We start from the raw sequence: 56,954 nt of genomic DNA, 5'->3' as shown, positions 1-56,954 counted from the left end.
ATGTCATTCCGGCGAGCGCAGGCGTGCGCACAACGACACCAGGGTGAACAACAGCAGGGCAGCGCCAGCGTTGTGCGCCACCGCCACGTGCAGCGGCAGGTTCAACTTGACGTTGAGCACGCCCAGGGTGAACTGCGCCAGGATCAACACCAGCACCGTCACCGCCCAGCCACGCATGCCCGGCGTGCGCAGCAGGCGCCACGACAGCAACAGCATGTACAGCGCCACGATCACCGCCATGATGCGGTGGGTCATCTGGATGGCGATGCGCGAGGCGCCATCGAGCACGCCGCCTTCGTAATCCACGCCGATGCCGCGCCAGAGCACGAAGCCTTCGCTGAAATTGGTCGGCGGCCACCAGCGGCCCACGCACTTGGGGAAATCCAGGCCGCAGGCGACCGCGGCGTAGTTGGCGCTGACCCAACCGCCCAGCGCAATCTGGATGCCCAGCAACACCAGCCCGACGATGACCCAATTGCGCAGCACGCGTGCACCGGCCAGCGTGATCGGCCGATCGGTCGCACGCCACGCGATCCATACCAGCAGCGAGAACGTGGTCAGGCCACCGACAAGATGGCCCATGACCACGATCGGCTTGAGCAGCCAGGTCACCGTCCACATGCCCAGCAGCGCCTGGAAGATGATCACCGCCAGGGTCAGCGCGGTTGCGCGCGCCAGGTCGATGTTCGACCAACGGAATGCGGCCACCAGCAATATGGCTTCGCCGATGATCGCCAGCACCGATGCCGCCACGTGCTCGCCATGCATGTACAGCGGAATGGCCGCGGCCACCAGCGCCGATGCGCCGAGAATCGTGGCCAGGCCAAACCTGCGGCGACGCGCGGCCAGCAACGACAGGATCAGCACCAGCGTGCCCAGGGTCGCGGCGAGATGGCGGTGGATCTGTTCGCGCCAGGCCTTGTGGGTTTCAAACGGACGGATCGCACTGGCGGCATGATCCACCACTTCATGCGTGGCCTTGGGCCAGGTGGCGCGGCCGTAACAGGTGGGCCAGTCCGGGCAGCTCAGGCCGGCATTGGACAGGCGCACGAATGCGCCGAAGACGATCACGCCCAGCGCGAGCGCCACCGCCAGCCAGGCGATACGGTGGAAGTGGCGATACAGCAGCGGGCGGGCGACAGCATTCATCTCGGGGCGTCCCTTACATCAACTTCAAGAGCTTCGACACGTCTTTGTACAAGCCGCCGGCGTCAAAGCCCGGTGCATAGCGCAGGACGACGAAGCCGTTCGGATCGATCACGTACACCGGCGCGCCCTTGGCGTCGGTGTGGCGCGGCAACACGGCCAGCAGTTCGGGCGTGGCCTGGATCTGCTTGCGTGATTCGGTGACGGGTGCATCGGCGGGCAGCGGACCAATCCAGAGGATTTCCACCTTGTCGGCGCGATGACCGAACAAACGCCACACTTTATCCAGATCGTGGGCGAGCTTGCTGCAGGCCTGGCCGCAATCGGCGGGCGCGACCACCGCGATGCGCCAGATGCGCTCGCCCGGATTCCAGGCGTAGTCGCCGCCATCGAGCAGCTGCGGCGTCACCGCGCGCGCATCGATGGCCGGTTGCAGCATTTCGCCGCTGTTCTTGTGATTGACGGGTTGCCAGCCGGCAAAGCGCAGCACGCCGGCGCCGAACACGGTGCCGAAGAACAGGGCGAACAGGCCAACGAGAATCCAGCGTCCGCGGGTGCGGGCGGCATCGGGGGGCGTCGAGGTCATCGTGGCATTTTCTCATGGCTGGCCGCGTCCCGCCCGCGTTTGCCACGACCGCGCAGGCTCACCACCAGCGCGGTGATGAGCACCGCCAGCGCCAGGCCGAACCATTGCACCGCATAGCCCAGGTGGCGTTGCGGCGGCAGGGTGTTGGGCAGGATGTCCAGATCACGAGCGTAGCCGCCGGGCAGGGCCGGATCCAGCTTAAGCAGGCGCGGCGAGAGCGTGGCCACGCCCAGCAGCGCGGGCAGTTCGGGCGCATCCAGTGCGGTGGTCAGGATGGCGCCGTCCGGCTGGCGGCTGGCCAGCGCGCGCGCCATGCCTTCGGAAGGGGGCGGTGCGAGCAGGCCGCGGACTTCTGACGGCCCGGCCATCTCCGGCAGCGGCGGCAGCCGGCGATCACCGGGCAGCGGCAGCCAGCCCAGATCCACCAGCAACGGCGCGGCGCCATCGTCGGGCTGGAACAGCCGCAGCACGCGCACGCCGGCGCGGCCCTGATGGTTCTGGTTGTCCAGCAGCACGGCCGGCGTTGGCAGATAGCGGCCGTGGCCCTGGGTCCAGCTGTAGTCCCGCGCGTGCTCGCCCTGCGCGCGTGCGATCAGCGGCACCGGCCGGCGCTCGGCCAGGATGCGCTGCGCGTCGGCCAGCATCGCTTCCTTCTGTTTGGCGCGACCCAGCTGCCAGCTGCCGAGCGAGCAGAACAGCGCGATCACCCCGCCCGCCAGCAGCCAACCCAGCCACAGCGGCATGCGCCGGCGGCTCACGCGCGCACCCGCCAGGCTGCGATAATGTCGGTCTTGTACATATGGCGTGCCTCAGAGGCTCTCATGAACGACTCGTTGAAGACCCTGGTAGTAATCGGGTTCCTGATCCTCATCCTGTGGAACCTGGGCGCAGGCTTGTATTACCTGCTGGTCGACAAGGGCCAGAGCAAGCGTACCGTCAATGCGCTGACTCGTCGCATCGGCCTGTCCATCGCGCTGATCCTGCTGGTGGTGCTGGCGATCAAGATGGGCTGGATCGTGCCGCACGGCGTCGGCGCGTGACCGTCGCCGTGCACTGACCGCACGGCGGATGCGGAGCGGCCGCCATACGGCTGTGGAGTGGAAAAAAAAGCGACGGCCAGGCCGTCGCTTTTTTGTTGCCGCGAACCAGCGCCGTGACGGCGGCCGGTTCGTGGCTTCCGCCTGGCGCGCTTACAGCACGTAGACGAACAGGAACAGACCCAGCCACACCACGTCGACGAAATGCCAGTACCAGGCGACGGCTTCGAAACCGAAATGCTCGTCCTTGGTGAAGTGGCCCCTGGCGCAACGCAGCCAGATGATCGCCAGCATGATCGTGCCCAGGGTGACGTGCGCACCGTGGAAGCCGGTCAGCATGAAGAAGGTGGAGCCGTAGATGCCCGAACCCAGCGTGAGGTTCAGTTCCTTGTAGGCGTGGATGTATTCCTCGGCCTGATAGAACAGGAACGTGCAGCCCAGCACCACGGTCAGGCCCAGGAACACCAGCAACTGCTTGCGGTGGCCGGCCTTCAGCGCATGGTGGGCGATGGTGATGGTCACGCCCGAGGTCAGCAGGATCAGGGTGTTGATCAGCGGCAGGCCCCAGGCCGGGATGGTCTGGAAATGACCGCCGACCTGGCCCGGACCCGAGCTCGGCCACGCGGCGCTGAAACCTTCCCACAGCAGCGAGTTGGTCATCACGCCATCGCCTTCGCCGCCCAGCCACGGCAGCGCGAACTGGCGGGCATAGAACAGCGCGCCGAAGAAGGCGCCGAAGAACATCACTTCGGAAAAAATGAACCAGACCATGCCCATGCGGAAGGACACGTCCACCTGCTTGTTGTAGTGGCCGCTGATCGACTCGCGGATGACGTCGCCAAACCACATGAACAAGGTGGCGCACAGCATCACGATGCCGGCGTAGAACATCCACTGGCCCCAGGCCCAGTCATTGAGCCAGCTGGCCACGCCGACCATGGTCACGAACAGGGACACGGATCCCACGATCGGCCACTTGCTGCTGTGTGGCACGAAATAAATGTTGGCGTCTGGCGAGGCGTGGGCCATGGCGAAGTCTTCCGTTGTGCTCAATCAGGGCGCCGCATGCGGCGCGGTGGAGGCCTGGCCGCCATCAAGGCGGGCGGTCAGGGCATCGTTCTTGTAGAAGGTATACGACAGGGTGATGGTCTTCACGTCGTCCGGCAGATTGGCATCGACGATGAAGCGCACCGGCATGTCGCGCACTTCACCGGCCTGCAGGGTCTGGGCGGTGAAGCAGAAGCATTCGGTCTTGGTGAAGTAGCCCGAGGCCCGCGCCGGCGCCACAGATGGCACGGCGCTGCCGACGATGGCGCGCTCGCTGTCGTTGCGGGCGAAGTACTTGGCTTCGTACAGCTCGCCGGGCACCACCTGCATGGTCATCTGTTCGGGATGGAACGCCCACGGCAGCTTGGAGTTCACTCCGCCGTCGAACTGCACGGTCACCGTGCGCTTGGCCTTGGCCGTGGCGATCTTCGCCTGGCCGGGGCCCTGCTCCAGGCGCACGCCGAACACTTTCTCGCAGGCGATGCGGTACAGCGGCACCAGCGAGAAGGTCAGCACGAACACCGCCAGCGCCACGCCGACCAGCTTGAACAAGCCTGCCGAGTTGGACTTGGGCGTGCTCATGCGCTGAGTACCGCGCGACCGATGAACAACACGAAGATCAGCAGCGCGATGCCACCCATCACCCACGCCGTGCGCACCACCGCCTTGCGGCGGCGGGCGACTTCTTCAGGCGTGAGCATCGGGGCGTTCATCGATCAACCTGCGGCGACGTTCAGTGGGTCACGTCGCCGTGCGCCAGATCGCCATCCTTGATGACCGGCGGGGTGCTGAAGGTGTGGTGCGGCGCCGGCGACGGCACGGTCCACTCCAGGCCACGGGCGTGTTCCCACGCGCGCGCCGGAGCCTTCTCGCCCGTGCGCAGCGAACGCCACAGGATGAAGGCCATCATGAAGGGCGTCAGGAACATGCCGAACGCGCCAATCGAGCTGACCAGGTTCCAGTCGGCGAACACCGGGTTGTAGTCCGGGATGCGGCGCGGCATGCCGGCCAGGCCCAGGAAGTGCTGCGGGAAGAACAGCAGGTTGACGAACACCACCGTCCACCAGAAGTGGAACTTGCCGGCGGTCTCGTTGTACATGCGGCCGGTCCACTTGGGCCACCAGTAGTAGGTGGCGGCAATGATGGAGAACAGCGCGCCGGTCACCAGCACGTAGTGGAAGTGCGCGACCACGAAGTAGGTGTCGTGGTACTGGAAGTCGGCCGGCACGATGGCCAGCATCAGGCCGGAGAAGCCACCGATGGTGAACAGGATGACGAAGCCCACCGCCCACAGCATCGGGGTTTCAAAGGTCAGCGAGCCCTTCCACATGGTGCTGACCCAGTTGAACACCTTCACGCCGGTCGGGATGGCGATCAGCATGGTCGCGAACATGAAGTAGATTTCGCCACCCAGCGGCATGCCCACGGTGAACATGTGGTGCGCCCAGACGATGAACGACAGGAACGCGATCGACGCGGTGGCGTACACCATGGCCTGGTAGCCGAACAGCGGCTTGCGGCTGAAGGTCGGGATGATTTCCGACACCACGCCGAACGCCGGCAGGATCATGATGTAGACCTCGGGGTGACCGAAGAACCAGAAGATGTGCTGGTACATCACCGGGTCGCCGCCGCCGGCGGCGTTGAAGAAGCTGGTGCCGAAGAACTTGTCGGTCAGCAGCATGGTCACCGCACCGGCCAGCACCGGCATCACCGCGATCAGCAGGAATGCGGTGATCAGCCAGGTCCAGCAGAAGATCGGCATCTTCAACAGGTCAATGCCGGGCGCGCGCATGTTGAGCACGGTGGCGATGATGTTGATCGCGCCCATGATCGAGCTCACGCCCATCATGTGGATGGCGAAGATGGTGAACGCCACGTTGGCGCCGCCCTGCAGCGACAGCGGCGGGTACAGGGTCCAGCCACCGGCCGGCGCGCCGCCCGGCAGGAACAGCGTGCCCAGCAGCAGGGTGAAGGCGAACGGCATGATCCAGAAGGACCAGTTGTTCATGCGCGGCAGCGCCATGTCGGGCGCGCCCACCTGCAACGGAATCATCCAGTTGGCCAGGCCGACGAACGCCGGCATCACGCCGCCGAAGATCATCACCAGCGCATGCACCGAGGTCATCTGGTTGAAGAACTCGGGGCTGACGAACTGCAGGCCCGGCACCGCCAGCTCGGCGCGGATGATCACCGACATGCCTGCGCCGATGATGAACATGATGAAGCTGAAAACCAGATAGAGCGTGCCGATGTCCTTGTGGTTCGTGGAGAAGAACCACCGCTCGATGAAGCTCTGCTGGTGACCGTGGTGATCGTCGTGATGATCGACTGCGGTATGTGCCATGTTCGTATTCTCTTGCGTAAGCGGACGATTAAGCCTGCGCCTGGGGCGCAGACTCATCGGAAGGGGCGGCCTGCGGAGCGGCGCCTGCGGCGGCGGGCGCGGCATCAGCCGGCGCGGCCTCGGTGGCCGGAGCGGCCGGCGCTTCCACCGGAGCGGCCGGCGCTTCCACCGGGGCGGCCGGAGCCGGCGCCGGGGCGGGCTGCTTGCTGGCCAGCCACTTCTGGAAATCTTCCTTGCTCACCGCGCGCACGACGATCGGCATGAAGCCGTGGTCCTTGCCGCACAGCTCGGCACACTGGCCGCGGTACACGCCCGGGGTCTGGATGTCGGTCCAAGCCTCGTTGACGATGCCCGGGATGGCGTCCTGCTTCCAGCCCAGTGCCGGCACCCACCAGGCGTGGATGACGTCGTCGGCGGTGATCACGAAGCGGATCTTGGTGTTCACCGGCAGCACCAGCTCGTTGTCCACTTCCAGCAGGTAGTGCGGGTTGTCCTTGACCGTGGCGACCTGCTTGCTCTGGCGGAACGCGTCGGACTGCTTGGCCAGGCGGCTGGTGAACTCCACGTCCTCGCCCAGGTACTCGTACTTCCACATCCACTGGTAACCGGTGACCTTGACGGTCATCTCGGCATCACGGGTGTCGTACATGGCAATCAGCTTCTTGGTCGCCGGGAAGGCCATGATTACCAGGATCACCACCGGGATGACGGTCCAGATGATCTCGGCCGTGGTGTTGTGGCTGAACTGCGCGGCCACCGCACCCTTGGACTTCCGGAACTTGAACATGGCGTAGAACATCGCGCCAAACACCGCGATGCCGATCACCACGCAGACCCAGAACGCGATCATGTGCGCGTCATAGGCGTGCTGGGAGGAGCTGGTGACGCCCCGACCCATGTTCAGCTGCCACGGCTTCGGGTCCGCCGGCTGCGCCCACGCCAGCACTGGCATGGCCAGCAGCGTGCAGGCGGTGATCAAACGCTTAAAAAACCCATTCACTTGCGTCATTGCCTAGACCCCAAATGCGTCATCGGTTGCGGCCGCACGCGGCCGCCAGTAAATCCTGCAACTTGTCCGCCAACTGCCGGCGTTCGGCCGGTCCGAGGAAGCTGCCCACCTCGACCTGCCTGCCACTGGAAGCCAGCGAAATCCTTTCACCTCCCGCCTCGATGCGCAGGCGCACCCAGTAGGGATGGGCTCGGAACACCGGACCGGCACCCGGGTCGCGACTGACTTCCACGACCTCCGGACCGATGGTGATGTCCTCACCCCGCTCACCGCTGCGCCAAAGCCAACGCAGCGACGCGGCCACCATGGCGGTGTGCAGCAGGGCGAAGGCCGGTGCGAAGGCGTTGCCAGCCAGCCAGCCCAGCAGGGCCACCAGCCACATCGCCCCCGCCAGCGCGGCGAACAAGGCCACGAACTGACGGGCCGTCAATGCCCGTGGAGGCCGCAGCCTAAGCCGCGCGCCGTCCAGGTCCGGCAATGACGGAAGCACTTCGATCATGCTGCCAACCGCGCAACGAGGCCGCGGAAAACCCGCAAATGTTATCCGCCACCACACTTTGCGGCAAGTTTCATTGATCGGACGCAAGCCGCAAAAAGCGCGGGACGGACCGGCAAACGCCGTGGCGCCGCGCGTTCCACGGTACCCGGGCACGCCCCGGGCGTCCTAAACTAGCGGACTTTCTTTTTGGTTCCGCGGTCACATGTCCACACCCCAGTCCGCTTCCACGCCCGCCGCTGCGGTGGCCGGCCGCCTGATCTCGCCGGAGTTGCCGCCGGTCCCGGCCCCCCTGCGCGCCGCCATCACCGCCGCCTGGCTGCGCGATGAGAGCGAACACGTGCACGAATTGCTGGCGCAGGCCCGGCTGCCGGCCGAGGAACAGGCCCGCGCCCAGCTGCTGGCCGAGGACCTGGTCAAGCGGGTCCGCGCCCGCGCACAGAACCAGGGCGCGATCGAAGCCTTCATGCGCCAGTACGACCTGGGCAGCGAGGAAGGCGTGCTGCTGATGTGCGTGGCCGAGGCCCTGCTGCGCATCCCGGATCAGGAAACCGCCGACAAGCTGATCCGCGACAAGCTCGGCGACGCCGATTGGGAAAAGCATCTGGGCCAGAGCGACTCGGTGCTGGTCAATGCCTCCACCTGGGGCCTGATGCTGACCGGCAAGCTGGTCAATCTGAACGACCTGACCCGCCACGACGTACCCGGTGCGTTCAAGCGCCTGGTCGGTCGCGTGGGTGAGCCGGTCATCCGCCTGGCCGTGCGCCAGGCGATGCGCATCATGGGCCACCAGTTCGTGATGGGCCGGACCATCGACGAGGCGCTGACGCGCTCGCGCAAGGGCGACAACGCCAACTACCGCTATTCTTTCGACATGCTGGGCGAAGGCGCGCTGACGGCCAAGGACGCGGCGCGCTACCTGGAGGCGTACCGCCAGGCCATCCATGCGATTGGCCGCAGCGGTCCTTTCAGCGACGTGTTCGCCGCGCCCAGCATCTCGATCAAGCTCTCGGCCCTGCATCCGCGCTACGAGCACGCCAAGCGCGCGCGGGTGATGCGCGAGCTGGCGCCGGGCATCCTGGAGCTGGCGCAGCTGGCCAAGTCCTACGGCATCGGCTTCACCATCGACGCCGAGGAAGCCGACCGCCTGGAACTGTCGCTGGACCTGATCGAGGCGACTTTCTCCGACGCCTCGCTGGCCGGCTGGGAAGGCTATGGCCTGGCCGTGCAGGCATACCAGAAGCGCACGCCGTACGTGATCGACTTCCTCGCCGATCTGGCGCGGCGGGTCGGCCGGCGCATGCCGGTGCGCCTGGTCAAGGGCGCGTACTGGGACGCCGAGGTCAAGCGCGCGCAGATCGACGGACACCCGGGCTATCCGGTGTTCACCCGCAAGCCCAACACCGACGTGTCGTACCTGGCCAATGCACGCCGCATGTTCGAGCACGGCGACGCGCTGTATCCGATGTTCGCCACCCACAACGCGCAGACCATCGCCGCGATCCGTTCGATTGCGCAGGGCCGTCCGTACGAGCACCAGAAGCTGCACGGCATGGGCGATGACCTGTACGCCGAAGTGGTGCCGCTGGATCGCCTGGACCTGCCCTGCCGCGTCTACGCGCCGGTGGGTTCGCATGAAGATTTGCTGCCCTATCTGGTGCGCCGCCTGCTCGAGAACGGCGCCAACTCCAGCTTCGTCAACCGCATCACCGACGAGGACGTGGCCATCGCCGATCTAATCCGCGATCCGGTCGAAACCGTGTCCGCGTTCGAGACCATTCCGCATCCGCGCATCCCGCTGCCGGTGGATCTGTTCCGCCAGCCGGTGTCGCCTTCCATTTCGACTTCTGACAGGAACAATTCCATGGGCGCCAATCTCGCCAATGACAATGACCTGCGCGTGCTGGCCGAACAGGTCAACGCCGCCGTCAAGCCGTGGCGCGCGGCGCCGCTGGTGCCGGGCGCGGTCATCGCCAGCGCCGCGCAGGACGTGAGCAACCCGGCCGACCGTCGCCAGATCGTGGGTCAATGGCAACCGGCCGACAGCGCCGTGGTCGACAAGGCGCTGCAGAACGCGGTCAACGCGCAACCGGCCTGGGACCGCACGCCGGCCGCCAGCCGGGCGGCGATCCTGGAGCATGCGGCGACGCTGCTGGAGCAGCGCATGCCCGAGTACATCGCCCTGTGCGTGAAGGAGGCCGGCAAGACCCTGCCCGACGGCGTGGCCGAAGTGCGCGAGGCGGTCGACTTCCTGCGCTACTACGCCGCGCAGGCGCGCGCGCAGTTTGGCGCGGCGGAGAAGCTGCCCGGTCCCACCGGTGAATCCAACGAACTGCAATTGCACGGGCGCGGCGTATTCGTCTGCATCAGCCCGTGGAATTTCCCGTTGGCGATTTTCCTCGGCCAGGTCAGCGCCGCGCTGGCCGCGGGCAACAGCGTGATCGCCAAGCCTGCCGAGCAGACCAACCTGATTGGCCACGCCGCCGTGAAGCTGCTGCACGAAGCCGGCATTCCCGAAGGCGTGCTGCAGTTCCTGCCCGGCGACGGCGCCACCGTCGGCGCCGCCCTGACCCGCGACCCGCGCGTGGCCGGCGTGGCCTTTACCGGTTCCACCGACACCGCGCGTGCGATCAACCGTGCGCTGGCCGCCCGCGATGCTGCCATCGGCGTGCTGATTGCCGAAACCGGTGGCCAGAATGCCTTCATCGCCGACTCCTCGGCGCTGCCGGAGCAGCTGGTCAAGGATGCGATTGGCTCGGCCTTCACTTCGGCCGGACAGCGTTGTTCGGCCGCGCGCGTGCTGTTCGTGCAGGACGACATCGCCGACAAGGTCATGACCATGCTGGCCGGTGCGATGGACGAGCTGGTCATCGGCGACCCGGGCCTGCTGTCCACCGATGTGGGCCCGGTGATCGACGCCGATGCGCTGAAGATGCTGGAAGACCACGCCGCGCGCATGGCCAGCGAGGCACGCCTGATCAAGCAGGCGCCGATCGGCGAGGCCGCTGCACATGGCACCTTCTTCGCCCCGCGCGCGTGGGAGCTGAAGTCGCTGGATCAGCTGCAGAAGGAAATCTTCGGACCGGCCCTGCATGTGGTGCGCTGGAAGGCCGACCAGCTGGATCAGGTGATCGACGCGATCAACGCCACCGGCTACGGCCTGACCCTGGGCGTGCATTCGCGCATCGATGAGACCGTGGATCGCATCGCCGCGCGGGTGAAGGTGGGCAATGTCTACGTCAACCGCAACCAGATTGGCGCGGTGGTCGGGGTGCAGCCCTTCGGTGGTCAGGGCCTGTCCGGCACCGGTCCCAAGGCCGGCGGCCCGCACTATCTGCCGCGCTTTGCCACCGAGAAGACGGTGACCGTCAACACCACCGCGGCCGGTGGCAATGCTTCGTTGCTGACCCTGGGCGAGTAAGCCGCGCGCCGGGGCCGGTCCTGCCGCGCCGGCCCGGCGTAACGCCTTCCGGCCACGAGCCGCGCGTGGGAGAGACGCGCGGGCCTCAAGCTGGAAGGTCTGCGGCCGATATCCCGGATTCGGGAACCGCCAAGGGGGAAACCGCGGCCCATGAGCGCCTCGGTACTGCTGACGCTGCTGAGTGATTGCCTGCTGGCCGTCGTGCTGTTCGTACTGTTCTGGTACGTGGCGCGGCTGTCGCGGCAGGTACAGGGGATCCTGACCTGGGGCAGCGCGCATCTGGTCTACACGCTGGGGGCGACGATCTTCGACGCCGGCACCAGCATGGCCGAAGAAAGCGGACTGCCCGCCGCCGCCCGCGCCACCGCACACATCGGCTCGATCATCCTGTGCCTGGGCATGGCCGGGCTGGGCTGGGCGATCGTGTTGTTCGTGCGCCGGCGCCCGCTGCATCGCGCCGAGTTCGCGATCATTTTCCTGGCCGGGGCCATCCCGCTGGCGACCTGGCTGCTGGGCGGCAACTGGAACGCGCAGAGCGTGGCGTTGAACCTGGTGGAGCTGCTGGTGCTGGTGTGGATGTGCTGGCATCTGCGCGATCTGCATGAAGATCCCTACCGCTTGCCCGCACGGATGATGATGGTCGGCTGCGTGCTGCTGGCGATCCTTTACGGCAGCGTGATACCCGGCTGGTCGCTGAGCCAGTTCGGTTTCGACGAAATCTGGGTCAACGTGGACCTGTCGATCTGGTTCATGCTCAATTTCTGCATGCTGATGCTCAGCAGTTTCCGCGCCGCCGAATCGCTCAAGCTCAGTGCGATGTTCGATCCGCTCACCGGTGCGCTCAACCGGCGCGGCCTGAATGCCGAACTGGCCACCTTGCCGGAGCGCCGCGAAGCGGGCCTGAGCGTGATCGCCATCGATCTGGATCACTTCAAGGCCATCAACGATTTCCACGGCCACGACACCGGCGATCGCGTGCTGCAGCGCTTCAGCGATCTGGTGCGCGCCAACCTGCGTGATGACGCACTATTTGCGCGCATGGGCGGCGAAGAATTCGCCATCGTGATCACCGAGGGCGGGATGGAAGCGGCGCGGCGCCTGGCCGAGCGCGTGCGCGCGCTGGTGCAGAAGATGGAGTTCACCCCCAGCAGCGGCCGGCCGGTGCGGGTCACTGTCAGCCTGGGCGTGGCCACGCGCCGCGACCCGGAGCAGACCTTCGCCGATTTGATGCGCAGTGCCGACGAGGCGCTGTACGCGGCCAAGCATGCAGGCCGCAACCGGGTCGCGTTATTCGACTGACATTGGCCCGGCCGGCGACTTCCGTCACGGTCTGCGCGCCCTCACGACGCTAGGTTTAGCCGGATTCCGCCGCATTCTGCGTTTGAATGCTGACATGGAGCTCCTGGCCAAGGCATGCCGGCACGATGACGACCGATTTCTACCACCTGCTGCTGACTGACTGCGCGTTGGCGGGTGTCCTGCTGGGCCTGTTCTTCTACGTCTCGCGGGTTTCGCGCGGCGTGCGTGGCATCGCGACCTGGGGCGTGGCCCATTTCATCTATTCGCTGGGCGCGGCGATGCTCGACGGCACCGCGCAGACGCTGGCGCGCGAAGGCGAGTCGGTGTTCGCCTCGGCGGTGGCCAATGCCGGCGGAATGCTGGCCTGTGCCGGTCTGGCCGGGCTGGCGTGGTCGGTCATCCAGTTCGTGCAGCAGCGCACGCTGACCCTGGCCGAGCAGATGCTGCTGCCGCTCGCCTGCGGCCTGTCGATGCTGGGCTGGTGGTCCGATGCGGCCAATGACGCCCAGGGCGCGGCCATGAGCGCCGTGGAAGTGGTGGTGCTGCTGATCATGCTCTGGCAGCTGCGCAACCTGCGCGCGCGCCCGGATCATGTGCCGGCGCGGCTGATGATGCTGGCCTGCGTGGCGCTGCTGTGGCTGTACGGCCGCGACCTGCTGCAGGCGCTGACCGGTCGCTATGGCCCCAATCCCTCCTGGGTCAACGCGGATCTGTCGATCTGGTTCATGCTCAACTTCTGCATGTTGATGCTGGCCAGCTTCCGCGCGGCCGAAGCGCTGCGCCAGAGCGCGCTGGTCGACCCGCTCACCGGCGCGCTCAACCGCCGGGGGCTGGACAGCGAGCTGCAGGCGCAGGACGTGCCGGTGGCCAATGACAGCGGGCTGGCGGTGATTGCGCTGGATCTGGATCACTTCAAGGCGGTCAATGACGTGCACGGCCACGACACCGGCGATCAGGTGCTGCAGCGATTCTCCGACGTGGTGCGCAGCTGCATCCGTGGCGACGACCTGTTCGTCCGCTTGGGTGGCGAGGAGTTCATGCTGGTGCTGCGCAATACCACCCCGGAACTGGCGCAGCGGTTGGCCGAACGCATCCGTCAGCAGGTGATGGCGCTGGAGTTCCAGGGCGACCCGCAGTTCCGCGTCACCGTCAGCCTGGGCATCGCATTCACCCGGCGCCGGCATGCGATCTTCGGCGATCTGATTCGCCTGGCCGATGAGGCGCTATACGTGGCCAAGAACAAGGGCCGCAACCGGGTGGAGATCCAGCTGGACGAAGTCGGGATGGCGACGGCGGGGTAAGTCGTCGCCGTCAGCGGCGCAGCCGAAGCAAGAAAAAACCCCGCCGGAGCGGGGTTTTTTGTTGTTGCCTGTACCGCGTGCGATCAGAACTTGTAGTTGATCGAAGCGCCCAGCACGTCGCCGGTGACATCGTACGAACCCGACAGCGTGCTGCCGGTGGCCGAAACCTGGTCGATGGTCGGGTCGGTGGTGAACAGGTGGGTATAGCCGAAGCTGTACTCAGCCTTTTCCGACGGCGCCCAGCTCAGGCCGACCGACAGCCACTTGCGGCTGGTGTCCGGCACGCGCACGTCGCGGTGTTCGGCCGTGGTCGGGGTCTGGTCATATGCCACACCGCCGCGCAGGGTCAGCGTGTCGCTGAGCTTGTAGTCCGCGCCCAGCGAGGTGAACGAGGTATCGCGGTAGTTGAACGGCAGCACGTTGTTGGGCTGGTTCGACGAGAAGTCCACGGTCACTGAATCAAACGACGGCTTCCAGAACGTGCGCGAGTAATCGAACATGATGCTCAGGTTGTCGTTGACCTTGCGGGTGAAGCTCAACGTGGCCGAAGCCGGCAGTTCGATCTCGGCCTTGCCGCCGGTGTTGACGAACAGGCCGCGCGCCGCGAGCACCGCCAGACCACCGGTGGCCTGTGCGTTGGTGGCGGTGAAGGTGGCCTTGCCGTTGTCGATTTCGTGCTTGACCTTGGAGCGGTAGCTCAGGCCCATGTGGGTGTTTTCGTTGAAGCTCAGCAGCGTGCCGACGGTGTAGCCCCAGTCATTGCTGCTGCCTTCCAGCTGCGAGTAGACATCGGCATTACCCGGCGCGAAGCCGAGCGGGCCGCCACCCTGCGAAAACATCACGGTGCCCAGGTCGACCGCGTTGCTCAGGTCGACTTCCAGGCGCTCGACGAACACCTGCGCGCCGAACGACACATACGGGTTGACGTCGTAGGACAGCGACAGGCCCAGGTCGGCGGTCTTCAGGTCGGTCTTGACGCCGTGGTAGCGGCCGACCCAGTCGCGGTCGTATTCGGTCTTGAAGCCGAACGGCACGGTCAGCGAGGCGCCCAGGTGGGCCTTCTCGCCCAGCGGGGTATGGAAGTACATGGCCGGGACCGCGGCGATGGTGCCGGCGTCGCCGCCGTTGCCGCCGCTGATCGGGAAGCCGGTGCCCGGGCCGGTCGGACCGACCAGGCGGCCGCCGCCATCAAACTTGGCCGAGAAGCTGATCAGGCTGACGTCGCCCTGGAACTGGGTGCCTTCCAAGTGGCGCATGGCGGCCGGGTTGGTGGCGATGACCGAGGCGTCGCCCGGGGCGCTGCCCGAACCGGCGAACGCGCGGCCGAGACCCTTGGCGCTGTTTTCCTTCAGCTGGAACGCGGCGCCGTGCGCCTGGCCAAAGGCCAACACGCCGGCAATACCAAAGGCCAGCGCGGAAATACGGGCAAAACTGTTGACGGAATGCATGTTGGCTCTGTCTCCGGAGGACGTAGGAACAAAAATAGGGTCGCTGGATCGACCGGCGTTGTGTCCGCCGGTTCGTCCGCCGGAAGCCCCTCCCGACATACGACGCCGTATGCAGTATAGACACTATTGCTAATGGAAAGCTAACAATTAGGACCCGTAAGTACCTTGTTTTTCCTGAATAGGGCGCTCGCCGCCCTGTTCATTGGCCGGGTTAAAGTGAGTCCGAATGTTCGTCTCCCTGCCCTCCCGATCCAAACCCTCCCTGCGCTGGGCGACCCCGCTGCTGCTGCTGACGCTGTGGCTGGTATTCCTGTGGGTAGTGCTGAAACCAGAACCGGAGCGCTCGGCCCTGTTGCAGGGTTGGGGCGCGCTGTCGGGCGGCATGACCTCGCTGCCGGCCTGGCTGGCCGATTTGCAGGACGGCACCGTGCTGCGCCTGTTCACCGCCATGTTCCTGCACGCGGACTGGGCGCATCTGCTCGGCAACCTGGTGTTCCTGCTGATCTTCGGCTTCCCGTCCGAGCGGGCGATGGGGCCGTGGCGGTTCCTGTTGCTGTTCCTGCTGGGCGGCGCGGTGGCCAACCTGGCGGCGGTGCTCAGCATTGGCACGCCGGATCGGGTCGTGATCGGCGCCAGCGGCGCGGTGTCGGCGGTGATTGGCGCCTATCTGGCCTTGTTCCCCAGCGCCAAGCTGGGCGTGGTGCTGCCGTTGGGGCTGTTCCTGGAATTCGTCAAGGCGCCGGCCTCGTTGCTGATTGGCATCTGGGCGTTGCTGCAGGTGGTGTTTGCCTATACGGGTCCGGCGTTTGGCGCGGTGGCGTGGTCGGCGCATATCGCCGGCTTTCTGTTCGGGGTGATCTTTGCGCTGTTCGTGCGCGCGGCGATTGCGCGGCGCATGCGCAAACGCCAGGGCTACTGACGATGGCCGGCCTATAATCCGCGCATGGCCAAGAAGCTTTACAAGATCACCTTCCTCAACCACACCAAGGTCTACGAGTTGTACGCGCGACAGGTGGCGGCGAGCAGCCTGTGGGGCTTCACCGAAGTGGGCGAACTGGTGTTCGACGTCCACGACGGCGTGGTGATCGACCCCACCGAAGAACGCCTGCGCGATGAGTTCGGCGCCACCCAGGTGCTGCACCTGCCGATGCAGAGCATCGTGCGCATCGAAGAAGTGGAGCGCAAAGGCCAGTCGGCCATTCGCGATGCAGCCACCGGCGAGAAAGTGGTCACGCCGTTTCCGCTGCCGGCCAAGCCGCGCTGAGTCGAACTGAGTTGCCGTGCGTCACGACACGGCATCGCATGAGTCGGGCTGAGCGATGCCAACTTCTGCGGCTTGTCACTGGCGCATCAGCAGAGGATACGGATTGATCGCGGTGCCTTCCCACCAGCGCCGCTCCGGTCCCAGTTCAAAGATGGCGAAGTGCAGGTGCGGTGCCTCGGCGCTGGCATTGCCGGTACTGCCGACGTAACCGATGACCTGGCCGCGCTTGATGGCCTGCTTCTCCGCCAGCCCGTCGGCGTAGCGCTGCAGGTGCGCGTAGTAGTACGCGTACTTGCCGCTCGGCTCGAACTGGTAAATCGTGATGCCGCCACGCTCGCTGTAGAACAGCTTTTCGATCTGACCATCGGCCACGGCCAGCACCGGCGTTCCCGCTGTGGCCATGATGTCGATGGCGTCATGCAGGCGGCCCTGGCTGCGCGCGTCGGTGAAGGTGTCGGCCAAGTCGGAGGCAGACTTGCCCTGCACGGGTATCAGCAAACCGGCGTTGTCCAGCGGTGGTGGGGTGTCGTTGCCAGCACCTGCCTGTGTCGCCACTGGTGCAGGCGGAGACACGGGCTGCGTCGCGGGCCGCGTGATGACGTCGGCGGGCCGCTCGGTCACGGTTCGAGGCACTACGGTGCGTGCTGACGACGGCGTGCTTGCATCGATGGCACCCATTGCATCCGACTTGGAAGCGGCGTTGTCGATGCCGTCCTGAACGGAGACCCCGCTGCTGCGCAAGTTGCCCAGGTAGGGATAGAGCAGCGCGCCCAGACCCAGCTCCAGTATCAAGGCCAACAGGTATCTCATCGGTTACTCCTGCATCAGCACAGGCACCGAGCTGTCCACCGCGGCGGCGACGCGTTCGACATCCCAGTTGGTCAGGCGCACGCAGCCATGTGACTGCGCCTTGCCGACGCTGGCTGGCGTGGCTGTGCCGTGCAGGCCGTAATGCGGCTTGGACAAATCAATCCAGCGCGTACCGACGGGGTTGTTGGGACCCGCTGCCAGTTGGGTTTTGGCGTGCGATGGCTCCGCATCCCAGAACAGCTTGGGGTTGTAGTGGAAGGTCGGATCCACCACGGTCGCCCGGATTTTCCAGGCACCGATGGGCAGCGGATCGTGTTCGCTGCCGGACGATACCGGGAACTGCGCGATCGCTTTGTCCGCTGCGTCCAGCAAGGTCAGTGTCGAATCCGACTTGTCCACCACCAGCTTGGCGGCCTTGGCCGGCGCGGCGATGTCGGCGACGTTGGGTACCTGCAAGGTACTGCCGACCTGGCTGAAATCCACGCCGGGATTCAGTTGCCTGAGCAAGGCCGGGCTGGCGTGGAACCGCTCGCCCAGTGCTTCTTCGAGGGATTCGTAGCCCAGAGCCTGCAGTTTGCCCTGTTCCATCACATCGTCAGGCAACGACGCATAGCGCTGGTTTACGTCGGCCGCCGTCAGCGTGTAAGTCGCGACGGCCGGCGCGCCGTCGGCATTGAGTGCGGCCCAGGTGGGCGTGTCCAGCTCACCGGTGACTTCCAGGCCCCGGGTTTGCTGGAAGCCGCGTAGCGCGCGGCGCTGGTTGGAGCCGGCGCGGCCGTCGATCTCGCCGGGCGAGAAGTTCGCGCGGTCCAGCAACACCTGCGCGCGCAGCAGTCCGGCTACTTCGGTCGTGGATGTGGGCAGGTTGGCGACTTCGGCCAGGGCGGTGTCATCGGCCTGCGCAGGCAGGCTCGCGAGGACCGGAGTCAGCAAGAGCAACAAGGGGAAAGTGCGATAGGGCGACATGGTCATCCTGGATCATGGGCATGGCTTATGAGTGCCTACCGCTCGTCTTTGCGCCGTGAAGGGTGCGCGCCGACAGGCGCTGCCCCTACACTGCTGCCTCTACGGTACGGGGAGGTGCCGATGTCCACGCCACAACTGTCCGTGTATTTCTTCCTGCAGGCCGCGGTGATCATCCTCGTGTGCCGCTGGGTGGGAAGGCTGGCGCAGAAACTCGGACAACCGCAGGTGGTGGGCGAGATGATCGCCGGCGTCACCTTGGGCCCGTCCCTGCTCGGCCTGCTGTGGCCGCAGGGGCAGGCCATGCTGTTTCCCCGCGAGAGCCTGGACATGTTGTACGTCGGCGGTCAGGTCGGGGTCGGTCTGTACATGTTCCTGGTCGGCACGGAATTCCGCGCCGACCAGTTCCGCGCGCGTTATCGCAGCGCGATGGCGGTGTCGTGGGCCGGCATTGCGGCGCCGTTCCTGCTGGCCTTCGCCCTGGCCCCCTGGTTGCAGGATGTGCCTGGCCTGTTTTCCGAGAAGACGCGATTCTTCGAAGTCGCCCTGTTCCTGGGCGCGGCGATAGCCATCACCGCATTCCCGATGCTGGCGCGGATCATCCAGGAACGTGGCCTGGCGGGCACGTCGCTGGGCACGCTGGCGCTGACCGCCGGCGCGATGGACGATGCCGCGGCCTGGTGCATCCTGGCCGTGGTGCTGGCCAGTTTTGGCGGCAGTTGGGGCCAGGCCTGGCTGGCCATCGGCGGTGGCCTGGCCTATCTGCTGGTGATGTTCCTGTTCGTGCGTCGCTGGCTGGCGCGATTGGGCGATCAGCTGCCGGAGGATGGCAGCCTGCCTGCCAGCACGCTATCCACGATCCTGGCGTTGTTCTTCCTGTGCGCCTGGGCGATGGATGCAATCGGCATCCACGCGGTGTTTGGCGGTTTCATCCTCGGCGCCTGCCTGCCGCGTGGCGCGCTCAGTGAGCGTCTGCGCGAGCGCCTGCAGCCGCTGGTGGTGGTGTTCCTGCTGCCGCTGTTCTTCACCTATTCCGGTCTGAAGACACAGCTGTCGGTCTTTCTGGACCCGGCCATGTTGCTGCCCGCCATCGCGATCCTGCTGGCGTCCTTCGGCGGCAAGGCGGTGGCGTGTTGGGCGGCGGCGCGGCTGGCCGGCGAACCGCCGCGCGACGCGATGGCCATCGGCGCGCTGATGAACGCGCGCGGGCTGATGGAGCTCATCCTCATCAACATCGGCTTGCAGGCCAAGGTCATTGAACCCGGCCTGTTCTCGATCCTGGTGATCATGGCGATCCTGACCACCTTGATGGCCACACCATTGTTCAACTTCATCATGCGCGGCCGGCCGCTGGTGGCGGCCGCGCCGGATGGACAGGCGCCGATGCCCTAGCGGCTGGAGACGGTCTTGGCGGTGCTCTTCTTCAATTCGGCCAGCGCCGCCGCGATCGGCTTTTCCCCATCGAGCACGTCGCCGGGCGTGTAACCGTCCTTGCCTTCGTCATCGCCACGCAGGTGGCCCGGTAACGTGGCTTCGCTGAAGTCCAGGATCTCCGGCTCGCTGTCCTTCGTCTCCGGTTTCAAATCCACGTCGGGCACGATGCCGCGCGCCTGGATCGATTTGCCGCTGGGCGTGTAGTAACGCGCGGTGGTGAGCTTGACCGAATCGCCATTGTCCAGCGGCAGCACGGTCTGCACCGAGCCCTTGCCGAAGGTGCGGCTGCCGACCACGCGGGCGCGGTTGTTGTCGCGCAGGGCGCCGGCCAGCACTTCCGATGCGCTGGCCGAGCCGGCATCCACCAGCACCACCACCGGCGCGCCGTCGAGCAGATCGCCGGGGGTGGCGTCGAAGCGCGAATCGCTCATGGCGATGCGGCCGCGGGTGGAGACGATGTTGCCCTTGTCCAGCAGATCGTCGGCCACCTGCACCGCCGCCAGCAACAGGCCACCCGGATTGCTGCGCAGATCGATCACCAGCCCGCGCAATTTTCCCTTGCCCTGCAGTTCGGCCACCTTCTTCTGGAAATCCGCGGCGGTATCGGTCTGGAACGCGCTGATGCGGATATACCCGTAGCCCGGTTCGAGCAGACGGCTGCGCACGCTGGCGATGCGGATCACATCGCGCACCACGGTCACATCGAACGGCTTGAGGGTGCCATCGCGCACCAGCGTCAACACCACCTTGGTGCCCGGCTTGCCGCGCAACGGCTCCATGCCGTCGGTCTTGCCGATCGGCTTGCCATCGATCGCCACGATCAGATCGCCGGCCTTGATGCCCGCCTTCGCCGCCGGCGTGTCGTCGATCGGCGAGACCACCAGCAAGGTGTTGTCCGGCTGCTGCAACAGGTCCACGCCGATGCCTTCGTAGGCGCCGGTGGACTGCTCGTCGAAAGCGGCCGCGTCTTCCTTGTCGAAGTAGGTGCTGTGCGGATCCAGGTCCAGCAGCAATCCGCGGATCGCCGACTGCATCAGCTTGCGGTCTTCCACCGGTTCGACGTACGCATCCTTGACTGCGTTGTAGACCGCCACATAGCGCCGGATTTCGTCCAGCGGCACGTTGGAAGGCGCCGTCTCGGCCGCATCGGGATCATCACTGGAACCCACCGCAGGTGGCTCGACCGGCGGTGCGGCCTGCTCCTGGGCATGCAGGGAGCCGCCGGCCAGGGCGAACAGGAGGGCGAGGGGCAGAACGCGACGCATGGGAACTCCGGGGGACAAGACTATCCATGGGACTACGCGACAGGCGCGGAGTTCGCCGGATTATGCGCGAACCCCGTCGGCGCGGGTGTGTAGTTCAGCGTCGCTGCAGCCAGCTCGAAGGATCGACGGGTTGGCCGTTGCGGCGCAGTTCGAAATACAGCGCCGGCGTGCCCTGGCCACCGGAGGTGCCGACCTTGGCCACCGCCTCGCCGCGCTTGACCTGCACGCCGGTATCGCGCAGCAGACTTTCGTTGTGGGCATACAGGCTCATGTAGCCGTTGCCGTGATCGATGATGAGGATCAGTCCGTAGCCGGTCATCCATTCGGAAAACACCACCGTGCCATCGGCCACGGCCGTGACCGTACTGCCGGCGGGCGCGCCGATCAGCACGCCCGCGCTGGTGCGGCCATCGGGCATGCGGCCGCCATAACGGGCCAGCAGGTTGCCGGATACCGGCCAGCCCAGCCCGCCGACCTTCAACGCCGGTGCATTGGCGACGTTGGTCTTGGGCGAGGCGGGCACGGGTGCGCGTCCACTCTGCGTGCGTCCGGCCGACGTGCGCGCCTTGGCCGCCCGTGCTTCCTCTTGTGCGGCGCGGCGCGCGGCGGCTTTGCGCTCGGCCTCGGCGCGTGCGGCGGCGGCACGCAGGTTGGCCAGCAGGCGCTCCAGCGAACGCGCATCCTGCCCGAGCGCCTTTTCCCGCTCGGCGCGATCCTGGTAGCGCTCATCCAGCTCGGCCACCAGGCGTGCGCTGGCCTGGCGATCCTTCTGCAACTGGCTGACCTGCGCGCGCTGCCGGCTGCGCTCGCCATCCAGTTGCACGCGGCGCTGGCCGATTTCCTGCTCCAGCTGATCCAGTGATTGCAGGTCGGCCGTCACCTGGCTGATTCGCTGTGCACGATCGCGCTGCAGATAACGGTGATAGGCCAGGGTGCGGCTGGCATCGGCGATGTGGTCCTGCGACAGCAGCACCTTCAGCGGCGCGTCTTCGCCATTGGCGTACGCCGCCCGCACCAGCGAAGCCAACACCTCGCGCTGCCCGCGCAGCTGCTGCTGCTTGGCCAGGCGCTGTTGTTGCAGCTCCGCCAGCGCCGCTTCCTCGCGACGCAGCGAGGCTTCGGTTTCGCTCAGTCCGCGACTGCTCTTGCCTACCTGCTCGTCGGCATCACGCAGCTTGCGCGATGCATCACCGCGCTCGCCTTCAAGCTTGCGCCGCTCCTTGGCAATGCTCTTGAGTTCGCCGCGCACCTTTTCCAGCTGCTTCTGCGCGTCGCGCTGCGATTGCGCGGAGGCCGCGGCGGTCGCCGCAACCAGCAGGCCCAGCATCAGCAGGCGTGCGCGGCGCAAGCTCATGCGTTGGCGAGCAGCGACTGTCCGGACATCTCGGCCGGCTGCGGCAGGCCGAGCAGATCCAGCAAGGTCGGCGCGACATCGCGCAGTGCACCGCCGCTGCGCAGCGTGGCCGTGCGCTCACCCAGATAGACCAGCGGCACCGGTCCCACGGTGTGGGCGGTATGCGGCTGTCCCGTTTCCGGGTCACGCATCATTTCCAGGTTGCCGTGATCGGCGGTGATGATCAGCGCGCCATGCGCGGCGCGCACTGCCGCCGTCACCGCGCCGATCGCCAGATCCACCGCTTGTGCGGCCTGGATGGCGGCCTGCAGGTCGCCGCTGTGGCCGACCATGTCGGGATTGGCGATGTTGCAGATGATCACGTCGAAGCGGGCCGAGCCGATGGCATCGACCAGCTTGGTGGTCAGTTCCGGGCAGCTCATTTCCGGCTGCAGGTCATAGGTGGCCACCTTCGGGCTGGGCACCAGGATGCGCTCCTCGCCGGCGAAGGGATCTTCGCGACCACCACTGAAGAAGAACGTCACGTGCGCGTACTTTTCGGTCTCGGCAATGCGCAGCTGGGTCAGGCCCTGCCCGGCCAGCAGTTCGCCCAGCGTGTGGCGCAGATCATCGGGGCCGAAGGCCACCGGCGCGGGCAGCTTGGCGTCGTACTCGGTCAGGCAGACAAAGCGCGCCAGCTGCGGGCGGCGCGCCTCGAAGCCATCGAACGCCGGCGACACGAACGCCGCGGTCAGCTGGCGCGCGCGGTCGGCACGGAAATTCATGAACACCACCGCATCGCCGTCGGCCATCGGTTGCGCGCCGGCAATCACCGTCGGCAGGACGAACTCGTCGTTTTCGCCACGCGCATACGCGGCCTGCAGCGCGGACAGCGCGTCGGCGGCATGGTGCTCGCTCTGCGCTTCCACGATCGCATCCCAGGCCTTGCGCAGGCGATCCCAGCGCTTGTCGCGATCCATCGCGTAGTAGCGGCCACTGACGGTGGCGATATGCGCATTGCCGAGCTTGTCGCACAGCGCCTGCAGCGCGCGCAGGCTGGGCTCGGCCGATTGCGGCGGGGTGTCGCGGCCGTCCAGGAACGCATGCACGGCGACCTTGCCGACACCGCGTTGCGCGGCCAGCTCCAGCATGGCGTGGATATGGGTTTCATGGCTGTGCACGCCGCCGGGCGAGAGCAGGCCGAACAGGTGCAGGGTCTTGCCGGTGTCCTTGACCGCATTGCAGGCGGCGTTGAGTTCGGCATTGTCGAAGAAGCTGCCATCTTCGATGGCGGCATCGATGCGGGTCAGATCCTGGTAGACGATGCGGCCCGCGCCCAGGTTCATGTGGCCCACTTCCGAATTGCCCATCTGCCCGTCGGGCAGGCCCACGTGACGACCTTCGGTGTGGATCAGGGTATGCGGCGCGGTGGCCAGCAGGTGCCGCCAGTGGGGAAGCTCGGCCTGTGCCAGCGCGTTGTCGGTAGGGTCTTCACGATGGCCCCAGCCATCCAGGATCAGCAGGACGACGGGCTTGGGACGCGACAGCGGGGCGGGGGATGTGGACACGGGCGGCTTCCAATGACTTCAGGCAGATGAAGATTGTAGCGGAGCATGTTGCGATGGCAGCGCTACCCTAGGCCCGCGCCGGTCGGATTTAAACCTTGCGGCCGTGGCATGCATCCAAAGCCATACCACCCAGGACTACACAGGAATCTCCTCGATGAAGCGTACCTCCACCGCCCTGCTGCTGACCCTGGCCCTGGCCACGCCGGCCATGGCCCAGGACAGCATTTCCAAGGTCAATGGCAGCGTCCAGGCCAACGCCGGCCAGACCTACGGGGATCTGGAAACCGTCAACGGCAGCATCAACATCGAAGACAACGCCACCACCCGCGAGGCCAGCACGGTCAACGGCGGCATCAGCGTCGGCAACGGCGCCAAGACCGCCGGACTGGAAACCGTCAACGGCGGCATCAAGGCCGGCGCCAAGGTGCAGGTCGATGGCGACGTGGAGACGGTCAACGGCGGCATCTTCTTTGATCGCGGCAGCCGCATCCGTGATGACATCTCCACGGTCAACGGCGGCATCGGCCTGGTCGGCACCGACGTGGGTGGCGGCATCGAAACCGTCTCCGGCGACATCACCGTCGGCGTGGACTCGCACGTCAAGGGCGGCATCAAGGTCGAAAAGCCCAAGGGCAATTTCAACTTCCACGCCAACAAGCGCCCGCCGCGCATCGTCATCGGCCCCAATGCCGTGGTCGAAGGCCCGCTGGTGTTCGAACGCGAAGTAGTGCTCTACGTGCACGCCAGCGCCAAGACCGGTGCGATCACCGGCGCCACCGCCAAGCGCTTCGACACCGCCACCGCGCCGCAGGACTGAGCGCTCCGGCCGGGTTCCTGCGGGAACCCGCGCCCGTGACTTGCGCCCGGCGCGCCCGCGCCGGGCGATCGCATACACTCGGGATTCCTTGAGTCGAGGAATCTTCGATGCCTTTGCCGACGTCCCGCACGCTGCCCCTGGCCCTGGTCGCCTTGGCAGCCGCCATTTCACTTTCCGCCTGCAAGCGTGAGGCCGAGCCCAGCGCCGACGCGCCGGCCACAGCGGCCGCGCCGGCGACCGCGCCCGCGTCCAGCCACGCCTTTGCACCGGCGATCAACGAGGCCGACTTCTCCGAACTGGTGAAGACGTTGTCCTCCGACGAATTCGAAGGCCGCGGCCCCGGTTCGCCCGGCGAAGAGAAAACCGTGGCCTACCTGGAAGCGCAGATGAAGCGCATCGGGCTGCAGCCCGGTAACAATGGCAGCTACTTCCAGGACGTGCCGATGGTGGAGACCACCGCCGATGAAGGCACGGTGCTCACCCTGCACAACAATGGCAAGGCGCGTGACCTGAAATTCGGCGTCGACTTCGTCGCCGGCACGCGCACCGGCATGACCGAGGTCAAGGTCGACGACAGCGACATGATCTTCGTCGGTTACGGCGTGGATGCGCCGGAGCAGAAGTGGAACGACTACGCCGGCCAGGACTGGAAAGGCAAGACGGTGGTGATGTTCGTCAACGACCCCGGTTTCCATGTCGGCGACGCCAAGCTGTTCGACGGCAAGCGCATGACCTATTACGGCCGCTGGACCTACAAGTTCGAGGAAGCCGCTCGCAAGGGCGCGGCCGCCGCGCTGATCATCCACGACACGCCTGGCGCGAGCTACGGCTGGGACGTGGTGAAGAATTCCTGGGCCGGCGCGCAGTACGACCTGCCCGCCAAGGACGATCCGGATGCGCGCATCCCGGTGCAGGGCTGGTTGAGCGCGGAAGCGGCCAAGCAGTTGTTCGCCGACGCGGGGCTGGATCTGGACGCCTCGTACAAGGCCGCCAACCAGCGCGGCTTCAAGCCGGTGTCGCTGAAGACCAAACTGTCGATCGACCTCAAGAGCACGATTGCCGAGAAGAATTCGCGCAATGTGGTCGGCGTGTTGCCGGGCACGGAGCGCAAGGATGAGGCCGTGGTCTACATGGGCCACTGGGATCACCTGGGCAAGCACGAAGGTGAAACCGGCGACAACATCTACAACGGCGCCATCGACAACGCCACTGGCGTGGCCGGCATCCTGGAAATCGCCGAAGCCTTCGCCCACCAGGATCCCAAGCCCCAGCGCTCGGTGATCTTCCTGGCGGTGACGCTGGAGGAGTCCGGCCTGCTCGGCTCCAAGTACTACGTGGCACACCCGACCTTCCCGCTCAACAAGATCGCCGCGGTGATCAACATCGACGCCATGTCGGTGGCGGGCCGGGCCAAGGACATTACCGTGGTCGGCTATGGCAGCTCCGAGCTGGAAGACATCCTCAAGCCGCTAGCCTCGGCGCAGGGTCGCACCCTGCATGGCGAAACCTCGGTGCAGAGCGGCTTCTACTTCCGCTCCGATCACTTCAACTTCGCCAAGGCCGGCGTGCCGGCGCTGTATGCCGACGGCGGCGAAGACCTGGTCGAAGGCGGCCTGGAAGCCGGCAAGAAGGCGGCCGAAGACTATGCCAAGCACTACCACTCGCCCAGCGATCAGTTCTATCCGGAAAGCTGGAAGCTCGATGGCACCGTGCAGGATCTGGAAGTGCTGTATGGCGTCGGCAAGGAGATTGCCGGTGGCGACCGTTGGCCCAACTGGTATCCAGGCAATCCGTTCAAGGCCGCGCGCGACAAGATGATGCAACCGGCGGCCAAGTAAGTCCCCGAACCACCGCAACGGCGCCGCAGGGCGCCGTTGTCGTGTGTCCTTCCTGTCCTGGAGTGTGTACATGACCATTGCTTACTGGTGCATCTTCATCACCGCACTGTTGCCGTATCTTTGGGTTTACGTCGCCAAGAGTTCCGGCGAGCGATACAACAACCACGCGCCGCGCGAATGGCAGGCCAAGCAGACCAATCCGCGTTCGGTGCGTGCGCACGCGGCGCACTTGAACGGCTTCGAGTCGTTCCCGGTGTTCGTGGCCGGTGTGTTGATGGCGCAGGCGGTGGGCATCGCACCGACGATGATCAGCACCCTGGCCCTCATCTACACCGTTGCGCGGATCTTCCACGGCGTGTTCTACGTGGCCGACAAGCCGCCGTTGCGCAGCCTGGCCTGGTTGGTGGGCTTCCTGGCTGCACTGGCGCTGATCGTGCTGGCCGCGCTGCGGGTGAGCTGAGCCTCAGCGCAGTTCGACGTCCCAGCCAAACAGGGCGAAGGCCTTGCGGAATTCCGCATCCAGCGGCGCAACGGTTTCGATCCGCTCGCCGCTGTGCGGATGACGGAATGACAGGCGCACGGCGTGCAGCAACATGCGATGCACGCCCTGCATGCGGAAGTTGCGGTTGTGGCGGCCATCGCCATGGCTGCTGTCGCCGATCAAGTGATGCGACAGATGCTTGAGGTGGCGACGGATCTGGCGGAAACGACCGGTCTCGGGGCGGCAACGCAGCAAGGCGTAGCGTGAGGTGTCGAATCCGGTCGATGGCATGGCCAGTTCACCGGTCGCCAAGCGCACGAAGCCGGTCACGGCTGGTCGCCTCAGCGGTTTGCCCGGACCACCATCGAGCGGATAGTCCAGATCGATGCTCGCGTCCGGCCAACCACGGCAAACAGCCAGGTAATCCTTCTCGACATCACGCGACATGAAATCGCGACCGAGCAGTGATGCCGTATCGCGATCAAAGGCAATCAGCAGGCAACCACTGGTGGCGCGATCCAGGCGGTGGATCAGGAAGATCGGCCGGTCGAACTGCGCACGCAGAAGATCCGCCAGGAACTCGGTTTCGCCGCGCGCCAGCTTGCTGTCATGGACCATCAGCCCGGCGGGTTTGTCGACCACGGCCAGCCACTGATCCTGATAAAGCACGCTCATTGCGGGGGCGCCAGTCTCGGCCATGGAACTCTGCTCTGCGGGAAAATCTGCGAAACTCGCGGCCTGTACGTGCCTGGAGTGGATCATGAAAACACCTCGCCTCATTGTCGCATTCGGATTCGCGCTGGTGTTGAACCTGTGCGCGATCCCGGCGCTGCTGGCCGAGGTGGCGCTGCCGCGTGGCGTGGTGGCCGGACCCAGTATCGAAGGCATCAGCGAGTACCGCCTGCCCAATGGCCTGCGGGTGTTGTTGTTTCCCGATGCCAGCAAACCCACGGTGACCGTCAACCTGGTCTACGGGGTGGGTTCGGTGCACGAGAACTACGGCCAGACCGGCATGGCGCACCTGCTGGAACACCTGCTGTTCAAGGGCACGCCCACGCATGCCGACATCAGCGGCGAAATGAAGAAGCGTGGCATCGATTTCAATGCCACCACCTCGATGGACCGCACCAACTACTTCAGCTCGTTCCCGGCCAATGCGCAGACCCTGGACTGGGTGCTGGCGCTGGAGGCCGATCGCATGATCAATTCCAACATCGCCAAGCGCGATCTGGACAGCGAGATGACGGTGGTGCGCAACGAGCTGGAAGCCGGTGAGAACAATCCCGGCGGCGTGCTGCTGCAGCGCATCCGTTCCACCGCCTTCCTCTGGCACAACTACGGGCACAGCACGATCGGCGCGCGTTCGGATGTGGAAGGCGTACCGATTGAGCAGCTGCAAGGCTTCTATCGCACCTGGTACCAGCCGGACAACGCGACCCTGATCCTGGCCGGACGCCTGGATCCGGCCACGGTGCTGGCGCGCGTCAACGCGCACTTCGGCAAGATCCGCAAGCCGGCGCGCGAACTGCCCCAGTTCCATACCGTCGAACCCGCGCAGGATGGTCCGCGCGAAGTCGACGTGCGCCGCAGTGGCGATGTGCGCTTCATTGCCGCGGTTTATCACGTGCCCGCTGCCGGCCATCCGGACAGCGCTGCGTTGAGCGTGCTGGGCAACGTGCTGGGCTATTCGCCCGGCGGTCGCCTGCACAAGGCGCTGGTGCAGACCCATCTGGCGGCAGGCACCGGCGCCGGCAGCGAAGCGCTGCGTGACCCGGGCTTGTTCAGCGTGCTGGCGGTGGTGCCGAAGGATGGCGATGCCGGCAAGGCCGAGGGCATCCTGCTGGAACAGGCCGAGGCCTTGAGCCGGCAGCCGATCACCGCGCAGGAAGTCGACGAGGCGAAGCAGCGCATCAACAACGCCTACGAACTCTACTTCACCGACGTCAACGCGGTGGGCATGGGGCTGTCCGAGTTCCTCGCCGCTGGCGACTGGCGCCTGTTGTTCATTACCCGCGATGCGATCGAGAAGGTGAGCGCCGATGACGTCAATCGTGTCGCCGCCACTTACCTGAAGAGCAGCAACCGCACACTGGGTCGCTTCATCCCCACCGATCCGCCTGATCGCGTGGCCATCGCGCAGCGACCCGCCGTGGCCAGCCTGGTGGAGGGTTACACGGGGCGCGAAGCTGTCGCTGCCGGCGAACAGTTCGATCCCACGCCGCAGAACCTGGAAGCCCGCACGCAGCGCTTCACCCTCGGCTCCGGCCTGCGCGTGGCGTTGTTGCCGAAGAAGACCCGCGGCGGCACGGTGATGGTGTCGGCGAACTTCCGCTTCGGCGATGTGGCGACCTTGACCGGGCGCGAAGATGCCGCAGGACTGGCCGGCGCCATGCTGATGCGCGGCAGCCAGTCGCTGACCCGCGAGCAGATCGATCAGCGCTTCGAGGCGCTCAAGACCGAGGCCGATATCGACGGCAATCTGCAGGGCGCGTCGATCTCCCTGCTCAGCCGCAGCGGTACCCTGGCCGAGGCGCTGGCGCTGGCGGCCGACGTATTGCGGCATCCGGCGTTTCCGGAGACCGAGTTCGAGCAGCTGCGCCTGCAGGCATTGACCGGCATGGAGGCCTCGCGCAAGGAACCCGGCAGCGTGGCGGGCCAGGCGTTGGCCGAGCATTTTGATCCGTGGCCGGTGGGTCATCCGCTGCATATCGAATCGCTGGACGATGCCATCGCCGGCGTGCGCGCGCTCAAGCGCAGCGACCTGGTGGCGTTCCACCGCGACTTCTACGGCACGGCCGAAGGCGAAATCGCGGTGGTCGGCGATTTTGATCCGGTCGCGGTGAAGCAGCAGCTGCAGCAGTTGTTCGCCGAATGGCAGTCACCGCATCCCTACCAGCCCATCGCCACCCAGTACGTCGACGTGGCCGCCGCACACGAACAGCTGCGCACACCCGACAAGCCCAATGCGGTGCTGCTGGCGCGCAGCAACCTGTCGCTGCGGGTGACCGATCCGGACTACCCGGCCCTGCTGATCGCCAACCGGATCTTTGGCGGCGGTGCGCTGAAGTCGCGCCTGGGCGATCGCATCCGCCAGAAGGACGGCCTGAGCTACGGCGTGGCCAGCAGCGTGCGCGCCGATGACAGCCGCGAGGGTACGGACGACAACGGCAGCTTCAACGTGCAGGCGATCGCCGCGCCGGAGAACATGGCCAAGGTGGAAGCCGCCATCCGCGAGGAGCTGGCGCGCTTTATCCGCGATGGCATCAGCGAAGAGGAACTGCGCGATGCGGTCGCCGGCACCCTCACCGAGCGCGAACAGAACCGCGCCGAGGATGGCAGCGTGGCCGGCATGCTGGCCGATCAGGCCTATTACGGCCGCACCATGCAGTTCACCGCGGATCTTGACGCCAAGTACGCCGGGCTGACCCGCGAGCAGGTCAATGCCGCGATCCGCAAGCACCTGCGTGCGGACACCCTGAGTGTTTACCTGGCCGGCGACTTCAAACCCTGACGGCGGGTGGAGTTTAAGAAGACCTTAAAACCGCGGCGGTAGCCTGACATGCCTTATTCCCGGACTCCCGAGATGCATGTACTGCTGGTCGAAGACGACCGGATGCTGGGCGACGCCGTCGCCGCGGCGTTGCGCCAGGATGGCTGGGAAGTGACCCGCGCCGAGGATGCCGGCGCCGCCCGCACGGCGCTGGTGGATCACGGCTTTTCCGCCGTGCTGCTGGATCTGGGGCTGCCGCGCGGCTCCGGCCTGGACGTGCTGGCCGCGATGCGGCAGCGCTATGACAGCACGCCGGTGTTGATTGTCACCGCCCGCGATCAGCTCAGCGACCGCGTGCGCGGGCTGGATGCCGGCGCCGACGACTACGTGGTGAAGCCGTTCCTGACCGATGAGCTGTGCGCACGCCTGCGTGCGGTAGTGCGCCGCAGCCAGGGCCGGGTCACGCCGGTGCTGCGCTACCGCGATGTCGAGCTGGATCCGGCCGCCCGCAGCGTCAGCCGTGGCGGCAGCGCGGTGAAGCTGGGCGTGCACGAATACCGCACCCTGCTGGCGCTGATGGAACGCGCCGGCCGGGTGGTGCCGCGCGATGCGCTGGAGTCGCTGGTCTACGGCGGCGACGGCAGCATCGAGAGCAACACCATCGCGGTCTACATCCACCAGCTGCGGCGCAAGCTGGGCGAGGATTTCATCACCACCGTGCATGGTTTCGGCTATCGGGTCGGAGACGCCGAATGAGCCACCGCCACGAGCGATCACTGAAAGGCAAGCTGCTGGTCACGCTGATGAGCGTGATGCTGGGTGGTTGGCTGTTCTGGTTCGGCTGCCAATACCTGCAGGTCTCGCGCCAGCAAAGCGGGCATTGGGATGGTTCCTTGCGCGAAGTGGGGCAGCAGATCCTGTTGTCCATGCCGAGCGACGTCGATGCGGTGGAAGGCAGCAGGCGCTTGACCCTGCCCGGCGATCTGCAGGCCGAGCCGAACACCAAGTTCGACAAGATCCGCTTCCAGGTCTGGAGCCTGCAGCGGCGCGCCAGCATCGTGTCGTCCAAGGGCGCACCGGCCGAACCGCTGCAACCTGCCTTCCGTGATGGCCTGGCCACCACCCGCGCGGCGGGCGAAGACTGGCGCGTGTACGCCATCACCGATGCCAGTGGCCGCGTGCAGGTACAGGTGGGCATGGCGCGCTCGCAGTTGCAGGCGGAACTGGGTTACTGGCTCAAGGTGAGCTTGTTGTCGGCGCTGGCCCTGCTGTTTGCGCTGGCGCTGGCGATCTGGGCGGCGATTCAATGGAGCCTGCGTCCGGTCAACCGGCTGCGCGATCAGATGGCGCAGCGCGAGGCGATGGATCTGGCGCCGCTGTCGACGCGGGATATCCCGCGCGAGATCAAACCGCTGCTGGCATCGTTCAACGACCTGCTCGCGCGCCTGTCGCAGGCGATGCAGGGCGAGCGGCAATTCCTCGCCGATGCGGCGCACGAACTGCGCACGCCACTGGCCGCCTTGTTGACGCAGACGCAGGTGGCCTTGCGCGCCGGCAGCCAGGCCGATGCGCGCGAAGCGCTGGTGCAGCTGTCGCAAGGCATCGAGCGTACCTCGCGGCTGGCGCAGCAGTTGCTGGACTCCGCGCGCATCGACGCCTCGCAGCGTGGCCAGGAGCATGCGGTGGTCGAGCTGGCCGACGTCATCAGCCTGGTCGCGCGCGAATTCGAAGGCATGGCCGCGCGCCGCCAGCAGACCATCAGCCTGGATACCGGATTGGCGTCGGTGCGTGGCGACCTGGATGATCTGGGCGTGCTGGTGCGCAACCTGATCGACAATGCGGTGCGTTACAGCGGCGAGCAGGGCCACATCCGCGTGCACTGCGCGCGGCGCGCCGACGGCGGCGTGGAAATGACCGTCAGCGACAACGGCCCGGGCGTGCCATTGGACGAGCGCGAGCGGATCTTCGAACGCTTCTTCCGCGGCAGCACCGGCAACGGTGAACGCGGCAGCGGCATCGGCCTGTCGCTGGTGCAGCGGATTGCCCGCGCCCATGGCGCGACGCTGTCGGTGGAAGATGGCCGCGATGCGTGCGGCCTGTGCGTGCGCGTGGTCTTTCCCGCCGCGTAGTCCCGGCTTATCGGGGCTGACGCCACCACGCGGTGAAGGCCTGCGGTTCGCGCGCGTCGACGGCCTGGCCGATCATCGGCGTGCTCAAGGCCACGCCTTGCCGCTGCGCCTCCGCGGAGACAGCCTCCAGCGGTGCATGCCATGCGTGGAAGGCCAGATCGAAGGTGCCGTTATGGATCGGCAGCATCCAGCGCCCGCGCAGGTCGCGATGCGCCTGCACGCTTTGCGCCGGCAGCATGTGCACGCCTTCCCATTGCGCGTCGTAGGCGCCGCATTCGACCAGGGTCAGATCGAACGGGCCAAAACGTTCGCCAATCTCGCGGAAGCCGCTGAAGTAGCCGCTGTCGCCGCTGAAGAACAGGCTCAGATCCGGTGCCTGGAACACCCACGACGCCCACAGGGTGGGATTGTTCTGGAACGGCGCGCGCCCGGAAAAGTGCTGCGCCGGCGTGGCGGTCAGGCGCACGTTGCCGACCTGCACCGATTGCCACCAGTCGAACTGGCTGACGCGATTGCGCGGCACACCCCATTCCACCAGCAGATCACCCACACCCAGTGGTGCGTAGAAATGTTGCACGCGATCGGCCAGTGCGCGGATCGCCGCTTTGTCCAGGTGATCGTAGTGGTCATGCGAGAGGATCACGCCGGTGATCGGCGGCAGATCCGCCAGCGCCAACGCCGGCGCATGGAAGCGCTTGGGTCCGGCCCACTGCACCGGCGAGGCGCGCTCGGAGAACACGGGATCGGTGAGCCACCAACCGCCCTCGAGTTTGATCAGGACGGTGGAGTGGCCCAGCCGATACAGGGTGCCATCGGTCGCTGCGTCGAGTTCCTCGCGGGCAATCGAACGCACCGGCAGCGCTACGTCCGGCACGGTGTCCTTGGGCTTGTCGAACATGAAGCGCCAGGTCAGCGCCGCCATCTCGCGCCATCCGGGTTGCTTGGGCGTCACCGGATTGCGGAAGGCGTCGTCGGCAAACTGCGGCGACTGCGGATAGGGAACGGTGCGGCAAGCGGACAGCGACATGTAGAGGGCCACGGCAGAAAGGAGTGCGAAAAGGGAGAGCACGCGACGCAGGCGCGAGCGTGCGGGACGAAGACGCGGCATGACAGCAGATTCCGCTTCGCTCAAGGCGACGCCGTCGACGGCAACAGGTGTGCGGCGGCATGCCGATGGACCACGCCTTCCGCAGACAGGCGCGGCAGATGCGCGCCGTCCGACCACTGCAGGCTCAGGCAGCCCAGGTCGACCGAGGTGCGCCGCGCTGCTTCCAGCAGTTGGCTTTCGATGCCGCGACGGCGCCAGGCATGGTGCACATGCAGGGATTCCAGGCGCAGGTAGTAGCCGCCTTCCAGCACCGCATAGCCGACGGTGGCCAGCGCGTAACCTACCGGCTCGTCGTGATCCCGTGCGATCCAGGCCCAGCATCGGCGCGGGAGATCGAACAGGACTTCCTGCAGTTCCAGCGCGTCGGCATCGGCCACGACATCGGCATGCCGGCTGACTTCATCGCGCTGCTCCTGGCGCAGGACGTACAGCGCGGGCAAGTCTTCGCGCTCCAGCCGTCGGATGTCCACCACCACCGATGTATCCGGCAGGTAGGTGGTTGCGGCGTGAGGCGGGGCAATCCTGCCAAGCAGGGAAGGGAATGCGTTCACGACGATCTCCATCAGCCGTCCCGGGGGGTGACGGCGATGATGGAGCGGATCAATTAAAACCGCTTTAACCCCGATTGCGAATCGGGCCCGGCATTCAGCTGCCTTCGACCTGGCTCACCAGCGAGGACAGGATGCGAAGATCCTCCACGTCCAGCTGGTCGCCATCCGTGCCGCGATAGCGCCGATGGAAGGCGCGCACGGTGGCCGCGCGGTCGGTCAGCGGATAGCCCAGCAGGCGCAGGGCATTCCAGGGATCGAAGCCTTCCGCTGCCGGCGGCGCGTCCGCTGCCGGCCAACGACCGAAGCCCGCCTCGGCCAGGCGCTGCCAGGGAAAGCGCGTGCCGGGATCCTGCTTGCGCGTGGGCGCGAAGTCGGCGTGCGCCACGATCTGCGTGCGCGGGATGTCATGTCGCTCGCACAGGTCACCCAGCAGCACCAGCAGGCTGTCGATCTGCGCCGGCGCGAATTCGTCGCGACCGTTGTTGTCCAGCTCGATCCCCAGCGACACCGAGTTGACGTCGGTGATGGTGCCCCAGTGTCCGCCGCCGGCATGCCAGGCGCGTTGATCATCGGCCACCAGCTGGTAGCGCTGGCCATCGCGGCCAATCAAATAATGCGAACTCACCGGACCGCCCGAATTGGCGGTGCGCAGGGTCAGCAGGCTCTCCTGCACCGAATCCTGCTCGGTGGCATGGATGACGATCAGGATCGGCCGGCGCGGTTCGTAGTTGGGCGAGGCTTCCCACCGCGCCAACGGATTGCGCTCGCTGACCGGCGTGCTTACGCAGCTGGCCAGGGCCAGCAACGCGCACAAGCCAAGTACTGCTTTGCTGCCGCGTGCCAATGCATTCAACTGATTCACCATCGGTCCCCTTTGCCGGTGGAAGCGACCGCAGGGCCGCGTACTTGATTGAAATCCGTGGCGAGCTTGCGCCGATCAGCTAGCGCCGTGGCCACGCCGCCAGCAACGCCCACAAGCCGCCGATGCCGGCAATCCATGCCGAAGCCGGCACCGAAAAAATGCGCGGTCCACCCGCTTCCAGGCCGTACAGCACCGCCGCCACCAGCAGCAGGCCCACGCCCAGGATCGCCGCCACCACCCGTCGCTGCATGCCGCGCATGGTCCCGGCCAGGTCGGCCAGATCGCGCGAGCGCATGGCCAGCTCATGCCGGCCTTCGGTCTGCTGGGTCAGCCAGGTGTGGATCAGGCGCGGCATGTCCGGCGCACGCGTCATCAGTTCGGGCAGGCGCTTGCGCAGTTCCTGGATGGCGCGCTGCGGGCTGTAGCGTTCCAGCAGGATCCGTTCGAGCACCGGCCGCGCCACTGCCCAGATGTCCAGCTGCGGATCCAGTTGCCGGCCCACGCCCTCGATGTTGAGCAGGGTTTTCTGCAACAGGATCAGCTGCGGCTGCAGGGTCAGTTCGTAGCGCTGGGCGGTGCGGAACAGCTTGAGCAGCACTTCGGCCAGCGAAATCTCCGACAGCGGCCGGGTGAAGTACGGTTCGCAGACCGCGCGCGCCGCCGCTTCCAGTTCGTCGATGCGCACGCTGGCCGGCATCCAGCCCGCTTCCACGTGCAGCTCGGCGATGCGCCGGTAGTCCTTGTTGAAGATGGCCATGAAGTTCTCGGCCAGGTAGTACTGATCCTCGGACGAGAGCTGGCCGGTGATGCCGAAATCCAGCGCGATGAAACGTGGATTGGCGCGCCGCGCCGGATCGGTATCGACCCAGATGTTGCCGGCGTGCGCGTCGGCGTGGAAGAAGTTGTCGCGGAACACCTGGGTGTAGAACACCCGCACGCCCTTGGCCGCCAGCGCGCGCCGATCGATGCCGGCGGCGTCGAGTGCGGCGATGTCGTCGGAGGGAATGCCGTGCACGCGCTCCATAGTCAGCACGCGGTCGCTGGTGTGGCTCCAGATGATCTCCGGCACGTACAGATCGTCGGAGTCCTTCCAGAAGCGCCGCATCACGCTGGCGTTGGCGCCTTCGCGTTGCAGATCCAGTTCGGCGGCAAGGGTGGATTCAATCTCGGCGACGATTTCCTTCGGCCGGATCTTGTCGGCGCTGGGATGGGCGCGCTCCACCAGCGACGCCAACGACTTGAGCAGGGAGATGTCGCCGGCGATCTGCTTTTCGATATCCGGGCGCAGCACCTTGACCACCACTTCGCGGCCACCGGGCAGGAGCGCGGCATGCACCTGGGCAATCGAGGCCGACGCCAGCGGCGTGGTGTCGAAGTCGGCGAAGGCCTGATCGATTGGCTGGCCCAGCGCGCGCTCGACGATCATCCGCGCCTGATCGCCATCGAAGGGTTTGACGCGATCCTGCAGCAGCGCCAGTTCCTCGGCCACGTCCGGCGGCACCAGGTCGCGGCGGGTCGAGAGGATCTGGCCGAACTTGACGAAGATCGGCCCGAGTTCCTGCAGCGCCAGGCGCAGGCGGGCACCGCGCGGCTGCACCGCGATCTCGGCAGAGGCGCGCGGCACGAACGGGCGCGCCAGCTTCAACCAGCGCTCGGCCGGGGTGTCGTCGAGCAGGTCATCCAGGCGATAGCGCAGCAGCACCCGGCCGATGCGGCTGGCGCGCAACACCGGCCTCATGCGCCGTCTCCGCGGCCGGCCCGCAGGCGTTGCACGCGCACCGCCAGCCGTTCGACGCCATCGCGCACGCTGTCCACGTCATCGTGGAAGGCATTGAGTTCGGCGCGGCCCACCACGTCACGCGATTCCTCTGTGAGGAATTCGGCGGTGTTCTCGGCCAGCCGCTGAGCGCCGTCGCGTGCCTGCTGCAAGGCCGCGCGCGCGGCCTGGGCCACCTGCACGCCAATCACGTCACCGAATACCGCGGTGAACGGTTGCTGCCAGTCCGGATCGAAACGGCTGGCCAGCTGCTGCAGGCGCCGCGCCAGTTCGGCATCGCCGGAGATGCGCACCTTGCCCACCGGCGCGCCGTGATCGCGGCGCAGGAAGGGCAATTGCGACAGCAGGCCGCCCAGGCTGCTGCGCACGGCCAGGTCGGCTTCGTGGATCTCGCTGACCGGACCGACCTGCAACTCGCCGCCGCCCACGCGGATTTCCAGGGCCAATGGCGGCGATTCCAGGGTCAGCTGGATGCGACGACCTTCCAACGGCGCGAGTGCGGCGCGGGTATCGGGGTCCAGGGCCAAGGCGCGGTTGAGCGCGGTTTCCAGCGCGCGTCCGGCAAAGGGCTTGAGCAGATCAAAGGGGGTGGCGGACATAGGCCGCCATTCTACCCATACCCCGAACGCACACCGCCGCGGACGAGGCCGCGGCGGTGTGCTGTCGCAATGCGATGCGGGCGGCGTTAGGGGACGCTGCGACCGCGGAACATCGCAATGATGGCCAGGATCAGGAACACCACGAACAAGATCCAGGCGATGTTGCTGGCAGCACCGGCGATACCGCTGAAACCGAGCACCGCCGCAATCAGGGCAATGACGAAGAAGATGACGGCGTAGCGCAGCATGGGATCTCCTGAAAGCGTATACGCGCCCGCTTGGCGCCAAACCATGGTGGCCAGCGGGCGGTCATGGTCAGGTGAGGACGGCGTCGCTGCGGAGTGAAGCCTTCAGCCGGGTGATTCCTTCGTTAAACGACACCCGGGGCACATACCCGAAGTCGCGCCGGGCCGGCTCCATGCTGTACCAGTGCGACGTGCTCAGCTGTTCGGCCAGGAAGCGGGTCATCGGCGGTTCGCCCTTCAAGGGCAACACCGTCCATAGCGCCTCGCACACCGCGCCGATGCGGAAGGCGGTCTTGAAGGAAAGACGCTGCTGCACCCGCGGCGCGCCGGCGGCATCGAGCAGTGCATTGAGCAGCTCGACCATCGGCTTGGGCTCGCCGTTGGAAATGAAGTACGCCTTGCCCGCGCAGGCCGCGCCCGGCGCCAGATGCTCGAAGGCATCGAAGTGCGCCTGCGCGGCATTGTCGATGTAAGTGGTGTCGACGCGGTTGCTGCCGTCGCCGACGATGCGCAGGCGGCCGCTGCGGGCACGCTCCACCAGCCGCGGCAGGATCTGCTGATCGCCCGGGCCCCAGATCAGGCGCGGTCGCAATGCCACCGTGGCCAGCTCCGGACCATTGGCCGCCAGCACCGCCTTTTCCGCGATCAATTTGGTGGTGGCGTAGGGTGCCTTGAAGCCCTCGCCATAGGGCACGCTGTCGGCGGTGCCGCCTTCGACCGGATGGGTGGCCCGATGAGTCACGCTGGGCGTGGAGGTGTAGACCAGGCGGCTGATGGCATGCGCGCGGCAGGCATCGAGCACGTTCTGCGTGCCGACCACATTGGCGTCGTGGTAACTCTTGTAGCTGCCCCAGGCGCCGGCCTTGGCGGCGTTGTGGAAGACCGCATCCATGCCGGCGGCGGCGTGATGCACGGCATGTGCATCGGCCAGGTCGCCTTGAATCTGGCCGACGCCCAGCGCCGCCAGCGCCGGGTAATGGCCACGGTTGAAGCTGATGACGTGATGGCCCCGTTCGACCAGGCCGCGACACAGCGCCTGGCCGAGGAAACCGCCACCACCGGTGACCAGGATTTTCATGCGTTGCGTGTCCCCTGTTTGGCGGCCCAGGCCGCCAGTTTCTCGCGTCCGATCTTGGCGTTGTGGCGGATGTCCACCGGGAACGCCGGATGATGCAGGAAGCGGGTGATGCCCATGGTGCCCGGATGCAGTTGCGCGAGCAGGCGGAGTTCCTCCTCCACCACCGGCGCGCGCGACGCGGGTACGCCGGGCAGCAGCTCGAAGCACAGCACCGGCTCGTGCCACTCACGTGCGCCGACACCGACCAGCGCGGTGCGCCGCACCTGCGGATGGACGTTGAAGATCGGCTCGACCTGCTCCGTGTACAGCGTCCCCCTGGTGGTTTGCACACGCTGGGTCTTGCGCCCGCAGAACCACAGCCGGCCGTGTTCGTCGAAGTAACCGACATCGCCCATGCGATGGACGATGCGATCCCGCCCGTCGCCATCGCGCTCGCGGATCTTGGCGAGCGTGGTGGCCTTGTCGCGATGGAAGTAACTGTCGGTGACGGTGGGTCCGGCCACGGTGATCTCGCCGACCTCGCCGCGCGGCAATTCGCGCACCTGCGACCAGTCGCTGATCGGCGCGTCGTCGATGGCGATGATGCGCACCTGGTTCGGCGCCACCGAGTGACCCACGCAGGTACCGGCGCCGTTCTCGGTGGCGGCGCGGGTGGATTCCAGTTCCGCGCCTTCGATCACCGCAACGGGCAGGCATTCGGTGGCGCCGTAGGGCGTCCAGAACTGGGCGTCATCGGGCAGCAGCTGGCGGATCCGCGCGACCGTGTCCGGCGGTACCGGCGCGCCCGCCGAGGTCACCCGGCGCAGGCCGGTCAGCGGCTGGCCGTAATCAGCCAGCACCTTCATCAGCGCCGGCGAGCCGAACAATTGGGTCACGCCGAATCGCTGCATCGCGGCGTGCAGCTTCACCGGGTCGGCCTGTGCCGGTCGGGTCGGATCCATGTCGGGAATGATCGAGGTCAGCCCCAACGCCGGATCGAACAAGGCGAACGGCGGAAAGGTCGGCAGGTCGACGCCGCCGGGCTGCAGGTCGAAGGCCTGCCGCAGCAGCGCGACCTGGGCGACGAAATGGCGATGCAGATACACCACGCCCTTGGGCACGCCGGTGGAGCCGCTGGTGAACAGGATCGCCGCCGTTTCATCGGGTGTGGTGTCGGCCAACTGCGGGCCACTGTTGCGTCCGTCGGCTTCCAGCTCGGCCAGGGTGGTGCCGCCCCACAGCCAACGGCGGGTGCCGACGGTGACAATCTTTCGCGCGCTGCGGGCCCAGCCCAGCAGCAAGCGCGCCAGCTGCGCCAGGGGGATGCCGATGAAGGCCTCCGGCGCCGCTTCCCGCAGGCATTGGCGCAGCGCGCGCCGATCGATGCCGGGGTCGACCAACACCGGCACCGCGCCGGCCTTGAACAGCGCAAACATCAACAGGAAGAACTCCGGCCCCGGCCGCACCATCACCACCGTGCGCGTGCCGCGGCCGATGCCGTAACGGCCCAGCCCCGCCGCGATGGCGTCGCTGCGCATGTCCAGCTGGGCGTAACTGAGCTCGATGGAGTAGCGTCCGGCCGCATCGGGGCAGCGCATGGCCACCGCATCGGGCTGGTCGCGGGCCAGCCGCGGCAGGCTGGCGGCGATGTTGCAGGGTTCGGTCATGGCCGGCATTGTCGCCGCTGTACGGTACTTGCGTCAGCCAATGGAGCGGGCACAATGCCGCGCCGGTGCAACAGCACCCGCCCCGCACCCTCTCCGCGCCGCGGCGCAACCCTGATCGCCCCCATGCATCCTTGCCTGACCTGCGGCGCCTGCTGCGCCTACTTCCGCGTGAGCTTCCACTGGAGCGAGGCGGACCCGGAACAGGGGGGACAGGTGCCCATCGAACTGACCGAACCCCTGCGCGTACACGAGCGGGTGATGCGCGGCACCTCGGCCACAAAGCCACGCTGCATCGCGCTGGATGCGGACATCGGCCGCTACAGCCGCTGCACCATCCATGATCGGCGGCCCTCGGTGTGCGCGGCGGTGCCGGCGTCGCTGGAATTCGGCGAGCGCAGCGCGCAGTGCGACAAGTCGCGGCTGGCCCATGGCCTGCCGCTGCTGCTGGAAAGCGACTGGGTGGGCGTGGCCGAAGCCGAGCGCAATCCCCTGCCCTGAGCCCGCGCTCAGGCGCCCGGCGTGAGCGGGTTGCGATCCAGGAACTGGCGGATCAGCGGCACCAGCTGGGCCGACTTGTCTTCCAGCACGTAGTGGCCGGCATCGTCATAAGCGTGCACCTCGGCCTGCGGCAACGCGCTGCGGAAGCCGGCCAGGAAGTGCTTGTCGAAGACGAAGTCTTTCAGTCCCCACCCCAGGAAGGCGGGACGATCCGCGAATTCCGGCAAACGCCGCCCGGCTTGTTCCACCAGCGCCCAGGCCTTGTCGCCCGGCGCCAGCGGAATGTCCTGCATGAAGCGCAGCGTGCTGATCCGGTTGGCCCAGCTGTTGTACGGCGACACATACGCGCGGCGCACGTCCGACGGCATCGCCTGCTCCACGCCCAGCCAGGAGGCGCCGGAGGAAAACGCATTGAAGGCGCGGATGATGAAGGCGCCGAACTTGCTGTCACGGCCCAGCGACAACTGCCAGGGCATCGGCTTGGCGGTGGGCAGCGGGAACGCGGCGGTGTTGGTGATCACCAGGCGCTTGACCTGTTCGGCGTGCGCCAGCGCCCAGCCAAAGCCGATCATGCCGCCCCAGTCGTGCACGGCCAGCGTCATCGGCCCGGTGATCCCCAGGTGATCCAGCAGTGCGGTCACGTCATCCACGCGCGATTGCAGGGTGTAGTCGTACTGGGCGTCATCGGGCTTGTCCGACAGACCCATGCCGATATGGTCCGGCACGATGCAGCGATAACGATCACTCAGGCCGGCCACCAGCGTGCGCCAGTAGTAACTCCACGACGGATTGCCGTGCAGCATCACCACCACCTCGCCATCGCGCGGGCCTTCGTCGAGGTAGCTCATCGACAGGCCGGGGCGGACTTCGAAACGGTGCGGGGTAAACGGATAGCCGGGGAGATTCAACACGGATGCCACCTCAAACAAAAGGGCCGGCGAACCGGCCCTTGGAATTGCGGGACGTGGGCCGGCTTACCAGACCACTTCGGCCATCGAGCAGTTCAGGCCCGAGCCGATGCCCAGCAGGGCGATGCGGTCGCCCTTCTTCAGGCGGCCCAGTTCCTTGAGCTTGCTCAACACGATCGGCACGCTGGCCGGACCGATGTTGCCGTGCTCACCGAAGATCGTGAGCACCTTCTTGGGATCGATGCCGAACGCCTTGACGAAGGCGGCGGTGTGGACCTGGCTGACCTGGTGGATGACGAACTGATCCAGTTCGTCCACCGCCCAGCCCAGCGCCTGCCTGGCGGCGATGAAGGTCTTCTGCGCCAGCTTGATGCCCTCGATGAGCAGCATGCGGGTGTCGGTGACCATGCGATCCAGGTTGCCGCGGCAGAGCTTGTTCCACTCGGTGGCCGAACGAGTCACGCCACCCTTGTAGCGCGGCGCTTCCGGCACCAGGTCGGCGCGCGACATCACCATGGCGGCGGCGCCGCAACCCAGGGTCAGGGTGGCCAGTTCGTTGCGGAACTGTTCTTCGGTGATGTCCGGCGAGGTCAGGCGCTCGAGCGTCTTCTTGTAGGCCAGGTTGGCGGTTTCGCCGTCCACGACCAGCGCGTATTCGATCTCGCCGCGCTCCAGCATGCGCGCGGCGATGTCCATGCCATTGATGAAAGCCAGGCAGGCATTGGCCACGTCGAAGTTCTGGCAATGATCGCCCAGCCCCAGGTTGCCCGAGACGATGCTGGCCGTGGACGGTTCCAGGTAGTCACGGCTGACCGAGGTGTTGACCAGCAGCCCAATCTGTTCGGCGGTGACGCCGGCGTCGGCCAGCGCCTTGCGCGCGGCCATGGTGGCCACGTCCGATGCCTGCTGTTCGTCGTCCCACAGGCGACGCGCATGGATGCCGGCGATGTCGCCCAGCACGTCCGTGCGGATCCCCAGGCGGTCCAACGTCGGCTTCAACTGTTCATTGATTTCCTTGGACGTCAGCGTATGCGGCGCATCCACGTGCGCCAGTCCCGCGATGGAAACATTCTTGAAAAGCATCGGAATTTAGCGCCAGGGCTCAGGCCGAAGGGGTCGACAAGGGTACCGGCTTCCCGGCTTCACCGCATCTTTATGGGGGGTCTGGCAGGGGTTTCAATCCCGCAGTGGCTTGATATGCCTTGGTTTTTCCGTACGGCGGCGTCCGGAGCGGGCCAGCCGCCGCCGGCCGATTGCGCAAACAGGGGGGCTTTACGGTCAGCGCCCGCAGCGGTAGGCCGCGAAACGCTGCTCGCCATTGGCGGGATCGCCCAGCGGCTGCACGGTGTCGGCCTGGATGCCGGGGGCCTCGTTGCGGGCCAGGGTTTCCAGTTCGTCGCGCACGCGCAGCGTGTTGCGTTCGTAGAAGGCGACCTTGTCCTTGACCGACACGGTCACTTCGCCGCGCTTCTCGCAGCTGGGCGCGGCGCCGGCGGCGATCACCTTGATGCTCTTGGCCTTGTCTGAAATCGGCACCCAGGTGCAGGCGGACAACAACACAACGGAGCTGGCAAGCAGCAGGATTCGCATGGATGACCTCGGGTCATGGCGTGGACCAGGAGATTCTGGCCCAGTCCGGGTGAATGGAAACGACGCTGGCCGCCACTGCGGACGGCCAGCGTGCGGCGGTCTTACGGCTTGGCGGCGACCGGCTTGCCGTCGGCATCCAGCACCGTCAGCTCGCCCAGCTTCAGATCGCGGATGGGCTGCTCGATCTTCGACAGGTCGCCGACCACGACATAGGTCAGCGCATTGGGCTGCAGGGTCTGCGCGGCGGCGCCGACGTCCGTGCCGGTGATGGCTTCATTGCGCGCCTTGTATTGCTGCACGTAGTCATCGGGGCGACCGAAACGCAGGTTGCTGGAAATCTGCTCCAGCACGGCATCGGCGGTTTCATAGGCGCCCGGCAGTTCCAGCGTGTTGGCCGCGCGGGTCTTGGCGACTTCGGCCGCGGTTGCCGCCTTCTGGCCGGTGGCGAACGCACTGATTTCCGCGCGCAGCTCCTTGACCGAATCCACCGTCTTGTCGCTCTGCACTGCCGCGCGTGCAAACCACGGACGCTGGCCCAGCGCGTTACTGGCGCTGCTGTAGGCGCCGTAGGCCCAGTGCTTGTTTTCGCGCAGGTTCATGTTGAGGCGCGAAGTGAACTGGCCACCCAGCACGCCATTGGCGAAGTCGAAATCGATGGTGCCGGCATTGGACGTCGGCGGGATGAGTTGCGCCACGTAGATGTTGGACTGGATCGCACCGGCCTGGTTGATCAGGTACACGCGCGGCGCCTTGGGCAGGGCGACGCTGGCAATGACCGGCAACGTGGGCGCATCGGTGGCGGTTTTCCAATCGCCGAAGCGTGCTTCCAGCAACGGCACGATCTGCGCCAGCGTGGTGTCGCCGACCACCACGATGCGCGCCTTGTCCGGCTGCAACCACTGGTCGTGGAAGGCCAGCAGATCGTCGCGGCCCAGCGAGGCAATCGATGCTTCGGTGCCGCTGCCGGTGAACGGGATGGCGTACGGATGGCCCGGGCCGTACAGCAGTGGCGGCAGGACGCGCAGCGCGGCGCTTTGCGGGCGCGCTTTTTCCTGCTTGATGCCGGCGATCCAAGTGGCGCGCACGCGTTCGATCTCGGCATCGTCGAAGCTCGGGCGACGCAGCACATCGGCCAGCAGATCCAGCGAGTCGGGCAACTTGTCGCTGAGCGCGGACAGGCCGACCGTGGCCGTATCCAGATCCGCGCCGGTGCTCAGTTCCGCGCCCAGGGCTTCCTTGCGTGCGCCGAACTGCAGGGCGCTGTAGTCGCCGGCGCCTTCGTCGAGCATCTGCATGGTGAAGCTGGCCGTGCCCAGCTTCTTGCCCAGGTCGGCGCTGTAGCCACCGGGGAATTCCACCGACAGTTGCACCACCGGCGTTTCATGGCGTTCGGCCAGCACCACCTGCATGCCGTTGGACAGCGTGGCGCGGTGCAGATCGGGGAACTTCAACGCCGGGAAGCTCGTGGTCTTGGGCACGCCCAGGCTACGATCCACATCGGTCTTGACCGTCTTGTACTTGGGATCCGCGGCGGGAATCGCGGCCGGCGTGGTGGCGGGTGCGGCGGCGACCGTTTCCGGCAGCGACGACATCGGCGTGTCGCTGGGCTGCACCACCAGCGTGTGCGAGGCGCCGGCCAACCAGCGGCGGGCGGCCGCCTGCACGCTCGCCGGCGTGGCGCCGTTGAGTTCCTTCAGTTCGTCCTGGTAGCAATCCGGCTTGCCCTGGTAGACCGCGCACGACGCCAACACGTCGGACTTGCCGCCAAAGCCGCCAATCCGTTCGATGCCGCGGACAAAGGTGGCGCGGGTGTAGGTGCGCGCCTGCTCCACTTCGGCGGCCGTCGGGCCTTCGTTGATCAGGCGCTGGATTTCCTCGTCCAGCACCTGCTCCACCTTGGCCGGGTCCACGCCTTCCTTGACCGTAGCATTGACGATGAAGGTGCCGGCGATCTCGCTCATCCAGGGCATGGCCGTGACCGCATCGGCGATCTTGTCGCCGTGCACCAGCCGGGTGTCCAGGCGCGAGGAGGCGCTGCCGCCGAGGATCTGCGCGAACAGTTCCAGCTGGGTCGCATCGGGCGTGCCCATCTCGGCCACCGGCCAGGCGCGGTAGATGCGCACCTGCGGCACGCGATCCGGCACGGTTTCGCGGGTGTTGCGCGCATGCTTGGGAATGTTGGGCTGCATGTCCGCCAACGTGGCGCTGGCCGGGATGTCGCCGAAGTAGCGGGTGACCTTTTCCTTGGCCGTCTTCAGATCGATGTCGCCGGCCAGCACCAGCACGGCATTGTTCGGGCCGTACCAGCTGCGGAACCAGGTCTTGACGTCATCGAGCGTGGCCGCGTCCAGATCGGCCATGGAACCGATCGTCTGCCAGTTGTAGGGATGGCCGGCCGGATACAGGGCCTCGAAGATCTTCGCGTAGATGCGACGACCGTAGGGCTGGTTCTCGCCCTGGCGCTTTTCGTTCTGCACCACGCCGCGCTGTTCGTCGAGCGAGTTCTGATCGATGGCACCCAGCAGGTGGCCCATGCGATCGGATTCCATCCACAGCGCCATGTCCAGCGCGGTGGTCGGCACGTTCTGGAAGTAGTTGGTGCGATCCTGGTTGGTGGTGCCGTTCTGATCGGTGGCGCCTACGAGTTCGAAGGGTTCGAAGAATTCGCCCTTGTTGTTCTCGCTGCCCTGGAACATCAGGTGCTCGAACAGATGCGCGAAGCCGGTGCGGCCCGGCTGCTCGTTCTTGCTGCCCACGTGGTACCAGACATTGACCGCGACGATCGGCGCCTTGCGATCGGTATGCACGATCACGCGCAGGCCGTTGGCCAGGGTGAACTCCTGGTAGGGAATGACGATATCCGTGGCGGGCGCGGCGGCGATTGCATTCGTCGGGCTCCAGGCCAGGCCACTGAGGGCGGCGCTGAGGGCAACGGCGAGCATGGCGGCACGTGGCCGGCGGGATACGGTCATCTACGACTCCTAGTAATGAGGGCATGGCCCAGTCCGTCGATGCTACCCGGCGTCGGTGTCCCTACACTAGGGTCACGCCACGTGAGGTCTCGCCATGGATCGTCATCACTGCCTGGTTACCGGCGCCAATCGCGGCCTGGGTCTGGAGTTCGTCCGCCAGCTGTTGGCGCGGGGCGATCACGTGATCGCCGCCTGCCGCCACCCGGGCAAGGCGCAGGCCTTGAACGTTCTGGCGGGCGAGCATCCCGGCCGGCTCAAGGTGTTGCCGCTGGAACTGGGCGACCCACGCTCGCATGCCGAGCTGGCGCGCGAAGTCGCGCTGGTCAACGACGGCGAACGGCTGGACCTGCTGATCAACAACGCCGGCGTGCTGCGTGGCGGCGAGCGCTTTGGCCAGGTCGCGCTGGCGGATCTGGATGCCAGCTTCCATACCAATGCCGCCGGCCCGTTCCTGCTGACGCAGGCCCTGGCCGAACAGCTGGCCGACGGCGGCAAGGTGGCGAACCTTTCATCTGAAGTGGGATCGATCGGACTGCGCCAGGAATTCCGCACGCCCAGCTATGCCATCGGCAAGGCGGCACAGAACATGGCCACCACCTTGTTGGCGCAGGCGCTGTCGGCGCGCGGAATCACCGTGGTGGCATTGCACCCGGGCTGGGTGCGTACCGACATGGGCGGCCCGCAAGCCGCGCTGACGCCACAGGAATCGGTGGCGGCCTTGCTCACCCTGCTGCAGAAAGCAGGGCTGGAACAGTCCGGCAGCTTCCTCGACTGGCAGGGCGATCCGCTCCCCTGGTGACCGCCATCGGCGGTCACCCGCGACTTTTTGCCTTCCAACGCAACGCTTTGCAGCTAAACCGCATCCAAATCAGGGAGCGCGGATCTGTCCTGCCGCGGGCGAGGAGGTCGTGTTGAAGGTCACATCGGACGGAAGCCTCCGTCTTGTTTGCAAGTCCGGACGCAACAAAGCCGGACACTGACCGGACAACGGACAGTCGCCAGGAAAAGGAAATCCCGCTTAATCAACAACTTGCGATTGGCACGGGTTCTGCTCATAGAACAGCAAGCAAAGAGCCACCCGAAGCAATCCTGACCAAACGCTGAATAAAAGAAGACCAACGTGATCTTCTGCTTGATCTCTCAGATTCGGTGTACTACCTTACTACCACACCACCGCAACGCCACACTACCGAGGCAACCCATGAACACCAAGACCTTGCTCCCGCTGACCGCCGCCGCCCTCTTTACGCTTTGCGCCGGTTCCATGGTGCTGTCGACCAACAGCTACGCCGACAACGCTTCCACCACCACCGTCGCCGCCGCGTCGAACACCGTCCGCGTTGTCGACCTGCCCGCCGTCACCGTGACCCCCGACGCCGCCGACCTGAGCCACTACCTGGCTTACAAGGACACCAAGGTGGTGAACCTGCCGGCCGTCACCGTGCACCCGGAATCGCACGACCTGGCGTACTACCTGGCCACGCAGACCGCCAGCGTGGTGGACATGCCCGCCATCACCGTGCGTCCTTCGGCTGACGACCTGCGCGTGTTCGCCGCCCAGGCCGGCATGCTGGCCCGCCAGCTGGCCGCCCGCTAAGAACCGGAACGCTTCACGCAACACCGCAACATCAGGCTTCATCGCAATACTTCCGGTTCCTAGCGCGTTCACCCGCTGCTGCTTCACCGCTCTCGCCGTGCCAGAACTTTTGCCGCGAGCAGCGCTACCGCCGAGCAACTCTCGGCCGGCATTTCGCGATCCCCCGGTCGCACGTACAGGCAACGCTGCGCCAAGGAGCCAACGCTCCGGCGCAGCGGCCTCACCCAAAAACGTCACGCCGCCTGCGCCGGGTCCGTAGAATCCGCGCATGACCGCGCTCTCGCTCGACGTACTGCTCTACCAACCCGAGATTCCGCCCAACACGGGCAATGTCATCCGCCTGTGCGCGAACACCGGTGCTCGCCTGCACCTGATTCGCCCGCTGGGCTTTGATCTGGATGACAAGCAGCTGCGCCGCGCCGGCCTCGATTACCACGAGTACGCCGCGCTGCAGGTGCATGACTCACTCGACGAAGCACTGGCCGCCATCCAGCCGCAGCGCCTGTTCGCACTCAGCACCCGCGGCACGCTGCGCTACGACCAGCCGGCATACCGCGATGGCGATGCCTTCCTGTTCGGCCCGGAAACCCGCGGACTGCCGCAGGAGGTTCTTGATGCACTGCCGGCCGAACAGCGCCTGCGCTTGCCGATGCGCCCGGACAACCGCAGCTTGAACCTGTCCAATACCGTGGCGGTGATGGTCTTCGAAGCCTGGCGCCAGCAGGGCTTTGCCGGCGGCGCGTAAGTCATCGACGGAATCGCAAGCGTGGTCCCTGATGCGACTACGAGCCGACACGCATGCCGAAGCGATCCAGGCGATAGGCGTGCATCGGCACCCGCGGTGACTGGCCGAGGATGCGCGCAGTCATCAACTCGGCGCTGACCGGCCCCTGGGTCAGACCCAGATGACCGTGCCCGGTGGCGACAAAGATGCGCTCGCCCGGCACCTGATCGAGGATCGGCAACGAATCCGGCGTGCACGGCCGCAAACCGGACCAGATCGACTGCGGTGCGGAACCAAGTCCAGGAAACAGCCGCCTGGCCTCCGGCGCCAGCGCCTGCATCAGGGCCGGTCGCGCCGGCCGATCCGGCGCGGTCATTTCCTTGAAGCCGGTGACGCGGATGCCCGCGGCCATGGGCGAGACCACCAGATAGCGCTCCGCCCACAACGTAGGCCGACCCACCAGATCCGCTTGTGGCGCATAGGCGGCGTGATAGCCGCGCGCCGCGGCCACCGGCAGGCGTACGCCCAGCGGTCGCAACAGCGCGGTACTCCATGCGCCGGCCGCCACCACCACCTGATCCACATGCGCTGAACCTGTTCCGGTCCGCACCTGGTAGCCGGCGCCTTCGACCTGGATCGCCGTGGCCCGGTCCGTCATTGCCTGCGCCCCGCGCGCAAGCAGGCGGCCATGGAGGCGCTGGCAGAACGCGCCCGGATCGCGGACGAACAGCGAGTCCCGTTGCAGGACACCGTGGCGGGCGATTGCGGCAATGCCCGGCTCCAGATCGCGCAGTTGCTGCGCATCCAGCACGGCATGGGCCACGCCCTGCGCCTGCAGATGGCCGCGCGCCCAGGCGTTGGCCTCGAAGCTCGCGTCCTCGCTGTAGACATGCAGGTAGCCGGTTTCGCCAATCAGATCGCGCGCGTCGACGGCGTCGGCCAGATCCAGCCAGGCCTGCCGCGCCTGCACGTTCAACGCCTGCAAGGCCGTCAACGTCTGCTCCACGCAATCCCAGCGCGCCTGGCGGGCAAATCGCCACAACCATCCCGCGTAGTGCGGCAAGGCAGGCCAGTCGAGTTTCAGTGGCGCCAAAGGATTGCGCAGTCCGCGCAGGGCCGACGCGATCGTGCCTGGCACCGCCTGCGGAAACAGATTGCCGACCGACACCGAGCCGGCATTGCCGAACGAGGCATCACCGGCCGGGCCGCGCGGATCGATCAACAGGCATGACAGCCCGCGCTGCTGCAGCTGCAAGGCGATCGACAAGCCGACGATGCCGCAGCCCAACACCGCCACGTCGGCTACTTGCGCAGACCCGCGCCGCACGTGCGAGCTCATCGCACGGGAATGTCGTACGCCGTCTGCGGCGTTGGCTCAGGCTGGAAGGTGAAGTGCCACCACTCCAGCGGGTAGTTGCGGAAGCCTCGCCGCTGCATGGCCGCACGCAGCAGATCGCGATGCTCGCGCGCCGCCTGCTGGATGCGCGGGTCGTCGGTATTGGCCAGCGTGTCGAAGCGATCGAACGAAGTACCCATGTCGAGCTCCGCGCACGCATCTGCCGTGCAGTGATCCAGACTCAGATCCACGGTCGCGCCGCGACTGTGTCCGGAGGTCTCGGCGATATAGCCGTCGAGCAGCACCGACTTGTCCAGGTTGGGATAGAACTCGGCCTTGTTGCGCTGATCGTCCAGATCATGCGCCCAGCGCACGAAGTGCTGGACCGCGCGCACCGGGCGATAGCAATCGAACAGGCGCAAGCGGTAGCCCTGCTCGCGCACATCGGCGGCGACCTGCACCAGCGCCTCGGCCACCGGCCGCAGCAGATAGCACTTGGGCGCCTCGTAGCCTGTCACCGGCGTGCCCACGAAGTTGTGCGAACCGGCGTAGCGGATTTCCAGTTGCGCGTCGGCGATGAGCGCGCCGACATCCACCAGATCCACTTCGGCCAGACGGGTGGCCGGGGAGACCTTCACCTCGGCTGCTTGCACGGAGGCGCTCAACAACAGCGCGCAGGCCCATCCCAATGGAAACAATCGTTCAGTCACAGCGGCCTTCGCGTTGCAAATCCAGGTCCGCATAGTCATAGCTGAAATCGGCGTCGGGATCGATATGCGACAGGCGCATATGCGTCACCTTGCTGCCCACGGGTGTGGAAAACGCGAGCCAAGGCTCGGCATCCACGCTGTCGTCGTCCCAGTCCACCAGCCAGCGGTCGCCCAGCTGCATGACCTGGCCGCGCAGCATCGGCGAACGCGCGGAAACGAATTCCACCCGTTCCCCTGCCGCGCACAGGCGCACCTCGCCGAACCACGGATCGCGATAGCGGCCGAGGAGCTGACCGAGTTGTGCCGCTGTAGCCGGCACGCGCGCCGAGGTATCGGGCACGGTGTGTGCCTCCGGCTTTGCAGCTTCTTCGCGCTCTATCGCCGCGGCGTACCAGGCCACGTCCTTGCTGTCCTTGGGCGCGGTGTAATGCTTGGTCAGCACCTCGCCCAGCACGGCGCGGGCATCCTCGCCTTCGCCATTGATCAGGATGACGATGGCCACCTTTTTGTCCGGCAGCAGGATCACCGACGAATACATGCCGGCCAGCGTGCCGGTATGCGCCACCTTCCACACACCATCCACGTCAGACAGGCGCCAGCCGTAGCCGTACGCGGAGAAATGGCTGTTGTCCCATTCGCGCATGCGTTTGGAAACCGGCATCGGCATATGCGCCGTCCAGACCGCCTTGCGCTGCGCATCACTCAACCAGCCCGGTGCGCGCGACGGATCCAGCCATTGCGCGGTCCAGGTCAGCATGTCGTTGAGACTGCAACGGATGCCACCAGCGGCCATCGAGGTGATGTCGGGCGCCACGTCGCCGTCTTCGCGGATCGCTTTGGCGCCAGCGTCAGTGCGCATGTGCGGCTGCGCGACATTGCCCACGTCGCTGCGCTTCCACTCGCCGACCTGGCAGCGTTGCAGCTTGAGTGGTTCGAAAATTTCCTGCTTGACCAACTGGTCGTAGGGCTTGCCGCCCGCGGCAGCCGCCACTTCGCCGGCCACCACGTAAAGCAGGTTGTCGTAGGCGTAATGCGAACGGAAGCTGTGGGTAGGCTTGAGGTGCGCCAGGCCCGCGATGATGTCCGCCCGTTTGAAATCGTTGGGCTCGGGCCACAGCATCAGATCGCCGGCGCCCAGGCCCAGGCCGCTGTTGTGCACCAGCAAATCGCGCACCTGCATGTTCTGCGTGACCCAGGGGTCATTCATGCGGAACTGTGGCAGGTACCTGGTGACGGGGTCATCCCACTTGAGCTTGCCTTGGTCGACCAGGCGCGCCAGTACGGCGGCGGTCATCGCCTTGGTGTTGGAAGCGATCTTGAAAACCGTGTCGGCGTTGATGGCTTCGGGTTTGCCGGATTCGAGCTGGCCCGTCGTGTTGGTGTAGACGATCTTGCCGTCTTCGATGACGCCTACGGCGATGCCGGGCAGCTGATAACGCTGCACGGTCTGCTCGACGGCCGCGTCGAATGCTCGATTGTTGGCCGCATAAGCCGGTACATGCGCCAACAGGCCCATGAGCAGGTATGCCAGGGGGTTACGTTTGCTCGTCATCGCGTGCCCTTCTGTCTCTCATGCAAAACCGCCGCTGGTTTTCACCAGCGGCGGTTCGTGTTGCAGCGTATGGCTTAGAAGTTGTAAGTCACCACCAACTGAAGGTAGCGCGGCGCCTGCCAGACCGTGCCTTCGCCGAAGTGGTCCATGCGCGCGCCCGGTGCGGCCTCGTAGCGCGAGTGGACATTGATCACTTCCTGGTTGTTGAGCAGGTTGTACACGGACAGACGTGCCTTCAGATCGACATCTTCCACCGGCAGGGTCCAGACCACGCTGGCGCCCAGGTCGTATATCCAGGGCATGCGACCGAACGCGCCACGCGGCGAGTACGTCAGCTGGCGCGCGGAGTAGTCGCGGCAGGTCGCCACCGGCTGATTGAGGCACAGCCAGCCGGAACCGCCGCCGCTGAACTCGCCCGGGCCACCGGCCACGCGGTTGTCGTTCGGCCACACCACGCCGAAGGCGGTGATGGGACCACCCGAGCGGACGGACAGCGTGGAACCGAAGCTCCACATGTCGTTGAGCTTGTAGCTGCCGCGGAATTTGAACTGGTGGCGGTAGTCGTTGAACAGCACGCCGTAACGCTCATTGACGGCCGGGTGATCGTAGTACTGCACCAGGTTGGTGTCGGCGTAACCGGTATCGGAGTTGACCGGACCTTCGATGTTGCCTTCGGACTTGGACCACAGGTAGCTGGCGTTGAACGCCCACTTGTCGTCCCACGCGCGATCCACCTGCAACTCGATGGCCTTGTACGTACGCTTGGGCTTCTTGTATCCCATGATGGCGCCGCTGCCCGTGGCGCGGTAGCCATCCTTCGAGGAGTCGAAGGTCACCCAGTTGTTGGTGTCCGGGCACCACAGGCGCGTGGTTTCACCGGGATTGATAATCGGCCAGTCACCCGAGTACCAGTCACAGCCTTCCACATGGTTGATGCGCGCATCTTCCACGGCTCGCGTCACCTTGCGGTAGGTGGCGTTGATGCCGTAGGACCAGGCTTCGTTCAGTGCCTGCTGGAAGCCCAGGATGAATTCATCCTGGAACACCTGCTTGATGTTGTCGGCCACTGCCGTGCGCACATCGCTGGGTGCTGCCGCGTTGCCATCGGTGTTCACGTCACCGAGCTGCTCGCCCAGAATCGGGTAGAGGTAGCTGGTACCCGAGACCGGATGGACGCGCTCTTCCCAACCTTCGAACGCGTAGTACGTATGTTCGTCGGTGGTGCCGCCGCCGAAGTAGTCGGTGAGCTTGTTGGTCAGCGGGATGTAGTAGCGTCCTGCATTACCGAACACCTTCATGGTGCCATCGCCCTTCACGTCCCAGCTGAAGCCGAAGCGCGGCGAGAACATGTCGGAGAAGTCGGCCTTGGCGAAGGTCGCGCCCGAGGCGAGCTTGTTCTCGAACTGGTCAAAGCGCACGCCCAGGTTCAACAGGAGGTTGGGGGTGATGTTCCAGTTGTCCTCGAGGTAGATCGCCTGTGCTTTCGTGGTGACGGGAGCGCCGGTGACGTAGCGACGCGCATCCACGATGAAGCCGTCCGCCGGCACGATACCGCCGGTGGGCAATTCCGAGCCCCCTTCGATCCACTGGGCCTGGTAGCTCCTGCCATCACCGGGATAGAAGGTTTCGCTTTCCGAATCCATCACTTCCTGATCCGCGCCGAAGCGAAGCAGGTGGTTGCCCAGCGACCACTCGAAATCCACGCGGGACGCCTCGCGCTTGTCGTAGCGGTTGCTGACGCTGGAGTCGGTGGGATGGCAGCCAGTGGCCAGATCCGGCTCGCCGAAATGGCTGTCGAAGTCGCCGGAGGTAGTGACGATGTTGCACTCGCCATCCAGCGGCGTGCCTTGCAGTGCGCTGCGCTTGTTGACGCCGTACAGGGCCTTGGCGGTGAAGTTGCTGCCGAACTGCCCGGTGTAGGTCACCGACCAGTTGTCGCCGCCGGAACCACTGGTGCCGCTGCCGGTCCAGGCGCCTTGACGGGCATTGTCCCAATCGTAGTCGTAGGTGTCGGTCAGCAAGTCGGACTGGTCGGAGAACGCCAGCACTTCCAGCAAGTGATTGTCGGTGATCTGCCAGTCGAACTTGGCGCCCCAGAAATCGTTGTCACTCTTGGTGATGAACGACTTTTCCTCGTCGATGTCCTTCGGCCTGCTGTCGCGCTTTTCATACATGGCGAAGAAGAACAACTTGTCCTTCACCAGCGGACCGGAAGCCCAGACGTTCGTCTTGTAAAGCGCGCTTCTGTCCCGACTGGTGCGGTCGCGCTCGTCCAGCGTGCCATCACGGTGGAAGTGATCTTCCTTCTTGGCTTTCCAGCCGCCTGGCTCCAGGGTGATCTCGGCGCCCGCGTGGAATTCGTTGCTGCCGGATCGCGTCACGGCGTTCATGACGCCGCCGGTGCTGCGGCCGAACTCAGCCGAGTAGCCACCGGTCTTGATCTGGAACTCTTCGTAGAAATTGAACGGCACCGAGGAATAGCCCTGGCGACGGTACGGGTCGGTGACGTTCAGGCCGTTGATGTAGACGGCGTTTTCCGCGACCGACGAACCGCCGAAGGTCAGGCCGCCGAAGGTGGCGCCCGAGGCGACCACGCCGGGGGCGAGCAGGGCGACCGATGCCAGCGACTGGTCCACCGGCAGGCGCGCGATTTCGTCGCGACGGATGTTGGTCGCCGACTCCACCGAGCGCACGTCCACGCGGTTGACCACGCGCGAACCCACCACCTGCAGCGCGTCCAGGTTGACCAGGCCACCTTCAGCGCCCAGGTTCACCGTGGTGGTGCCACCCAGCGATACGGTGACGCCCACGGCGCTGCCCACGTCCTGGCCGTTGCGCTTGACCTGCAACTGGTAGTCACCCACCGGCAACTGGCTCAAGCGGTAAGTGCCGTCGCTGCCGACGGTCACGGTGCGGGTGAGGCCTGTGGCGGGGCTGGTCACCGTGATCGAGTCACCCACGGTGGCGCGACCAGCAACACCGCCGTTGGAACTCTGCGCCATCGCCATCGGCGCCATCGCCGCCAGGCTCGCGCCCAACGCCACGTACAAAGCTGCTTTCTTGAACTTCCTGCCTTTCATCCCCGCTCTCTCCTGCTAGGTGTGATCTGGTGGTGGCTTAACCGGCGTCCTGGGCGAGCGGCAACATCTTCCACTCGAACCGGTAGTCCCATTGATCGAAGTAGAGATTGCCCCCTGGCCACTCCGCTTCGCCGCGCTGCGAATCCACCGTTTCCGAGCGGGCGTGTTGTTTCGCCGGAACCAGTGGCTGTGAAAAATCGTTGTTGAAGCTGATGCGGTAGGCGTCGAGCCCGCCGAAGTAATAGTCGCGCAGGCCCGGGTCATCGCTCTTGAGCCGGCCGGTGGTGACATCCATCGGCACCCAGCCGTACGGCGCCAGGTACATCCAGCCCCAGTCGTGCATGTTGTCGTAGCCCACCGACTCGTCCGAGTAGGTCCAGCCCGACTGCCAGCGCGCGGGGATGCCGTTGTAGCGCAGCAGCGTCATCAGCAGCAGGGTCTGCTGGCCGCAGTCGGCATGGCCGGCGTGCAGGGCGTAGTCGCTGATATTGGTAATCGTGGAGTATTCGCGCGCACCGCCCCAGGGAATCCGGTCAACCGCGTCGAACAGCTTCTGAGCGATGCGGTAGGGATTTTTTTCATCTCCCACCACCGTGGCCGAGAAGCGCTTGATGTCATCGGTAAAGACGATGTGCTGCCCACGCTCGCCCAGGTACGGCGCCAATTCGGGGGTGGATTTGCTCGGTACGACCTTGTCTTCGTCCAGCAGGAACTTGCGGCCGTAGATCGTCACCTCGTAGGTGATCGAGAATTTCGTCGGCTGGCCGGCGACGGCCTTTTGCTCCTGGTACACGGTGCGTTGCGGTGCGCTTTCCGGCGCAATCGTCGGCGCCTTCGTGGTGCTGCCGATGAAGCGGATGTTTTCCTGCTGGCCGGCGATGGCCTGCGGATAGGGAATCCAGGCGCGCACGGTTTCGCCCGCGGGCACCGCGTCGGCGTCCACGATCACCGATTGGGTGACCTGCAGGCGACGCGGTGCGACCGAGGTGGCGCCGGTATCGCGCGCCTGCTTCAACGCTTCGGCGTGATAGGGGTTCAGCGATTCGTACGGGCCCTCGCTGTTGGGCTTCACCGGCGGCGCGCGGCGTGCTGCCGCTTGCGCATTGGTGCGGAAAAAGTTGGAGACCGAACGGTTGAAGTAGAGCTTCTTGCCGTCAATGGTCATGCGTTCGATTTCGCCGGCGCCGTCCCAGGCCGCGAATTCTTCGGGCTTCAGATCCGGAATCTGCTTGCGCAGTTGCGCCAGTACGGCTGTCTCGTCCAGCTTGAAGTCCAGGCGGATGCGGCGCATGCGCTCGCGCTGGAATTCCAGCGCCTGGCGTTGGCGGGCGTCGATGCCTGGCTGGGCCAGGCCTGCCGCGATGGCCTGCTCGGCCTCGGCAAACTGCCCGGCATCGATCTGGCCCACGATTGCCGGCGGGCCCGGTGGCGGCAATTCCGACGCCATGGCCAGGCTGGCACTGGACGCGGCCACGGCCATGAGTACTATCGCCCAAGCGACGACGCGAGCACGCGTCGTACGCCCTGGACGGAACGCCCCCATGGATTGGCTGTGCTGGCCCTTGCTGGCTTCCACGTCGAACACTCACCCC

Annotated in this window: 50 protein-coding genes and 1 pseudogene (1 of these 51 cut by a window edge); 17 read left to right on the top strand and 34 right to left on the bottom strand. The window is 66.2% G+C overall.

The window, feature by feature from the left end:
• The 4 genes in view from B5X78_RS10230 to B5X78_RS10215 are tightly spaced (at most 13 nt apart) and all read right to left on the bottom strand, a layout consistent with a single transcriptional unit that may run on beyond the window.
• A protein-coding gene (locus tag B5X78_RS10230; protein WP_079724286.1) for a heme o synthase crosses the window boundary here: on the bottom strand, positions 1–7 show its 5' end (the start). 875 nt of this gene lie to the left of the window's left edge; the window shows 7 of its 882 coding nt (coding positions 1–7); the start codon lies at positions 5–7; its stop codon lies beyond the left edge, outside the window.
• A complete protein-coding gene (locus tag B5X78_RS10225; protein WP_079724285.1) occupies positions 4–1,149 on the bottom strand; it encodes a COX15/CtaA family protein in 1,146 nt (381 codons plus the stop codon). The genes B5X78_RS10230 and B5X78_RS10225 overlap by 4 nt, the downstream gene beginning before the upstream one ends.
• 13 nt (positions 1,150–1,162) lie before the next feature.
• On the bottom strand, positions 1,163–1,732 hold the full coding sequence (locus B5X78_RS10220; RefSeq protein ID WP_079724284.1) for a hypothetical protein: 570 nt from the start codon (positions 1,730–1,732) through the stop codon (positions 1,163–1,165).
• On the bottom strand, positions 1,729–2,475 hold the full coding sequence (locus tag B5X78_RS10215) for an SURF1 family protein (protein WP_079724283.1): 747 nt from the start codon (positions 2,473–2,475) through the stop codon (positions 1,729–1,731). The genes B5X78_RS10220 and B5X78_RS10215 overlap by 4 nt, the downstream gene beginning before the upstream one ends.
• Before the next feature lie 78 nt (positions 2,476–2,553).
• Between B5X78_RS10215 and B5X78_RS10210 the strand changes: the two genes are divergently transcribed.
• Positions 2,554–2,772, top strand: a complete 219-nt coding sequence (locus B5X78_RS10210) for a twin transmembrane helix small protein (RefSeq protein WP_079724282.1) — start codon at positions 2,554–2,556, stop codon at positions 2,770–2,772.
• A 150-nt stretch (positions 2,773–2,922) separates the two neighbouring features.
• Here the strand turns inward: B5X78_RS10210 and B5X78_RS10205 are convergent, their stop codons facing one another.
• The 6 genes from B5X78_RS10205 to B5X78_RS10185 are packed head-to-tail and all read right to left on the bottom strand — an operon-like array spanning position 2,923 to position 7,671.
• Positions 2,923–3,798 (bottom strand): cytochrome c oxidase subunit 3, encoded by an 876-nt coding sequence (locus B5X78_RS10205; protein WP_079724281.1) that lies wholly within the window; start codon positions 3,796–3,798, stop codon positions 2,923–2,925.
• Positions 3,799–3,822: 24 nt separating this feature from the next.
• Positions 3,823–4,398: a cytochrome c oxidase assembly protein gene (locus B5X78_RS10200; RefSeq protein WP_079724280.1), complete on the bottom strand. Its 576-nt coding sequence runs from the start codon at positions 4,396–4,398 to the stop codon at positions 3,823–3,825.
• Entirely contained in the window at positions 4,395–4,517 is a 123-nt protein-coding gene (locus B5X78_RS18830) for a hypothetical protein (protein ID WP_268234359.1), read from the bottom strand. Before B5X78_RS18830 ends, B5X78_RS10200 begins: the two co-directional genes overlap by 4 nt.
• A 32-nt stretch (positions 4,518–4,549) precedes the next feature.
• Positions 4,550–6,163 (bottom strand): cytochrome c oxidase subunit I, encoded by a 1,614-nt coding sequence (ctaD, locus tag B5X78_RS10195; RefSeq protein ID WP_079724279.1) that lies wholly within the window; start codon positions 6,161–6,163, stop codon positions 4,550–4,552.
• A 28-nt stretch (positions 6,164–6,191) separates the two neighbouring features.
• A complete protein-coding gene (coxB, locus tag B5X78_RS10190; RefSeq protein WP_079724278.1) occupies positions 6,192–7,172 on the bottom strand; it encodes a cytochrome c oxidase subunit II in 981 nt (326 codons plus the stop codon).
• 19 nt (positions 7,173–7,191) lie between these two features.
• A complete protein-coding gene (locus tag B5X78_RS10185) occupies positions 7,192–7,671 on the bottom strand; it encodes a DUF2244 domain-containing protein (RefSeq protein WP_079724277.1) in 480 nt (159 codons plus the stop codon).
• A 202-nt stretch (positions 7,672–7,873) separates the two neighbouring features.
• Here B5X78_RS10185 and putA point away from each other — a divergent pair, with 202 nt between their 5' ends.
• The 3 genes from putA (at position 7,874) to B5X78_RS10170 (ending at position 13,689) form a co-directional block, all read left to right on the top strand.
• Positions 7,874–11,089, top strand: coding sequence for a bifunctional proline dehydrogenase/L-glutamate gamma-semialdehyde dehydrogenase PutA (gene putA, locus B5X78_RS10180; protein ID WP_079724276.1), 3,216 nt, complete (start codon positions 7,874–7,876; stop codon positions 11,087–11,089).
• Between the two features lie 150 nt (positions 11,090–11,239).
• Positions 11,240–12,388 (top strand): GGDEF domain-containing protein, encoded by a 1,149-nt coding sequence (locus B5X78_RS10175; protein ID WP_079724275.1) that lies wholly within the window; start codon positions 11,240–11,242, stop codon positions 12,386–12,388.
• A 125-nt stretch (positions 12,389–12,513) separates the two neighbouring features.
• On the top strand, positions 12,514–13,689 hold the full coding sequence (locus tag B5X78_RS10170; RefSeq protein WP_176140821.1) for a GGDEF domain-containing protein: 1,176 nt from the start codon (positions 12,514–12,516) through the stop codon (positions 13,687–13,689).
• An 83-nt stretch (positions 13,690–13,772) separates the two neighbouring features.
• On the opposite strand, the gene B5X78_RS10165 is transcribed toward B5X78_RS10170, so the two are convergent.
• Positions 13,773–15,137 (bottom strand): outer membrane protein transport protein, encoded by a 1,365-nt coding sequence (locus B5X78_RS10165; RefSeq protein ID WP_079724273.1) that lies wholly within the window; start codon positions 15,135–15,137, stop codon positions 13,773–13,775.
• A gap of 226 nt (positions 15,138–15,363) precedes the next feature.
• On the opposite strand from B5X78_RS10165, the gene B5X78_RS10160 reads away from it, so the two are divergent.
• Positions 15,364–16,056: a rhomboid family intramembrane serine protease gene (locus tag B5X78_RS10160; protein WP_079724272.1), complete on the top strand. Its 693-nt coding sequence runs from the start codon at positions 15,364–15,366 to the stop codon at positions 16,054–16,056.
• A 24-nt stretch (positions 16,057–16,080) separates the two neighbouring features.
• Positions 16,081–16,401: a DUF1820 family protein gene (locus B5X78_RS10155; RefSeq protein ID WP_079724271.1), complete on the top strand. Its 321-nt coding sequence runs from the start codon at positions 16,081–16,083 to the stop codon at positions 16,399–16,401.
• Positions 16,402–16,476: 75 nt separating this feature from the next.
• Here B5X78_RS10155 and B5X78_RS10150 read toward each other — a convergent pair whose 3' ends face one another.
• Entirely contained in the window at positions 16,477–17,079 is a 603-nt protein-coding gene (locus B5X78_RS10150; RefSeq protein ID WP_425478719.1) for a M23 family metallopeptidase, read from the bottom strand.
• A gap of 135 nt (positions 17,080–17,214) precedes the next feature.
• Positions 17,215–18,177: a L,D-transpeptidase family protein gene (locus B5X78_RS10145; protein WP_139381487.1), complete on the bottom strand. Its 963-nt coding sequence runs from the start codon at positions 18,175–18,177 to the stop codon at positions 17,215–17,217.
• Between the two features lie 120 nt (positions 18,178–18,297).
• Here B5X78_RS10145 and B5X78_RS10140 point away from each other — a divergent pair, with 120 nt between their 5' ends.
• Positions 18,298–19,566 (top strand): cation:proton antiporter, encoded by a 1,269-nt coding sequence (locus B5X78_RS10140; RefSeq protein ID WP_079724268.1) that lies wholly within the window; start codon positions 18,298–18,300, stop codon positions 19,564–19,566.
• Here the strand turns inward: B5X78_RS10140 and B5X78_RS10135 are convergent.
• From B5X78_RS10135 to gpmI, 3 genes and pseudogenes are all read right to left on the bottom strand, one after another.
• A pseudogene (locus tag B5X78_RS10135) lies at positions 19,566–20,873 on the bottom strand (S41 family peptidase); the annotation flags it as partial. The gene B5X78_RS10140 and the pseudogene B5X78_RS10135 sit on opposite strands and share 1 nt — an antisense overlap.
• Positions 20,874–20,967: 94 nt before the next feature.
• Positions 20,968–22,227 (bottom strand): murein hydrolase activator EnvC family protein, encoded by a 1,260-nt coding sequence (locus B5X78_RS10130; RefSeq protein WP_079724266.1) that lies wholly within the window; start codon positions 22,225–22,227, stop codon positions 20,968–20,970.
• Entirely contained in the window at positions 22,224–23,774 is a 1,551-nt protein-coding gene (gene gpmI, locus B5X78_RS10125) for a 2,3-bisphosphoglycerate-independent phosphoglycerate mutase (RefSeq protein WP_229730917.1), read from the bottom strand. Before gpmI ends, B5X78_RS10130 begins: the two co-directional genes overlap by 4 nt.
• A gap of 154 nt (positions 23,775–23,928) precedes the next feature.
• Here gpmI and B5X78_RS10120 point away from each other — a divergent pair, with 154 nt between their 5' ends.
• The 3 genes from B5X78_RS10120 (at position 23,929) to B5X78_RS10110 (ending at position 26,889) form a co-directional block, all read left to right on the top strand.
• The gene (locus tag B5X78_RS10120; RefSeq protein ID WP_079724265.1) at positions 23,929–24,591 is read left to right on the top strand and encodes a DUF4097 family beta strand repeat-containing protein; all 663 of its coding nucleotides are present in this window, start codon (positions 23,929–23,931) and stop codon (positions 24,589–24,591) included.
• Between the two features lie 107 nt (positions 24,592–24,698).
• Positions 24,699–26,429: a M28 family metallopeptidase gene (locus B5X78_RS10115; protein WP_139381486.1), complete on the top strand. Its 1,731-nt coding sequence runs from the start codon at positions 24,699–24,701 to the stop codon at positions 26,427–26,429.
• 70 nt (positions 26,430–26,499) lie between these two features.
• Positions 26,500–26,889: an MAPEG family protein gene (locus B5X78_RS10110; RefSeq protein ID WP_079724264.1), complete on the top strand. Its 390-nt coding sequence runs from the start codon at positions 26,500–26,502 to the stop codon at positions 26,887–26,889.
• A 3-nt stretch (positions 26,890–26,892) separates the two neighbouring features.
• Here B5X78_RS10110 and B5X78_RS10105 read toward each other — a convergent pair whose 3' ends face one another.
• Positions 26,893–27,585, bottom strand: coding sequence for a pseudouridine synthase (locus B5X78_RS10105; protein ID WP_139381527.1), 693 nt, complete (start codon positions 27,583–27,585; stop codon positions 26,893–26,895).
• Between the two features lie 85 nt (positions 27,586–27,670).
• On the opposite strand from B5X78_RS10105, the gene B5X78_RS10100 reads away from it, so the two are divergent.
• The 3 genes from B5X78_RS10100 to B5X78_RS10090 all read left to right on the top strand — a co-directional run bounded on the left by B5X78_RS10100 (position 27,671) and on the right by B5X78_RS10090 (position 32,529).
• Positions 27,671–30,421 (top strand): M16 family metallopeptidase, encoded by a 2,751-nt coding sequence (locus tag B5X78_RS10100; protein WP_079724262.1) that lies wholly within the window; start codon positions 27,671–27,673, stop codon positions 30,419–30,421.
• A gap of 72 nt (positions 30,422–30,493) precedes the next feature.
• Entirely contained in the window at positions 30,494–31,156 is a 663-nt protein-coding gene (locus B5X78_RS10095) for a response regulator transcription factor (protein WP_079724261.1), read from the top strand.
• The gene (locus tag B5X78_RS10090; RefSeq protein WP_079724260.1) at positions 31,153–32,529 is read left to right on the top strand and encodes a sensor histidine kinase; all 1,377 of its coding nucleotides are present in this window, start codon (positions 31,153–31,155) and stop codon (positions 32,527–32,529) included. The genes B5X78_RS10095 and B5X78_RS10090 overlap by 4 nt, the downstream gene beginning before the upstream one ends.
• Before the next feature lie 7 nt (positions 32,530–32,536).
• Here B5X78_RS10090 and B5X78_RS10085 read toward each other — a convergent pair whose 3' ends face one another.
• The 8 genes from B5X78_RS10085 to oleC all read right to left on the bottom strand — a co-directional run bounded on the left by B5X78_RS10085 (position 32,537) and on the right by oleC (position 40,395).
• Entirely contained in the window at positions 32,537–33,550 is a 1,014-nt protein-coding gene (locus B5X78_RS10085; protein ID WP_217698671.1) for an MBL fold metallo-hydrolase, read from the bottom strand.
• A gap of 107 nt (positions 33,551–33,657) precedes the next feature.
• Positions 33,658–34,188 carry a GNAT family N-acetyltransferase gene (locus B5X78_RS10080; RefSeq protein WP_176140819.1) on the bottom strand — a complete coding sequence of 177 codons (531 nt, stop codon included), beginning with the start codon at positions 34,186–34,188 and terminating at the stop codon, positions 33,658–33,660.
• Positions 34,189–34,282: 94 nt separating this feature from the next.
• Positions 34,283–35,002: an N-acetylmuramoyl-L-alanine amidase gene (locus B5X78_RS10075; protein ID WP_425478718.1), complete on the bottom strand. Its 720-nt coding sequence runs from the start codon at positions 35,000–35,002 to the stop codon at positions 34,283–34,285.
• 127 nt (positions 35,003–35,129) lie between these two features.
• The gene (ubiB, locus tag B5X78_RS10070; protein ID WP_079724257.1) at positions 35,130–36,788 is read right to left on the bottom strand and encodes a ubiquinone biosynthesis regulatory protein kinase UbiB; all 1,659 of its coding nucleotides are present in this window, start codon (positions 36,786–36,788) and stop codon (positions 35,130–35,132) included.
• Positions 36,785–37,426, bottom strand: coding sequence for a ubiquinone biosynthesis accessory factor UbiJ (locus B5X78_RS10065; protein ID WP_079724256.1), 642 nt, complete (start codon positions 37,424–37,426; stop codon positions 36,785–36,787). The genes ubiB and B5X78_RS10065 overlap by 4 nt, the downstream gene beginning before the upstream one ends.
• Positions 37,427–37,512: 86 nt before the next feature.
• The gene (locus B5X78_RS10060) at positions 37,513–37,674 is read right to left on the bottom strand and encodes a DUF1328 domain-containing protein (protein ID WP_079724255.1); all 162 of its coding nucleotides are present in this window, start codon (positions 37,672–37,674) and stop codon (positions 37,513–37,515) included.
• Positions 37,675–37,741: 67 nt separating this feature from the next.
• Positions 37,742–38,749 (bottom strand): 2-alkyl-3-oxoalkanoate reductase, encoded by a 1,008-nt coding sequence (oleD, locus tag B5X78_RS10055; RefSeq protein WP_079724254.1) that lies wholly within the window; start codon positions 38,747–38,749, stop codon positions 37,742–37,744.
• Positions 38,746–40,395, bottom strand: coding sequence for an olefin beta-lactone synthetase (gene oleC / locus B5X78_RS10050; RefSeq protein WP_079724503.1), 1,650 nt, complete (start codon positions 40,393–40,395; stop codon positions 38,746–38,748). Before oleC ends, oleD begins: the two co-directional genes overlap by 4 nt.
• Before the next feature lie 123 nt (positions 40,396–40,518).
• On the opposite strand from oleC, the gene B5X78_RS10045 reads away from it, so the two are divergent.
• The gene (locus B5X78_RS10045) at positions 40,519–40,893 is read left to right on the top strand and encodes a YkgJ family cysteine cluster protein (protein WP_079724253.1); all 375 of its coding nucleotides are present in this window, start codon (positions 40,519–40,521) and stop codon (positions 40,891–40,893) included.
• 8 nt (positions 40,894–40,901) lie between these two features.
• Here B5X78_RS10045 and B5X78_RS10040 read toward each other — a convergent pair whose 3' ends face one another.
• The 4 genes from B5X78_RS10040 to B5X78_RS10025 all read right to left on the bottom strand — a co-directional run bounded on the left by B5X78_RS10040 (position 40,902) and on the right by B5X78_RS10025 (position 46,363).
• A complete protein-coding gene (locus tag B5X78_RS10040) occupies positions 40,902–41,801 on the bottom strand; it encodes an alpha/beta fold hydrolase (RefSeq protein ID WP_079724502.1) in 900 nt (299 codons plus the stop codon).
• Positions 41,802–41,867: 66 nt separating this feature from the next.
• Positions 41,868–42,884, bottom strand: a complete 1,017-nt coding sequence (locus B5X78_RS10035; protein ID WP_079724252.1) for a 3-oxoacyl-ACP synthase III — start codon at positions 42,882–42,884, stop codon at positions 41,868–41,870.
• 195 nt (positions 42,885–43,079) lie between these two features.
• The gene (locus B5X78_RS10030) at positions 43,080–43,391 is read right to left on the bottom strand and encodes a DUF4156 domain-containing protein (RefSeq protein ID WP_079724251.1); all 312 of its coding nucleotides are present in this window, start codon (positions 43,389–43,391) and stop codon (positions 43,080–43,082) included.
• Between the two features lie 101 nt (positions 43,392–43,492).
• On the bottom strand, positions 43,493–46,363 hold the full coding sequence (locus tag B5X78_RS10025; protein WP_079724250.1) for a M16 family metallopeptidase: 2,871 nt from the start codon (positions 46,361–46,363) through the stop codon (positions 43,493–43,495).
• A 94-nt stretch (positions 46,364–46,457) separates the two neighbouring features.
• On the opposite strand from B5X78_RS10025, the gene B5X78_RS10020 reads away from it, so the two are divergent.
• The 3 genes from B5X78_RS10020 to trmL all read left to right on the top strand — a co-directional run bounded on the left by B5X78_RS10020 (position 46,458) and on the right by trmL (position 48,705).
• Positions 46,458–47,162: an SDR family oxidoreductase gene (locus tag B5X78_RS10020; protein ID WP_079724249.1), complete on the top strand. Its 705-nt coding sequence runs from the start codon at positions 46,458–46,460 to the stop codon at positions 47,160–47,162.
• A gap of 402 nt (positions 47,163–47,564) precedes the next feature.
• On the top strand, positions 47,565–47,960 hold the full coding sequence (locus tag B5X78_RS10015; RefSeq protein ID WP_079724248.1) for a hypothetical protein: 396 nt from the start codon (positions 47,565–47,567) through the stop codon (positions 47,958–47,960).
• Between the two features lie 268 nt (positions 47,961–48,228).
• The gene (gene trmL, locus B5X78_RS10010; RefSeq protein WP_079724247.1) at positions 48,229–48,705 is read left to right on the top strand and encodes a tRNA (uridine(34)/cytosine(34)/5-carboxymethylaminomethyluridine(34)-2'-O)-methyltransferase TrmL; all 477 of its coding nucleotides are present in this window, start codon (positions 48,229–48,231) and stop codon (positions 48,703–48,705) included.
• A gap of 37 nt (positions 48,706–48,742) precedes the next feature.
• Here the strand turns inward: trmL and B5X78_RS10005 are convergent, their stop codons facing one another.
• The 5 genes from B5X78_RS10005 to B5X78_RS09985 form a co-directional block, all read right to left on the bottom strand.
• On the bottom strand, positions 48,743–50,011 hold the full coding sequence (locus B5X78_RS10005; RefSeq protein ID WP_176140818.1) for an NAD(P)/FAD-dependent oxidoreductase: 1,269 nt from the start codon (positions 50,009–50,011) through the stop codon (positions 48,743–48,745).
• 8 nt (positions 50,012–50,019) lie between these two features.
• On the bottom strand, positions 50,020–50,673 hold the full coding sequence (locus B5X78_RS10000) for a M15 family metallopeptidase (protein ID WP_229730907.1): 654 nt from the start codon (positions 50,671–50,673) through the stop codon (positions 50,020–50,022).
• A gap of 49 nt (positions 50,674–50,722) precedes the next feature.
• Positions 50,723–52,282 carry a serine hydrolase gene (locus tag B5X78_RS09995; RefSeq protein ID WP_139381483.1) on the bottom strand — a complete coding sequence of 520 codons (1,560 nt, stop codon included), beginning with the start codon at positions 52,280–52,282 and terminating at the stop codon, positions 50,723–50,725.
• Between the two features lie 74 nt (positions 52,283–52,356).
• Positions 52,357–55,362: a TonB-dependent receptor gene (locus B5X78_RS09990; protein WP_079724243.1), complete on the bottom strand. Its 3,006-nt coding sequence runs from the start codon at positions 55,360–55,362 to the stop codon at positions 52,357–52,359.
• A 37-nt stretch (positions 55,363–55,399) separates the two neighbouring features.
• Positions 55,400–56,842 carry a transglutaminase-like domain-containing protein gene (locus B5X78_RS09985; RefSeq protein WP_425478704.1) on the bottom strand — a complete coding sequence of 481 codons (1,443 nt, stop codon included), beginning with the start codon at positions 56,840–56,842 and terminating at the stop codon, positions 55,400–55,402.
• Between the last annotated feature and the right edge of the window lie 112 nt (positions 56,843–56,954).

This window comes from Pseudoxanthomonas indica (assembly GCF_900167565.1).
Taxonomy (GTDB): Bacteria; Pseudomonadota; Gammaproteobacteria; order Xanthomonadales; family Xanthomonadaceae; genus Pseudoxanthomonas_A; species Pseudoxanthomonas_A indica.
The sequence above is the reverse complement of the archived record's forward strand: the minus strand, read 5'-3'. Positions and strand labels throughout refer to the sequence as shown.

Coding starts and splice junctions, on each gene's coding strand:
- B5X78_RS10210 (WP_079724282.1), top strand. CDS start 2,554: ATGAACGACTCGTTGAAGACCCTGGTAGTAATCGGGTTCCTGATCCTC.
- B5X78_RS10120 (WP_079724265.1), top strand. CDS start 23,929: ATGAAGCGTACCTCCACCGCCCTGCTGCTGACCCTGGCCCTGGCCACG.
- ctaD (WP_079724279.1), bottom strand. CDS start 6,163: ATGGCACATACCGCAGTCGATCATCACGACGATCACCACGGTCACCAG.
- coxB (WP_079724278.1), bottom strand. CDS start 7,172: ATGACGCAAGTGAATGGGTTTTTTAAGCGTTTGATCACCGCCTGCACG.
- B5X78_RS10150 (WP_425478719.1), bottom strand. CDS start 17,079: ATGGGTGCCATCGATGCAAGCACGCCGTCGTCAGCACGCACCGTAGTG.
- ubiB (WP_079724257.1), bottom strand. CDS start 36,788: ATGAGGCCGGTGTTGCGCGCCAGCCGCATCGGCCGGGTGCTGCTGCGC.
- B5X78_RS10095 (WP_079724261.1), top strand. CDS start 30,494: ATGCATGTACTGCTGGTCGAAGACGACCGGATGCTGGGCGACGCCGTC.
- B5X78_RS10015 (WP_079724248.1), top strand. CDS start 47,565: ATGAACACCAAGACCTTGCTCCCGCTGACCGCCGCCGCCCTCTTTACG.
- B5X78_RS10155 (WP_079724271.1), top strand. CDS start 16,081: ATGGCCAAGAAGCTTTACAAGATCACCTTCCTCAACCACACCAAGGTC.
- B5X78_RS10025 (WP_079724250.1), bottom strand. CDS start 46,363: ATGACCGTATCCCGCCGGCCACGTGCCGCCATGCTCGCCGTTGCCCTC.
- oleC (WP_079724503.1), bottom strand. CDS start 40,395: ATGACCGAACCCTGCAACATCGCCGCCAGCCTGCCGCGGCTGGCCCGC.
- B5X78_RS10140 (WP_079724268.1), top strand. CDS start 18,298: ATGTCCACGCCACAACTGTCCGTGTATTTCTTCCTGCAGGCCGCGGTG.
- B5X78_RS10115 (WP_139381486.1), top strand. CDS start 24,699: ATGCCTTTGCCGACGTCCCGCACGCTGCCCCTGGCCCTGGTCGCCTTG.
- B5X78_RS09985 (WP_425478704.1), bottom strand. CDS start 56,842: ATGGCCGTGGCCGCGTCCAGTGCCAGCCTGGCCATGGCGTCGGAATTG.
- B5X78_RS10220 (WP_079724284.1), bottom strand. CDS start 1,732: ATGACCTCGACGCCCCCCGATGCCGCCCGCACCCGCGGACGCTGGATT.
- B5X78_RS18830 (WP_268234359.1), bottom strand. CDS start 4,517: ATGCTCACGCCTGAAGAAGTCGCCCGCCGCCGCAAGGCGGTGGTGCGC.
- B5X78_RS10100 (WP_079724262.1), top strand. CDS start 27,671: ATGAAAACACCTCGCCTCATTGTCGCATTCGGATTCGCGCTGGTGTTG.
- B5X78_RS10045 (WP_079724253.1), top strand. CDS start 40,519: ATGCATCCTTGCCTGACCTGCGGCGCCTGCTGCGCCTACTTCCGCGTG.
- B5X78_RS10200 (WP_079724280.1), bottom strand. CDS start 4,398: ATGAGCACGCCCAAGTCCAACTCGGCAGGCTTGTTCAAGCTGGTCGGC.
- B5X78_RS10030 (WP_079724251.1), bottom strand. CDS start 43,391: ATGCGAATCCTGCTGCTTGCCAGCTCCGTTGTGTTGTTGTCCGCCTGC.
- B5X78_RS10105 (WP_139381527.1), bottom strand. CDS start 27,585: ATGAGCGTGCTTTATCAGGATCAGTGGCTGGCCGTGGTCGACAAACCC.
- B5X78_RS10205 (WP_079724281.1), bottom strand. CDS start 3,798: ATGGCCCACGCCTCGCCAGACGCCAACATTTATTTCGTGCCACACAGC.
- B5X78_RS10170 (WP_176140821.1), top strand. CDS start 12,514: ATGACGACCGATTTCTACCACCTGCTGCTGACTGACTGCGCGTTGGCG.
- B5X78_RS10065 (WP_079724256.1), bottom strand. CDS start 37,426: ATGTCCGCCACCCCCTTTGATCTGCTCAAGCCCTTTGCCGGACGCGCG.
- B5X78_RS10110 (WP_079724264.1), top strand. CDS start 26,500: ATGACCATTGCTTACTGGTGCATCTTCATCACCGCACTGTTGCCGTAT.
- B5X78_RS10185 (WP_079724277.1), bottom strand. CDS start 7,671: ATGATCGAAGTGCTTCCGTCATTGCCGGACCTGGACGGCGCGCGGCTT.
- B5X78_RS09995 (WP_139381483.1), bottom strand. CDS start 52,282: ATGACGAGCAAACGTAACCCCCTGGCATACCTGCTCATGGGCCTGTTG.
- B5X78_RS10215 (WP_079724283.1), bottom strand. CDS start 2,475: ATGCCGCTGTGGCTGGGTTGGCTGCTGGCGGGCGGGGTGATCGCGCTG.
- B5X78_RS10160 (WP_079724272.1), top strand. CDS start 15,364: ATGTTCGTCTCCCTGCCCTCCCGATCCAAACCCTCCCTGCGCTGGGCG.
- B5X78_RS10130 (WP_079724266.1), bottom strand. CDS start 22,227: ATGAGCTTGCGCCGCGCACGCCTGCTGATGCTGGGCCTGCTGGTTGCG.
- B5X78_RS09990 (WP_079724243.1), bottom strand. CDS start 55,362: ATGAAAGGCAGGAAGTTCAAGAAAGCAGCTTTGTACGTGGCGTTGGGC.
- B5X78_RS10165 (WP_079724273.1), bottom strand. CDS start 15,137: ATGCATTCCGTCAACAGTTTTGCCCGTATTTCCGCGCTGGCCTTTGGT.
- B5X78_RS10090 (WP_079724260.1), top strand. CDS start 31,153: ATGAGCCACCGCCACGAGCGATCACTGAAAGGCAAGCTGCTGGTCACG.
- B5X78_RS10060 (WP_079724255.1), bottom strand. CDS start 37,674: ATGCTGCGCTACGCCGTCATCTTCTTCGTCATTGCCCTGATTGCGGCG.
- B5X78_RS10175 (WP_079724275.1), top strand. CDS start 11,240: ATGAGCGCCTCGGTACTGCTGACGCTGCTGAGTGATTGCCTGCTGGCC.
- putA (WP_079724276.1), top strand. CDS start 7,874: ATGTCCACACCCCAGTCCGCTTCCACGCCCGCCGCTGCGGTGGCCGGC.
- B5X78_RS10020 (WP_079724249.1), top strand. CDS start 46,458: ATGGATCGTCATCACTGCCTGGTTACCGGCGCCAATCGCGGCCTGGGT.
- B5X78_RS10035 (WP_079724252.1), bottom strand. CDS start 42,884: ATGCTTTTCAAGAATGTTTCCATCGCGGGACTGGCGCACGTGGATGCG.
- oleD (WP_079724254.1), bottom strand. CDS start 38,749: ATGAAAATCCTGGTCACCGGTGGTGGCGGTTTCCTCGGCCAGGCGCTG.
- B5X78_RS10145 (WP_139381487.1), bottom strand. CDS start 18,177: ATGTCGCCCTATCGCACTTTCCCCTTGTTGCTCTTGCTGACTCCGGTC.
- B5X78_RS10225 (WP_079724285.1), bottom strand. CDS start 1,149: ATGAATGCTGTCGCCCGCCCGCTGCTGTATCGCCACTTCCACCGTATC.
- trmL (WP_079724247.1), top strand. CDS start 48,229: ATGACCGCGCTCTCGCTCGACGTACTGCTCTACCAACCCGAGATTCCG.